Origin of the sequence: Terrabacter sp. GCM10028922, assembly GCF_042666095.1 — a bacterium.
Taxonomy (GTDB): Bacteria; Actinomycetota; Actinomycetes; order Actinomycetales; family Dermatophilaceae; genus Terrabacter.
The window spans coordinates 341147-398817 of sequence record NZ_JBHTFG010000036.1 but is presented as its reverse complement, the minus strand read 5'-3'; the positions used below and the strand labels follow the sequence as shown (position 1 = coordinate 398817).

Here is a 57671-nt window from a genome sequence, read left to right as displayed (position 1 = left end):
GTGCCTCCGCAGAAGGGCCGCTGCGCCAGATCGTGGCGGCGGTTCCGGGTCGCGTACGGGAGGGCAGGGAGATCTTCGCCACGATGGAGTCCAGGAAGATCTTCGCCGGCTCCCACTTTCACCGAGCCATCGAGGATCGCGTCGCCGCTCCCGTGCTGCTGGACAGCGACGCCAACGCGTCCCTGCTCGACATCCTCGCCGATGACCCGACGGTCGAGAACGCCGCGCTCTTCATCGTCAGCACCATGGTCACGTTCGCCAGCTGCGCCGGTCGGGAGGTCGCCCGGGGGCGTACGCCTGCATTCGGCGATCTTGGTGTCCTGTCGTCCGGGGTCGGCAAGGAGCATCTCGGCGACCTGCTGAGCACGAGCGGTCTCCTTCGGTTCGCCGGCGGACGAGGCGTCGACCTCGAGCGCATCGAAGCACTCTGGCTGGAGCCACCCGGCCAAGCGTCCCGCGCCGAGGTGCTGGAGGCGTTCACCACGGCGATCGTGACCGCCGTCAGTGCCGTTGCCGTGACGCTCGATCCGGAGTCGGTGTACTTCGTGGGGCGACTTCGTCCACTCGTCGACGAAGTGCTCCCCGAGGTCCGCAGGCGACTCGACGAGAGCCTTCCGACAACCCCCGAGATCAGAGTCGTGACACAGGTCCTCGGCCTGTCGGTGGCACAAGGGGCCGCACGCGAGGGCCTGGCAACCGCTCACAGCCGGCTACGCGACACGGTGCTCGAGGCGCGTCGCCAGGGACGTCCACGGCAGGCCGCACCCGCCTTCTAGTCGGCCTCACGACTGCGTCGACACGCCCCCGTCCGCCGGCCACGGCCGCTGGAGGGTCGCCGACGCCGTGTCTTCCTGGCGTCGGGGCGTTCCGGCTACGCCACCCACACGGTGGTGCCCGTGGGCGACGGATGCACCGCGTTCTCGTCCACAGACGGGAGGTGCAGCTGCCGGCGCCCAACCCCGCCCGGCGGTGGATGTGGTGGTCGATGCGGGGATGGAAGAGCACTTCTCAAAAGTTTCAGGGTGGAACTGGAACGAATTGTGATATCGTCGATGGACGTACCCCGCTCCACCTCAACCCCTGACTGACCAGAGGAGAGACCCAGATGCTCGACTTCGAGCCGAAATACATCACCTTCGACATGCACGGCACGCTGATTCGCTGGCACCTCAACACGATGACCCGGGAGCTGCTCGCGGACGTCGTCCCGGCCGACCAGATGGAGGACTTCCTCAAGATCTTCGCCCGGCAGCGCCTCGACGAGGTCATGGAGCCCTGGAAGCCGTTCCCCGACATCATCCACGACTCGCTCCGCAAGGCCCTCGAGCGGTTCAACCTTCCCTTCCGGAAGGCCGACAGCCAGGCCATCGTCGACGCCATTCCCACCTGGGGGCCTTGGCCGGAGGTCCCGGAGGCGCTGCGCACACTTGCCTCGCGCTACCCCCTGGTCATCCTCAGCAACGCCGCCGACGACCAGGTGATGAGCAACGTCGAAAAGCTGGGTGCGCCGTTCCATGCGGTCTTCACCGCCGAGCAGGCGCAGGCCTACAAGCCCCGGTTCAAGGCGTTCGACTACATGTTCAACCAGCTCGGCTGCCGTCCTCAGGACGTCCTGCACATCTCTGCCAGCCCGCGCTATGACCTGATGGTCGCCAACGACCTCGGCGTCACGAACACGGTCCATGTCAACCGCGGGTTCGAGCCCTCGACCCCCGGCTACAACTACTACGAGGTCAACCTGCTCTCCCAGGTGCCCCCGCTGCTCGGCCTCTGACGGCCGCGCGGCCGCACCTCCAGCAGTCAGTGGTCCCCTTCCGGCCGGTCCTCCCCAGCAGAGTCGCTACTCACTGTGGAGGATCGGCCGAGACGCGAACGTCATCGATCGATCCAGCCAGGAGCCCGCATGTACAAATGTGAGTCATCCGCCCCGGCCGAATCCGCGTCATCCCGCCACGCGATCGCCGCGCTCGAGGGTTCGTTGCCGCCGGGCGGCGCCCTGATCGACGGCACGTGGCGAACGACCGATCTGACGTCGGCCGTGCGGGACCCCGAGGACGGAAGCCTCATCGGCTTCGTCGCGGAGGTCACGCCGGCAGATGTCGCCGTCGCCGTGGCGGGCGTCGCGGAGACGGTCGTGCTGGACGAGTGGCCGCTCTGGGCCCGCAGCGACACCCTTCGGCGCGCGGCCGAGCTGCTCGCCGGGTCGGAGAGTCGGTTCGCCCACCTCATCACTTCCGAGGCGTCAAGACGGTCGCCCAGGCGAAGAGTGAGGTCCAGCGTGCGGTCGAGACCCTGCGCCTGTCCGCCGAGGCCGGGGGTGTCCTGACCGGAGAGACGCTTCCGTTCGACGCGACGAGGCGGGGGCAGGGCAAGCTCGGGTGGTTCACCCGCGAGCCGGTCGGCGTGGTCGCCGCCCTCACATCGTTCAACGATCCGCTCAACCTGGTCGTCCACAAGGTCGGGCCGGCACTCATCGGCGGCAACGGTGTGGTGATCAGGCCCTCGACCTACACGCCACTGACAGCACTGGCGCTGGCCGAGGTCCTCATCGAGGCCGGCGTGCCTGCGCGTCGCATCGCCGTCGTACCCGGTGGCTCCGAGACCGGCAGCGCCCTGGTGAGTGATCCCCGAGTCGACCTCATCTCGTTCACCGGTGGGCCCGCAACGGCCGCGAAGATCAGCGCTGCGGCAGGGCCACGCAAGCTGTTGATGGAGCTCGGCGGCAACAACCCGACGATCGTCTGCGCCGATGCGGACCTGTCCACTGCCGTGAGCGAGGTCGTGCTGGGGGCGTTCGGTGTCGCCGGCCAGAACTGCCTGTCGGTCCAGCGCGTGTACGTCCACGAGTCGAGGTTCGACGCCTTCGTCGATGCAGCCGTCCACGCCACCCGACAGCTCGTCGTGGGCAGCAAGACCGACGAGGCCACCGACGTCGGGCCGCTGATCACGGAGGCCGAAGCGCGTCGCGTCGAGAGCTGGGTGACCGAGGCGGTCGGACAGGGGCCGTCATCCGGACGGGCGGCACTCGCGACGCCGCGTTCGTGCACCCGACCATTCTCACCGACGTCAGGCAGGGTCGATCGTGCTCACCGAGGAGATCTTCGGGCCGGTCGTGTCCATCATTCCGTTCGCGACACTCGACGTGGCCGTGCGCCAGGCGAACGACACCGCGTACGCCCTCCAAGCAGGTGTCTTCACCGGAGTCGCTGGTTACCGGCCTCCACGTTGCAGGCAAGCTGGTGGCCGGCGGCGTGATCATCAACGGGACCAGCGACTTCCGCATCGATGCCATGCCGTTCGGCGGCTTCAAGGGCTGGGGCATCGGCCGCGAAGGCGTGCGCTTCGCGGTCGAGGCCATGACCGAGCCGAAGAACGTCATCGTCAACCTCGCCCGCTGAAAGCAGCCGAGAGGCGCCGGCACGCGCACACATCAGGGGACCCCGAGAGCCCGGTTGGCTGCCGGCCGCTTTGCGTTGGAGCGCGCTCGAAGGCCTAGCGTCCATGGGATGACCGAAACCTTCCCCCTGGCAGGCCGCACGGTACGACGCGTCGGCTTCGGAGCCATGCAGCTCCCCGGACCCGGCGTCATGGGACCCCCGCGTGACCGTGACGAGGCGCTGCGCGTGCTACGCCGTGCGGTCGAGCGAGGCGTCAACCACATCGACACGGCGCAGTTCTATGGTCCCGAGGTCAGCAACGAGCTCATCCGCGAGGCCCTCCACCCGTATGCCGCTGACCTCGCGATCGTCTCGAAGGTCGGTGTACGCCGCGACGAGTCCGGTGCCTGGCTGCCGGCCCAGACTCCCGCCGAGCTGCGGGCCGATGTCGAGGAGAACCTGCGCACGCTGGGCGTCGACCACCTGACGGCGGTCAACCTGCGCCGCATGGACGAGTACGCCGACGGGAGCGACGACGTGGCCCTGGAGGACCAGGTGGCCGAGCTCGCCGCCCTGCGTGACGAGGGCAAGATCGGCGGCGTCGGCCTCTCGACGGTGTCGGGCGCGGACCTGTCCGCGGCGCGCGCCATCACCGAGATCGTCTGTGTGCAGAACCCGTTCAGCCTCGTCGACCAGAAGGACTCCGACGTGCTTGACTCGTGCACCGAGGCGGGCATCGCCTACGTGCCGTACTTCCCTCTGGGATCGGCTTTCCCGCACCTGCCAAAGGTCACGGACCAGCCGGTCGTGACGGCCCTGGCCGCGCGTCGTGGGGTGCCGGCGGCCCGGGTCGGTCTGGCCTGGCTGCTCGCCCGCGCCGACAACGTCCTGCTCATCCCAGGTACGTCGTCGGTCGCGCACCTCGAGGAGAACATGGCCACGGCCGACTTCGAGCTGACGGAGGAGGAGCTCGCTGAGCTGGCCGCAGCGGCGTGACGCTGGTCCTGCTCGCGGACGAGCGTGCTGCGACCCCGACGGGGAGGAGACGGCACACGTCGTGCCGTGACTCAGAGCAGCACCGCGCGGCGTCGTCTGACCTGACGACGGCCTGAATCCCGCTGTTCGTTGGGCCGTTCGTCGCAGGCGGCCGGGGCGTCCGAGCGGCTCGCGTACGGTCGGAGGGTTGCGGGTCGTTCGGAATCGAGGAGGAAGTCGTGCCGAAAGTTGCGGTGGACGACATCGATCTGGCCCTCCTGGGGGCTCTTCAAGCCGATGCGCGGGCCCCTGTCGAGACCCTGTGCAAGGCGGCAAGGGTGTCACGGGGCACGGCCTACGCGCGCTTGGCCCAGCTCCGTGAAGCCGGCGTCATCCAGAGCCTCACGGTGGCCGTGGACCCCTACAAGGTCGGACTCTCCCTTGCCGCGCTCGTGCTGCTGCGGGCGAGCACGGAGAAGTTCTGGCGATGGTCGGAGTTCGCGTCCACCTTCGACGAGATGCCCGAGGTGGAGTTCGCGGCGGACCTGGCGGGCGAGTTCGACATGGTCCTGTTGACGAGGTTCCGCGACGCGGACCACCTGCGAACGTTCCTGCAGAACGACCTGCGGCGGGTCCCCGGCATCGCCGGCATCCGCACCTTCCTGGTGCTCAACGAGACGCCACGACGCTCATGGTTGCTGCCGAGCGCGCAGACCGAGGGGGCTGACTGAGTCGTCAGTGGAGCTTCGACCCCAGCAGCCGATCAAAGACCGGCACGGCTCGCGCCCTCACTGTGCCCGAGGTGCCGACTCGCGAGCCGCCACGATCTCGCAGACCCGGCGAGCGTTCCGCTCGACATGGTCGCGCACCTGCCCGACCGCGCGCTCGGGGCTGCCCGACTCGATCGCCTCGAGGATGGCCGCGTGCTCGGCGACGATGGACTCCGGCTTGTGGTGCTCGCGGTCCTCCAGGGACAAGGCGGACAGGTAGAAGCGAAGCTCTGTGGTCAGGTCGGCGTAGAAGTCGTCGATGCGGCTGCTGGCGAGCAGGGCCACGATCGCGGCATGGAAGTCCAGGTCGGCGGTGACGATGTCGTGGACTGCTTGCGTGCCGGCGGCCGTGCGCAGCCGCTCGAAGGCGGCGCGGAGCGCGCCGAGCTCTGATGCACCGCGAGGCTGCCGGACGGCGGCGACCTCGAGCTCGCCGCGCGCGTCGTAGAGGGCACGCACGGCACCAGGTGTCGGTGCGATGACGACCGCGCCCTTGTTCACCCGGTGATGGACGAGGCCGCCGAGCTCCAGGATGCGAACCGCCTCGCGCACGGTGTTCCGCGAGACGCCCAGGTCTGTCGCAATGGCACTCTCGCGCAGGCGGGTTCCAGGAGCGAAGTGGCCCGAGAGGATGAGCTCGGACAGGCCGTCCGCGACCTGCTGCGCGGCCGTGGTGCGGCGAACGGCGAAGTCAAGGGCCATGAGCAGAGCCTACGCCAGTCAGCGTCGATCCGTACCACAGTAGGACTGTTCTACAGTCTTGCATCTATCCTTGCGCTCTCCAGTTCAACTGTTCTACAGTTGACAGGTGACGTACTCAGTGCGGGGGCCCGCACAAGCCCACCCGACGATGGCTGGACCCGACGCGGTCAGCCTCGCCGAGGTTGCCTGGGCTGCCGAGCCGGTCCTCGCCGCGAGCTGGCGGGGCTGACATCGTGGGAACGCTCACGGCCACCGAGGGGGGCGGCACCATCCGGGCACGACTGATGCAGGCGTGCCCGGACGTCGAGCTGGACTTCTCAGGCAGTGCTCGCGCCATGTACGCGTACGACGCGTCGAACTATCGCGTGCCCCCGATGGCGGTCGCGTTTCCGCGCACGCTGAGGCAGGTCCAGGACCTGGTCCGCCTCTGCCGGGACCTCGGCGTTCCCGTCACCACCCGCGGAGGCGGCACCAGCATGGCGGGAAACGCCATCGGGCCCGGCGTCGTCATCGACCTTTCGCGCCACCTCAACGAGATCCTCGACATCGACCCGGCCGCTCGGCGCGCGACCGTGCAGGCCGGAGTCGTCCTCGACCGGCTCAATGCCGAAGCCGCAGGCCACGGTCTGATGTTCGCGCCCGACCCCTCCTCGCACTCGCGAGCCACCATCGGCGGCATGATCGGCAACGACGCCTGCGGGAACCACTCGGTCCGATGGGGCCGCACGTCGGCACACGTCGAGTCGCTCGACATCGTCCTGCCGGATGGCTGCCTCCTCCGCGCCGGCGCCGGATCGGTGACGGCCGTCGACCAGCCCGGTTCGCCCGCGGGGGCACACGCCGTCGAGCACGCGGCCCAGCTCACGACGCAGCTGACCCGTCTGGTTCAGACGAACCTGTCCGAGATCCGTACCGAGCTCGGCCGCATCCAACGCCAGGTCTCCGGCTACCACCTCGACGAGCTGCTCCCGGAGCGCGGCTTCCACGTGGCTCGGGCGCTTGCCGGCAGCGAGGGGACGTGCGCGGTGACCGTCGCCGCGATGCTGACCCTCGTCGAGCGTCCCACCCGAACCACCCTGCTCGTCCTCGGGTACGACGACATCGTCGACGCCGCCGCCGACGTGCCAGCGATCCTGCCGTTCCAGCCGACCGCGATCGAAGGCATCGACGAGGCGATCGTGACCACCATGATCGCCAGGCGAGGTCTCGAGTCCGTCGCGTCCCTGCCCGCGGGCAGGGCCTGGCTCTACGTCGAGCTCGACGCCGCTGCCGTCGAGGACCTGGCTGCGACCGCGGAACAGCTCCTGAGCACGCTCCGCGCGCACGGCCGACTCGTGGAGGGGCTGGTCGTCACCGACCTGCCCGACCGGGCGGCGCTGTGGCGCGTCCGCGAGGACGGCGCCGGTCTCTCGACCCGACCCGACGCCACCACGCAGACGTGGGCCGGCTGGGAGGACGCTGCGGTCGACCCCGCCAACCTGGCCGACTACCTTCGCGACTTCCGGGCCCTGCTGGCCGAGCACGACCTGTCCGGAGTGCTCTACGGGCACTTCGGGGCTGGGTGTGTGCACGTGCGCATCAACTTCGACCTCGCCACGGACGATGGCACGTCCGCGATGGCCGCGTTCGTCCGCGCCGCCGCCCGGCTCGTCGCCCGCCACGGCGGCTCGATCTCCGGTGAGCACGGCGACGGTCGAGCCCGCAGTGAGCTGCTCGCAGCGATGTACTCACCGCAGATGCTCGCCCTGTTCGCGCAGTTCAGGCAGGTGTTCGACCCCGATGCGGTACTCAACCCCGGCATCATCGTCGACCCGGCGCCCCTGGCGCGCGACCTGCTGCCCCTGAGCGTCCGCAACACCTCGGCTGCGCTCAACCCGACGGGATTCGCGTACCCCCACGACACGGACTTCACTGCGGCCGTGCAACGCTGCGTCGGCGTCGGCCGCTGTCGCAGCGACCACGGAGGCTTCATGTGCCCCTCCTACCGGGCCACGCAGCAGGAGCAGGACTCCACCCGCGGCCGGGCCCGGGTCCTGCAGGAGCTGACGACGGGGACGCTGCTGAGCGACGGCTGGCGATCCGAAGAGGTGCACCAAGCACTCGACCTGTGCCTGTCCTGCAAGGCCTGCTCCTCGGACTGCCCGGTCGGCGTCGACATGGCGACCTACAAGTCCGAGGTCCTCCACCAGCGGTACCGTCGCCGGCTGCGGCCCCGGTCGCACTACACGCTCGGATGGCTGCCCCGCTGGATCTCGATTGCCGGTCGAGCGCCCGCACTCGTCAACGCGGCTCTGGCCATCACGCCGCTGCGGCACCTGGCCAGCCGAACCGGGGGAGTGACCACCCGACGCGCGCTGCCCCGGTTCGCGCCGAGACGTGAGGCGGCCTTGCGCGCTCACGACGCGCATCCCGACGTCCTGCTGTTCACCGACAGCTTCACCCGCGGGTTCCGTCCCGAGCTGGTCGGCGCGGCCGAGCACGTGCTGAGGGCAACGGGCCTGGCCGTGGCCGGCGCTCCACCCGTGTGCTGCGCCCTGACGTGGATCACCACCGGGCAGCTGGATGCCGCGCGTCGAATCCTCACCCGCGCAGCTGTTGCGTTGGACGCGACGGGGGACGTCCCGATCGTCGTGCTCGAGCCGAGCTGCGCGGCCGCGCTCAAGAAGGACCTGCCCGAGCTCGTGGACTCCGACGCCGCACGCAGGGTCGCGGCGCGGGTCACCACCTTCGGGTCGGTGATCGAGAGCCGCCTCGAGGCGGGGTGGACCCCGCCCGAGCTCCCACCCCGGGCGCTGACCCAGACGCACTGCCACCAGCACGCGGTCTTCGGTGCGGCGAGCAACACCCGGGTCCTGAGCCGGCTGGGCATGAGTGTGACCGAGTCCGAGGGCTGCTGCGGCCTGGCTGGCAACTTCGGCTTCGAGGCGGAGCACTACGAGACCTCCATGGCCGTGGCACGGCACGACCTGGCCGACAAGCTGACGAGCCTGCCCGCTGACGCCGTCACCATCGCCGATGGCTTCAGCTGCCAGTGCCAGATCAGCCATCTGGCCTCCAGCCCGGCTTCCGCCGACAGACCCGGTGACGCCGGAGGCCCCGACCCCGCAGACAAACCAGGCGCACCGAGCTCGAGGGCGCCGGCCAGACACCTGGCTCAGGTGCTCAGCGACGCATTGACCCCGACCACGCAGAACCGTTCGAAGGAAGGTCCAGCATGACCACGATCACCGACACCGCGGCTACCAGCACCCGGCTCATCGCCTCGGTGCCTACCCAGCTGTTCATCGGCGGCACCTGGCGAGCGGCCGCAGGCGGCGCCACGACCGACGTCGTCAACCCCGCGACCGAGGAGGTCCTCGCTTCCGTCGCCGACGCTGACGTCGAGGACGGGGTCGCCGCAGCCGAGGCGGCCCGCGACGCGCAGGCCGCGTGGTCGGCCACCCCGGCTCGGACCCGCTCGGAGATCCTGTACCGGGCGTTCACCGCCCTGATGGAGCGCCAGGACGAGCTGGCCATGCTCATGACCCTCGAGATGGGCAAGCCGCTGGCGGAGGCGCGCGGCGAGGTCGCGTATGCGGCAGAGTTCTTCCGCTGGTTCGCCGAGGAGGCCGTCCGCATCGACGGCGGCTTCAGCCACCGACCCGACGGCACGGCCCGCACCCTCGTGGTCCGTCAGCCCGTCGGTCCCTGCCTGCTCATCACGCCGTGGAACTTTCCCCTTGCGATGGGCGCCCGGAAGATGGGTCCCGCCATCGCGGCGGGCTGCACCATGGTGCTCAAGCCGGCCCCCCAGACGCCGCTGTCCAGCTTGGCGCTGGCCCGCATCCTGCAGGAGGCCGGCCTGCCCGATGGCGTCCTCAACGTCGTCACGACCTCACGCGCGGCAGAGGTGATCGAGCCGATCCTGACCGGCGGCATCATCCGCAAGCTCTCGTTCACCGGGTCGACCGCCGTCGGCAAGATCCTGCTGCAGCAGGCCGCCAAGCAGGTCGTGCGCACCTCCTTGGAGCTCGGCGGAAACGCCCCGTTCATCGTGCTGCCCGACGCCGACCTCGATGTGGCCGTCGACGCGGCCGTGCAGGCCAAGATGCGCAACATGGGCGAGGCATGCACCGCCGCCAACCGCTTCTACGTCCACACCGCCGTGAGCGACGAGTTCGCGCAGAGGCTCGCGCAGCGGATGAGCGCCCTCCAGGTCGGCGACGGCACCCAGGACGGTGTCCAGGTCGGGCCCATGATCGACGCAGCCAGCCGCGACAAGGTGCAGCGCCTGGTCGAGGACGCCGTCGCCAAGGGCGCCACCGTCGTCTCCGGCGGCAACAGCGTGACCGGGCGTGGCTACTTCGTCGAGCCGACCGTGCTGTCGGGGATCGCCGCAGGCTCCGAGCTGCTCAACAACGAGATCTTCGGACCCGTCGCAGCCCTGCAGACCTTCACCGACCTCGACGAGGTCATCGCCACCGCCAACGACACCGAGTGGGGGCTGGTCGCCTACGTGATCACCCAGGACCTCGACCTCGCGCTCAACGTCAGCGAGCGACTCGAGGTGGGCATGGTCGGGGTCAACACAGGTCTCGTGTCGGCGCCGTCGGCGCCGTTCGGCGGTGTCAAGCACTCCGGGCTGGGTCGCGAAGGTGGCCGCCTCGGCATCGAGGAGTTCCTGGACGTCAAGTACATCGCCATCCCGATCCGAGAGCGAGGCCTCGCATGACCGCCCTTTCACCCCTGCTGACGACCGCCACGCCGGTCCTCGTCGACCACGCCCTGGGCAGCTACGTCTACGACGCAGACGGACGCGCCTGGCTCGACTTCACGACCGGCATCGGCGTGACGAGCACCGGTCACTGTCACCCCGATGTCGTCCGCGCTGCGCAGGAGCAGGTGGGCAAGCTCATCCACGGCCAGTACACGACCGTGCGGCACAACCCCATCCTCGACCTGACCGAACGCCTCGGTGACTTCCTGCCGGCAGGTCTGGACAGTGTCTTCTACGCCAACAGCGGCAGCGAGGCCGTGGAGGCCGCGATCAGGCTCGCGCGAATGGCGACGGGCCGGCCCAACATCATCACCTTCCAGGGCGGGTTCCACGGCCGCACCGTGGCCGCCGCGTCGCTCACCACGGCGGGCACCAAGTTCCGCAGCGGGTTCGCGCCCCTCATGCCCGGCGTGTTCACGGCGCCGTTCCCGTATGCGTTCCGGTACGGGTGGGACGAGGAGACGACCGTCGACTTCGCGCTGCGTGAGCTCGACTACCTGCTGGCAACCACGAGCGCGGTCGCCGACACTGCCGCGTTCATCATCGAGCCGGTCCTCGGCGACGGCGGCTACCTCCCCGCGCCGATCAGGTTCCTCCAGGGGCTGCGCGAACGGGCCGACCGGCACGGGATCACGCTCATCCTCGACGAGGTGCAGACGGGCGTGGGGCGCACCGGAACTTTCTGGGGACACGACCCGGCCGGCATCACTCCCGATGTGCTCATCACGGCCAAGGGCCTCGCCAGCGGGTTCCCGCTCTCGGCGATCGCCGCTCCCGAGGCGCTGATGAGGAAGGCGTGGCCGGGGTCCCAGGGCGGCACGTACGGCGGCAACGCCGTGTCCTGTGCGGCGGCACTCGCCACCCTCAACGTCGTCGAGCGCGACGGGCTCGTCGAGAACTCCGCCGAGCAGGGTGTCCGGCTGATCGGTGCGCTGCGCGAGATCGCGCAGGACACGAAGACGGTGGCAGACGTGCGTGGTCGCGGCCTGATGGTCGGATGCGAGTTCGTCGATCCAGACGGCACCCCACGACCCGACCTGGCCACCAGTGCGCAACAGGCCGCGATCGACGAGGGGCTGCTGCTGCTGACGTGCGGCACGCGCGGCAACGTCGTGCGGTTCATCCCGCCCCTGATCGTCACCCCCGAGCAGATCGACGAGGGCGTCGAGGCCTGGCGCAGGACTCTCAAGCTCGTCGACGCGTGACCGGACTGCCCGGGGCGACGGCCACTCGCCCCGGGCAGTCCCTTCTGCACAACATCTTCCGCGCAACCGGCGCCGTCCGTCAGAGATCCGTCCGGCTGTCCCTCAGTTCAGGGACGTCACTGAGAACGTTCCGTTGTGCATCTCAACTGTGCGGCTGTAGTACATTCCGAGCGTGTCGGGTATCGGAGACATCGAGGTAGTCGGGCGAAGCACGGCTGAGCAGGTCGCCGACGGGCTCGGCAACCTGATCCTGGACGGCTCGATGCGCCCGGGCGAACGCATCAGCGAGGCAGGCATCGCCCGCACCCTGAGCCTCTCGCGGAACACCGTGCGGGAGGCCCTTCGTCTGCTCCAGAGCTCCGGACTGGTGCGATACAGCTTCAACCGTGGGCTCGTGGTCTGGGATCCCACCGACGAGGACATCGTCGAGGTCTTCAAGGCGCGCCTGTACCTGGAACGGCTGGCCGCGACCAGTCTCAGGAAGAGCACCGACCTGACCGAGGTCGAGACGGCCCATACGCGGTTCGAGAAGGCGCTCGAGACCGGCGACGCACGCACCATCGTGGACACCGACCTGGCCCTCCACCAGGCGATCGTGGCCACGCTGGGCAGCTCGCGGCTCGACACGTTCTATGCCGGCTTGATGGTCGAGCTGCGCTACTTCCTGGTCCTGCTGAGTCTGGACCGGCGTGAGTACGAGAACACCGCGCCGGTGAGGCACGAGCACCGGGACCTGGTGGAGGCGTTCGCCTCGCGAAGCCCGAAGAAGGCTGCCGCGGCGGTGACGGCACTGCTGGAGGAGAACCGCGAGCTCGTTCGTGACGTCATCGCCCGCCGCGTCGCGGACAGTGCCGCAACAGACAACGGCTAGCGGTATGGCAATGGGCCCCGGCCACCCCGAGCGGTCACGCCAAGGCGTCCAGGTGCGCGGGCGCGCCTGAGGCGCACCCGCGCACCGGAACCCGGGTCATGAGACCAGGTTGAAGATGGTGTTCTTCGGTTCGGTCATGGCTTCGACAGCGAACTGCACGCCCTCGCGGCCGATGCCCGAGCTCTTGAACCCGCCGAACGGCATGGAGTCCACTCGCAGGTCGCTCGTGCCGTTGACGACGACTGCTCCCGCGACCAGCTGTGACGAGACATGGAATGCCGTGTCCACCGACTGGGTGAACACGCCTGCCTGGAGCGCGTAGTCGCTCTCGTTCGCCGCCGCGATCGCGCTGGCGATGTCCTCGAAGGGGATGATCGTCACCACGGGGCCGAAGATCTCGCCCGTGAGGACCTGGGCGCCTTCGGGGACGTCGGTGAGGACGGTCGGCTCGTAGAAGGCGCCTCGGCGCGACCCGCCGGCGTGGACCGTCGCTCCGTCCGCGACGGCCTTCCCGACCCACTCCTCGACGCGTTGTGCCTCGGCCTCACTGACGAGGGGGCCGATGTCCGTAGCGGCGTCGTGCTTGCTGCCGACCCGAAGTCGGCTGGTGCGCGCGACGGTCTCACTGAGGAACTCGTCATAGATCGAGGCGTCGACGTAGACGCGCTGGACCGACAGGCAGTTCTGACCGGCCACGCCGAACGCGCCATCAACCACCGCGTCGACGGCGTGGGCGCGCACCGCGTCCGCGCACACGATCGTCGGGTTGTTGCCGCCGAGCTCCATCAGCATCTTCCGGGGCCCGGCGGCCGCGGTGATCCTGGCGGCCGTCGCCGGGCCCCCGGTGAACGACACCAGGGCGATGCGTGGGTCGGTCACCAGGGACTGCCCGGCTTGGGCGCGTCCGCAGACGACGGCGATCCGCTTGGACGGCACACCGGCGCTGAGCAGGAGCTCGACGAAGGCCAGAGCCGTGAGCGGGGTGTGGTCGGAGGGTTTCAGGACCACGCCGTTGCCGGCGATCAGGGCGGGTCCGAGCTTGTGCGCGACGAGGTTGAGGGGGTCGTTGAAGGAGGTGAGCGCGGCGATCACGCCGACGGGCTCGCGGGTGAACCAGCCGACGCGGTTGCCCCCTCGCCTGCTCGCCGCGAACGGGATGGTCTCTCCCTTGAGGAAGGTCCCCGCCTCGGCGGACAGGCGCAGCGTCTCGACACAGCGGCCGACCTCGCGCTGCGCCTCGGCGATGGTCTTGACGCCCTCGGACGCGATGAGGTGCGCGAACCGGACCGTCTCCTCCTGCAGCAGCCGTGCTGCGTTGTGGAGGGACTCGCTGCGGGCCCACAACGGCCAGTCCTCGGTCGAGACGGAGTCAAGGACGCCCGACACCGCGGCCGCGACATCGGCTGGGGTCGAGTCGGCGACGTAGCCGATGACGCGGCCGTCCTCGGGATCGGTGACCGGCAACGTGAGGTCGTGGCACTGCCAGCTGCCGCCCACGAGCGCTCCCCCGGGCACCGACAGGTCGGGCAGAGGGTCGCTGACGAGCTCTTGGCTGCTGGCAATCTCGTGGGTGACCACCCACTGGTCTGATGCGTACATGACTGGACTCCTCGTCAGCTGAATCGGTCGACGACCTTGGCGTATCCGCCGATGACCGGAAGGAACCACGGTGGTCCGAAGTGGCCCGGCACGGGTCGGTACGGCAGCTGTTCCCAGAGGTTCCGGGACGGCCGGCCCACCATGGACAGGGCCATCTGCTTGCCCATGTACGTCGCCATCTGGACCCCGTGGCCGCTGTAGCCGAGCGAGTAGTGGATCCCGTTGCGCTGCCCGGCATGGACCATCTGGTCCATGGTCAGGTCGACGAGGCCGCCCCACGTGTAGTCGACGCGGGCCGAGGAGAGGTAGGGGAAGACCGTGCTCATTGCCTGCTTGAGGATCTCGGCGCTCTTGAGGTCCGAGTCGGGGCTCGAGAGCGCGAACCTGGCCCGACCGCCGAAGAGCAGCCGGTTGTCCGGGGTGATGCGGAAGTAGTAGGTCAGCATCTTGTTGTCGGAGGCCTGCCGGTGGCGGGGCAGGATCCTCTGCGCCGTCTCGAGCGGAAGGGGCTCCGTCACGATGATGAAGCTTCCGACCGGGATGGTGCGGCGCCGCAGCCAGGGCGTCAGCGATCCGGTGTAGCCGCTCGTGGCGATCAGGACCTGGTCGGCGTGGACCACGCCTCGGGTCGTGTGCACCGCGTGGCCGCCGCCCGGGCGGGCGGCGAGCTGCGTCACCTGGGCGTTCTCGCACAGAGCGACGCCGGCGCGGGCGGCGGCCCCGGCCAGGCCGTGCGCGAACTTGCCGACGTGCACTCCTGCCCCCTGCGGATCCACCATGCCGCCGGCGTAGAAGTCGCTGCCGATCTCGCTGTGGATGTCCTGCTTGTCGACGACAGTCACCGAGTAGTCGGCCAGCTCGGCGAGGGTCTGCTGGGTCTTGCGCATCTGGACGACCTGCTTGGCGTTCATGGCCAGGGTGAGCTTGCCGGAGCGCTGGAAGTCGCAGTCGATGTCGTGCTCTTTCACGAGCTCTTCGATGGTGTCGATGGCGCGGTTGTACTCCGCGAACATCTCGATCGCCTGCTGCCGACCGTAGCGCTTGATCGCCTTGCCGAGCCCGACAGCGAGACCGGTGGTGGCCATCCCGCCGTTGCGGCCGGAGGCGCCCCATCCGACCGTGTGCTGGTCGAGGACCACGACACTCGCGCCGTGCCGGGCCGCTTCCAGCGCGGCGGACAGGCCGGTGAAGCCGGCGCCGACGATGGCGATGTCTGCGCGCTCGGGCACGGGGTTCCGTCGATAGTCACCGGACGGCGTCGCGGTGTCGAGCCAGTAGGGAGTGAGCTTCACCTTGTTCTCCTTGGTTCGCAGCAGCTGGTCAGAGCCCGAGGAGCGAGTTGAGCTCGTCGAGGGAATTCACGGTGGTGTAGTTGTAGGCCGGGCTCTGGGGGTCGCGCCCCCGGTCGAGGAAGACCTTGTTCGTGAAGCCGAGGTCGTCCGCCGGCATCAGGTCGTAGCGCGTGTGAGAGGAGACGTGCAGGACCTCGTCCGGCGTGGCGCCGAGCTGGTCGAGCATGTACTCGAACGCCTCGTAGCGCGGCTTGTAGAAGCCGGCCTGCTCCGCGGTGTACACGGCGTGGAAGTCCGCTCCCAGCTTGGGGACCAAGGCGTCCAGGTAGCTGGTGTCGGCGTTCGAGAGGATCACGAGGGGGAAGGTGTCGCCGAGCTTCTTCAGCGGCGCGGGCACGTCGGCGTGCGGACCCCAGGTGAGCACCGCGGCGGCCAGCTGCTTGCCGGCATCCTCGTTGACGTCGAGACCCCACTTGGCGCACGTGCGAGCGTAGGCGTCGTGGAGCACCTGCTCGTACGCGTAGAACTCACCGCACACCTGGTCGTACCGGTACTTGCTGAACTGCCGGAGGAAGACCTGGATCTGGGGCTCGGTCAGTCGTTCGCCGAGCATGCGCCGGGTCGTGCTGGCGATCTCGAAGTCGATCAGCGTTCCGAGGCAGTCGAACGAGACGTACTTCGGACGGTCGAGCGTGGTGGGCATCTTCAGTCCTGTCGGGTGAGTGCTGAGCGGGTGGCATGTGTCCGAGGACGCTTGATGGATCGTAACCCAGCAGTTGCCGATTGTCGACCGTCGCCAATCCGCTGTTGACAAGTTACTATTGAGTGAATGAAGATACGAACGGCTGACGTCTGCGACCCACGACGGCGTCCGCCCTGAAACGAGGGGAGCAGATCGTGGCCGTATCCGGATTGAGCAGTCTGAAGCTGCTGGAGCGGAAGTCGACGTCCGACCGCATCAGCGACGAGCTGCGACAGATGATCATCGAGGGCGCGCTCAGGCCCGGCGAACAGCTCGCCGAAGCACGGATCGCCGAACAGCTCGGAGTGTCCCGCGCCCCCGTGCGAGAGGCACTTCAGCAGCTCGTGCAGCAGAAGCTGCTCGTTGCAGCCCGCAACAAGGGCGTCACCGTGGTCAGCTTCACGGCGTCCGACATCTGGGAGATCTACGACGCCCGGTGCGCCATCGAGAGCCATGCGGCGGTCCGCATCGTGGAGGGTGGGCCGGGAGCACGAGCCCGCGCCGTGGATGGGCTGCGGACCGTGCTGGACAAGCTTCGTGTAGCCGTAAAACGGGGCGACAGCCGTCAGATCTCTGCCGCAGATCTCGACTTCCACATGACCTTGGTCGCGGCAGCGGGCAACTCGCGCCTCGTCGACGCGTACTCGATCCTCTCCGCGCAGACCCTGACGTGCATCAACAGGCTCGAGCTCGCCCTGCCTTCGGGTGACGAGGTGATCGACGATCACGAGCTGCTCGCCGACGCGATAGCCAGTGGTGACAAAGATGCAACCGTCAAGGCCGTCCACGACCATCTGACGGTGGCTGCAGGCCACCTCACCGCCCCGCCGGCCAGGGCCACCGGGAACGGTCGCCGCCCCGACTGATCTCGCCCAGATGCTGCTGCAGTGAGCGCGACGCCACTGCCACCACCCACGGACGCCCGCCCACCCGAGACTGACCAGCAACCGCTGGTCACGGGGATGGTGCGGGCGTCATGCTTTTCCCGGGCGGCGGTCGATGACCGGCGGGGCGAGGGAGAAATCTTCAAACTTTCTGGTGGCAGATTGTCGACAATCGGCTGCAGACGTGCTTCCATTGACCGACACGTCCAACAGCTTGAAGGGAACGATCATGAGAGTCGCAACGAAACTCGCCGCAGTCGCCTCGGGGGCGGCGCTGGTCATGACGATCAGCGCGTGTGGATCGGTCGGCGGCGCAGACGCCAGCGGCGGCGCCAGCGCCGGGGCCGACGGCGCGCCTGCCGGCTCGCTGCCTCACGTGCAGCCGGACCCCGAGGCAGTCAAGCTGCTGCCGGCGGACCTGCAGAAGGGTGGGAGCATCACGATGGCCGCGGACCTGCACTACCCGCCCACCTCGTTCCTGGCTGAGGACAACAAGACGCCGATCGGCTACAACGTCGACATCGCCCACCTGCTCGGTGAGAAGCTCGGGCTTGAGGTTGAGGTCAAGAATGTGACATGGGACGGCGTGATCCCGGGGATCGCTTCTCGCCGCTACGACTTCACCGCGACGAACATGAGCCCGACCCCGGAGCGGCTCAAGGTGCTCAACATGATCACGTACTGGGCGGCTGGGTCGTCCCTCGTCGTGGCGAAGGGCAACCCACTGAAGCTGAGCCTGGCCGACCAGTCCCTGTGTGGCAAGAAGATCGCAGTGATGACCGGCAGCACGCAGCAGGAGACCTACGTGCCCGAGATCTCGAAGACGTGTCAGACCAACGGCGCTGAAGCGGTTGACGCCGTGGTCCTGCCGAACGTCCAGGGCGCGCTGACCCAGCTCGCCTCGAAGCGGATCGACGGCGTCTTCTCCGACACCTCGCAGATGGGCTGGGCCGCGAAGCAGCAGCCGCAGGCGTTCGAGCTGGTCTCGCCGCAGTACAAGAAGAAGGAAGGCGACGACATCGTGGCGCTCGGGGTGGCGAAGGACTCCCCGCTCGCGCCGGCGCTGCACGCGGCGATGCAGTCACTGATGGCCGGCCCGGCGTACAAGGCCACGCTGGAGAAGTGGGGCCTGGGCACCGGCGCGATCCCGACCTCTGAGCTGCTGAAGTAACGCCATGGCCTCGACCATCAATCTTGCGCCGAAGGCGCCGAGCCAGGAGGTGGGTCGCGTGGAGGCTACCGAGAAACGGCGGGTGCACCGCCGCGGGGTGCTGGAGTACGCCGGCTGGGCGCTCTGCGTGCTGGTCGGGGGCGGCGTGGCGTACACGCTGGTGAGCAACGAGAACTACCAGTGGGACGTCGTGGGCCGGTACTTCACCGCCGCCACGGTGCTCAAGGGGCTGGTGCTGACGCTGGTGCTGACCGCGTTGACGATGGTCTTCGGCACCATCCTGGGGCTGGTGATCGCGATCCTGCGGGTCTCGAAGGTGCGCCCGGTGAGGCTGCTGGCCTCCGGGTACATCACCTTCTTCCGGGGTACGCCGGTGCTGGTGCAGCTGATCTTCTGGTTCAACATCGCGGCGCTGTACCCGAACATCAGCATCGGGATCCCGTTCACCGACATCTCCCAGGCGGTCGATGTCAACGCGTTGATGAGCGCGACGACGGCGGCCATCGTCGGGTTGTCGCTGAACGTGGCCGCGTACCTGGCCGAGATCATCCGGGGCGGGTTCGCCTCGGTGGACAAGGGCCAGCTCGAGGCCGCGGACTCGCTCGGGATGAGCGGGCGGACGAAGCTGTGGCGGATCATCATCCCGCAGTCGATGCCGAGCGTGGTCCCGGCGGTGGGCAACCAGGTGATCGGGATGTTCAAGGAGACCTCGCTGGTGAGCGTGCTCGGGGTGGCCGAGCTGCTGCAGAGCGTGCAGCTGATCTACGCGCGGACCTACCAGACGATCCCGCTGCTGATCGTGGCCTGCCTGTGGTACCTGGTCATGACCCTGGCGCTGAGCTACCCGCAGTCGCTGATCGAGAAGAAGTACTCCCGCTCGAAGTCCCGCGTGGCCACCGGCGCCGGGCAGCCCCCGCTGCCGCTGGACGCGGCCCTGACCAGTGAGGCGAGGTGACCGACATGACCGACATGACCAACGTGACCACCAACCCGACCACCAGCGTGACAACCAACCCCACCAACCCGGCCAAGGGCGGGGTGGATGGCGTGGGCACGGTGTACGCGCGTGCCCTGCGCAAGAGCTTCGGGGACCGGGTGGTGCTGGACCGGATCGACCTGGACGTGCGCTGCGGGGAGATCGTCTGCCTGATCGGGCCCAGCGGGTCGGGCAAGTCGACCCTGCTGCGCTGTGTCGACGGGCTCGAGGAGATCGACCGCGGGATCCTGCGGGTCAACGGCGAGGACCTCGGCTTCCGCGAGGAGCAGAGCAGCTACCAGGCGCTGACCCGCCAGCAGATCGCCGCGCAACGGACCCGGATCGGGATGGTGTTCCAGTCGTTCAACCTGTTCCCGAACATGACCGCCCGCGAGAACGTCATGTCCGGCCCGGTCCTGGTCAAGGGCACCGCGAAACGCCAGGCCCGCGAACGGGCCGAGTCGCTGCTGGCCAGCGTCGGGCTCGACGGGCACGGCGAGCACTACCCGTGGCAGATGTCCGGCGGGCAGCAGCAACGCGTCGCGATCGCCCGCGCCCTGGCGATGGACCCGCAGGTCATGCTCTTCGACGAACCGACGTCCGCCCTGGACCCCGAACGCGTCGGGGAGGTCCTGGCCGTCATGAAGGACCTGGCCCAACGCGGCATGACGATGATGGTCGCCACCCACGAGATGGGCTTCGCCAAGGAGGTCGCCGACACCGTCATGTTCATGGACGGCGGCCTCGTCGTCGAACAAGGCCCACCCCAGGACCTGCTGTGCAACCCCCGAGAGGCGCGCACCCAGAAGTTCCTCGAAAAGGTGCTGTGAATGTCGGATGGTCAGCTTGCTGTCGTCGGCGTCGGCAGCGTCGGCAGCATGGCGCTGTGGCAGGCCTCGAAGCTCGGCCTCGCACCGGTGGGCTTCGAGGCCGTGTCGCCGGCGCATCCACGGAGTGCGGTGGGGGGCGACAGCCGCCTGTTCCGGATGACCTACCGGGGAGAGCACAACTTCTACCCGGTGCTCCAGCTGGCCGAACGCCTGTGGCGCGGGCTCGAGGAGGAGTCCGGACAGGAGATCCTGAACCAGTGCGGAGGCCTGTCGATCGGCGAGACGGAAGGTCCCTACCTCCCAGCGCTGCTGGACTCGATCAGGCGCACCGGGGCGCCCCACGAGATCCTCGACCGCGACGAGATGGCGCGCCGTTATCCGCAGCACCAGCTGTCGCCCGGTGAGAGCGGCATCCTGGACCCCCGTGCGGGGTTCCTCCGCACGGATCGGGCCGTCCTGTCCGCGGTCGACGTCGCTCGCGAGAACGGCGCGGTGGTGGTGAGGGACGCGCAGGTGCGCGAGGTCACCGAGCTGTCCGACGGAGTGCGGGTCACGACCGACACCGACAGCTGGACGTTCGACCGGGTGATCGTGGCGTCGGGCAGCGGGTCAGGCGCGGTACTGCCTCCCTTCCTGCAGCGACACGTGCAACCGAAGCGGATCTTCCTGACCTGGTTCGCTGCCCGCGACGCCAAGCAGTTCGCGCCCGAGGCGTTCCCCATCTTCATCCGAGTCTCCGGTGACCGCTCCCTGTACGGCGCTCCGACGGTCGACGGGGTGAGCGTCAAGGCGACCCTGGACGGGCGTGGGAAGCCGACGGCGGACCCTGCCACGATGCCCAGAGACCTGAGCCACGCCGAGATCGACGAATCGGTCGAGACGGTGCAGGAGTTCCTGCCGGGGCTGGTCCCCGAGATCGTCAGGTCGGATGCCTACCCGGACCTCTACACCTCCGACGAGACCGGCCTGCTCGGACCGCTCCCGGGAAGCGACCGCATCTACTGTGCGACAGGGTTCTCCGGGGCGGGCTTCAAGATGGCGTCCGCCCTGGGGGCCATCGCCGCCTCCGAGGCGTCGGGGCAAGGACCGTCCATGGACGGACTGGACTTCCTCCGTCCGGCTCGTTTCGCCTCTCGAGGCTGACCGCCGGCCGCGGCCCTGCCTGTTGTCAGGTGGGGCCGCGGCGTCTCACGCGTGGTGCTCGACCCGGCTGCGGACACGCTCCACGCCGCCGCGCCTCCTCGCCACCCGGTCCGGCATACCTCGACGGTGATCACGCAGTGGTCATAGCCTTGGTCGCGGAGGCGGTCATGGCCCTTGCCGACATACACACCACACCCGCATCGCCACCGCGCGTCGAGTGGGAGGTCGAGCAGTCCCGGCTCAGGTGCATGGTCGGCTGGCCGGCCGGCAGGCCGCCACTGGCGCAGGTGTTGCCTCTCTTCGAGCACCTCGGACTTGTCCTGACCGATCATCGGCCCGAGGAGTCGGCGGACAGCTTCGTGTTCTTCCGGGTCGAGGACCCCGCCCTCGACGAGGTGCTGCCGTGGCTCGCCGAGGCGTTCACGGCCGCCTGGGAGCGCACGGTGGACCGGGACGACTTCGCGTCCCTGGTGCTTCAGGCCCATCTGGACGCGAGGCAGGTGCAGCTCGTGCGTGCGGCCTGTCAGTACCTCCGCCAGGCCGGGCTCGGCGCGAGCCGGTCGTACGTGCGCGGGATCCTGTCGGGCCACCGCGAGTTCGTCCAGCACTGGGTCGAGGTGTTCGAGCAACGGTTCGACCCGGACGGCCCCTCGTCGGCTGAGAGCAGGCTCGCGAAGTACGCCGACGCCGCCACGACCCGGGACGAGTTCCGGGTGCTCGACTGGTACGCGGGCCTGCTGGAGGCGATCACCCGCACCAACTACTTCCGTCGTGGCAGTGATGGCAGGCCGCCGCTCACGACCGTGTTCAAGCTCGACCCGGCCAGGCTGCCGTTCGCGACCGATCCCGCCGTGAAGGTGGAGACGTTCGTGCACCACCCCGACGTCGAGGGCCTGCACGTGCGGTACGGGCCCGTGGCCCGCGGCGGGCTGCGGTGGTCCGACCGCGTCGAGGACTACCGGGACGAGGTGCTCGCGCTCGCCAAGGCACAGCAGGTGAAGAACTCACTTATCGTCCCGGCCGGTGCCAAGGGCGCATTCGTCGTCAAGGCGTTCCTGGCCGGGCTTGCCCCCGCTGACGCGGCCCGTGAGGTACGCCGCTGCTACCGGGTCTTTGTACGCGGCCTGCTGGACGTGACCGACAACGTCACCGAGCACGGGGTGACCCATCCGGCCGGGGCGGTGCTCGCCGATGGTCCCGACCCCTACCTGGTGGTGGCTGCGGACAAGGGCACCGCGGCCTTCTCCGACCTGGCGAACGAGGAGTCCGTCGACGCCGGGTACTGGCTCGACGACGCGTTCGCCTCTGGTGGGTCGGCCGGCTTCAACCACAAGCAGCTGGGCGTGACCGCACGCGGCGCCTGGGTTGCGGTACGCCGACACTTCACCGAGCTCGGGATCGATCCCGAGCGTGACGCGTTCACGGCCGTGGGCATCGGTGACATGTCCGGAGACGTCTTCGGCAACGGCATGCTTCTCTCGGACCGTCTCCGCCTGGTCGCCGCTTTCGACCATCGGCACGTCTTCCTCGATCCCGAGCCCGACCCGAAGACCTCGTTCGCCGAACGCGCGAGGCTGGCGGCCATGCCGGCTTCGTCGTGGGAGCACTACGACGCTGCCCTGATCTCGCCGGGTGGAGGCATCCATCCGCGGTCGGGCAGGTCCGTCGCGGTGTCTCAGCAGGTCAGAGCCGCGCTCGACGTCGACGCCGAGGTGCTGTCGCCGGACGCGCTGGTGCAGGCGATCCTCAGGGCGCCGGTGGACCTGCTGTGGAACGGCGGCATCGGCACCTATGTGCGGGCATCGCACGAGACCGATGCCGACGTGTCGGACCGGGGCAACGACCGGGTGCGGGTCACCGCCGACCAGCTCCGCTGCCGGGTCGTCGGCGAGGGCGGCAACCTGGGGCTGACACAGGCGGCGCGTATCGAGTACTCGCTGGCCGGCGGACGCCTCAACGCCGACTTCATCGACAACGTCGCGGGCGTCAACACCTCCGACCGCGAGGTCAACCTCAAGATCCTGCTGCGCTCGGTGGAGAAGGCGGGACTCATCGACCGCACGAAGCGGAATCGAATTCTCCAGGCCTGCGCCGCCGAGGTCGTGCGCGACGTCCTGGCCGACAGCGAGCGGCAGGTGCTCGCCATCAGCGTCGTCGAAGGATACGGCCCGGCCCTGCTGGACCGGCACGACCAGGTGATGCACAACCTCGCCGAGCACGGTCTCGACCGCGCCCGCGAGCATCTGCCCGACGTCCAGGAGATCGAGCGGCGACGGGCGACCGGTCGCGGGCTCACCCGGCCGGAGATCGCAGTGATCCTGGCGCACGCCAAGAACCTGGTGCACGAGTTGCTGCTGGACGGTGACATCCCCGAAGACCCCGGCGTGGTGGACACATTGGGCGGCTACTTCCCGCAGCCTGTGCGTTCGGAGTACGCCGAGCAGATCGCGTCGCACGAGCTGGGGCGCGAGATCATCGCGACGCGGCTGGCGAACGAGCTGATCGACCGGGTCGGCCCGGGTTTCATCTACCGCGTCGAGGACCGCACCGGCGCGACCACGGACCAGGCGATCCGAGCGATCATGATCGTCAAGGACCTCCTGGGGCTGGACGACCTGTGGGACGGCCTGGCTCCATACCCGGTCGCCCCCACGATCCCGGTCAGGCATGCGCTCGAGCGGGCCCTGGAGTACAACGCATCCTGGCTGGTCCGCCGCAACAGCAGTCTGGCAGCGATCGACAGCGAGGCGGCGGTGTTCCGTGACCCGGTGACCCGCCTCCGCGAGAGGATGGCCACCTCACCGCCGCCCCTGGACGAGGTGGCGCCCTGGGGCCGGCCCTTCGCGACGCTCGCCCAGCTCGGTGTCCCCGACGACCTGCTGACCGGGTGTCACGCCGTGTCCCGGATGCCGGAGGCGTTGTGCCTGGCCTCTGCCGCCCTCGACAGCGGCTTCGACGTCGTCGACCTCGAGGCGACCTACGCCGGGATCGGGGAGACGCTCGGACTGTCCTGGCTCTACGCCACCATCTCGATCAGCTCGGCGGACCCGCACTGGGTCCAGCTGGCGAAGGCTGCGCTCAGTGACGAGCTGGCGGCGCTCACCGTGGCGATCGCGACGGAGGTGCTCGCAGCGGGCGGGCTGGCCACCTGGACGCGCGAGCACCGGGATGCCTTGGCGCGCACCCACTCTGCCTATGCCGGGCTGGCCGGCAGCGAGGACGTCGACGTCGCGATGCTCACGGTCGGGGTGCAGGTGCTCCGGGACCTGCACCACGCCGTGAGCGCCCGCGGGTGATCACGATGCAGCACGTCGCAGGTGGGCGCGGGTCCACGTCCAGTCACTCACCGGGGAGAGCAGAATGCCGGGTCAGCCCTCACGCTGCCAGACGATCCCGAAGTCGTCGGTCAGGGTGTCGGTCGAGCTGTCATGGACGAAGCTCACAGTGAGGCGTGACCGGAAGACGTTTCCTCCCGGCAGGCAGGTGAGGGTCCCGTTCATGACCAGGACGTCACCGTCCACGATGCCAGGCCCGGTGATCATGGCGGGGTTGCCGTTGCAGGCGCTCGTGGCGGCGTCGTCGACGTAGATCATCGAGTAGACGTGGCCTCCCGACCCCATGATGTCGAGGGTCTGGTTGCTGCCATCGGTGTCGATCGAGGTCCAGGTGCCGGCCAGTGGCCCACTGGCCGCCGAGGCGGGCGCTGCGACCGCGACGCCGGCGAGCATGAGGACGGCGCTGAGCGCGGTCGCGAGTCGAGTGTGTGCCATGAGGATCTTCCCGCCTTCTTCCGTGTTCTCTCTGCCCCCGGGTTCTCCTTCCCTGTCGATCCCAGTGTCCACCTCGCTGTTCGGTCGCGTGGGTGCTTCGGCGGAACGCGGGCAAGGGCCCGGCTGCCCACCGTGAAGGGGCCCGGCGGCATACCGGGAGGCGCCTCGGGATGCGCCGCTACCGAATCAGGGGGCTTTGGGATCAAAGGGATTGGGCGCGAGGCGCCTCGGATGGACGTGGGGGGACTCCTGGGCGCGCAGCGCGCGCGGCGAGCGGCCGGTCACTGCGCGGCAGGTCTTGTTGAACGCCTGCAGGTCGGGGATCCCGACGGCCGCTGCGATCGCGGCGACCGACATCGTGCTGCTGGTGAGGAGATGGTGGGCGCGCTCCACCCGCCGGTGCCGCAGGTACCCGACAACCGTCCGGCCGGTCTGCATCCCGAAGACCCGGGTCAGGTGGTGCGGCGAGATCCCGACCGCCTCGGCGACCTGCGGCACGGTGACGTGCTCGCCGAGCCGCGACTCGAGGTAGGCCATCGCTGCGCGGACGTACTCGGTTGCGGGGTCCTCTCCCACCTGCTGGCGGTACCGGTCCGCCAGCCGCAGCAGCACCATCCACACGTCGGCCCGAGCGCGTTCGGGGTGCACCGCGGCGGTGGCGACCGCGGACTCCATGAGGTCGGTGACGGCTGGGAGGTCGGTTCCTGGCGACATGAGCACGGCCAGCCGTGACGGTGCGGGCGGGAGGTCGCGGTTGTGCTGGACCCCACCAGGGTCCATGGCCAGGTGGGCGTAGAGGTGGGTGGACGGTCCGCGGTAGCGGTACCGGATGGACGATGCCGGCGGAACCAGGGTGACGCACCCGGGCGTGACGGGGTAGCTCGTCCCGTCGACCTCGAGCTGCGCGACGTAGTCGTAGAGGTGCAGGGACCACAGCTCGGGGAGCTGGAACACGTCGGTCAGCGTGGATCGGCCGTGCGTCGCCCGACCGAACCCCACGACGAGCGGTGGACGGCTGAGGTCGACGAGAAGTTCGCCCTGCATCATGCGGGATTTCTACCACTAGTTGCCGGACGCCGACCACGACAACCGCGACTCGTCGCCCCTAGCGTTGGCTTCCATGGCCGCCGGGTCCTCGGCGGCCTGACCCACGCGCAAGGAGTGACCCAAGCGATGACCGAGCTAGTCGACCGAAAGCACCTGATGACGTCGGTGGAGATGGCGCACTTCGTCTCCCACGGCAGTTTCACACTGGAGGCGGTGGTGCCTGACGACCTGAACCGGCGGGCGCAGGAGGTGCTCGACCGCGGTGTCCAGGGGCGCCCCTATGGAACGCCGGTGGACGCGGTCTTCCCGGCAGGCAGCTTCGTGCGGCAGCTGCTCGACCTGCCCGCGGTCGCCGGTGCGGTGCAGAGCCTGGTTGGCCCCAACCCGGTAATCGACCACCACGCCGTACACATCCGGCCGCCCCGCGGTGGTGAGGCGCAGAACCTGCACGGCGACGCCATCCTCGACACCCGAACCGACGCCTTCGACGTGCAGCTCATGTACTACCCGCGGGAGGTGAGCCTGGAGCAGGGTGGCACGCTCAGCGTCCCCGGTACCCACCTGCGTCGTATCAACCAGACCGGCATCGGGCGCTACCAGAACCTCGCCGGCCAGACCCGGCTCACCTGCCCGGCCGGCACCGTGGTCCTGCTCCACCACGGGATCTGGCACGGCGGCCGCCGCAACGACTCCGACCGGCCCCGGTACATGTTCAAGATCCGGTTCAACCCGACGGTGCGTCAGCTGCGGCTGTGGAACACCGATGACATCGACTCCCCGGAGGTGTTGCGGAAGCTCACCACGACCTTCGGGTGGACCGATGCCAACGAGGGCAGGCTCGAGCTGGTCAACCGGGCCAAGCTGTGGCGGGTGTTGACCGGCGACCAGAACTTCGACATCGACTACTACCTGACCCGCGAGACGCTACGACCGCAGCTCGTCGCTCCGGGTGCCACGGACGTCAGGCTCGGCGCGAGCCGGGCGGCGGCCGGGTGGGGCAGCTGATGTCGACGCCAGCCGCCGCCGGCTCACTCACGACGCCCGACAACGACGATGCCCCACAGCGACAAGGAGCCCACCCCATGACCGTGACCCCGACCTCGACCCCGACCCCGACCTCGACCTCGACCTCGACCCCGACCCCGACCCCGACCCCGACGATGTCGGTCGAGGAGTCGTTCGCGACGCCTTCGGCCACCCCGCACGTTCGCCAGCAGCTGCTCGTGCTCTACCTCGGCACGTCGGCCCTCGACTCGGAGGTGATCGGCTGGACGCGCTACGACGGGACCGGCCGGTCCCGTCCGACGACGGGCGACAGCGACGAACCGCCTTACACCACAGGACTGGACGCGCTGCTGGACGGATGGCGGCTGCTGCAGATGTCGCAGCTGATCGCCCACCCCCGGGGCGAGGAGTACGACGTGGGCTACCTGCCGTACGAGTACCTCTTCGAGCGGCTGGTCGGCATCAGCGCGGCGTGACCCTCGCCGGCCATGCGGTCCTGAGCCGCTCGTACTCGTCGGCGGTCACCGGCAGCACGACGCCGTGGCAGGGGTCTACTGGCAGCCGGTGGTCCTTGGCGGGGCTCCACTCGCCCGCGGCGAGGTCGGTCGTCTCGAAGGGAACGTAACGGCGTTCCGACGAGAACTCGTCGATCCAGAGATACCACTTCTCCTCGGTGTTCGACTTGTACACCAGGGGGCCTTCGCCCTGGCTGATGGTGCCCAGACCGATGCCTTCAGCCAGCGGCCTCCACTCACCGGCAGTCAGAGAGGTCGAGGACTCGCAGAACACCGACTTGCCGAGCGGTGCGTCGCCGCCGCGGCTGCGTTCGTCCTTCAGGAAGCGGTAGTAGACGCCGTCGTGCTCGATCACCGTGGTGTCGATCGTGTGCCAACCACGGTCGATCCACACGCGCGGCTCGGAGAACTCGCGGAAGTCCCGAGTGGTCGCGTACATGATCTGGTTGTAGCTCTCGCCCTCGTGTTCCGGGGTGTCGTAGAGGGTCGAGGACCAGTGGACGAGGTAGGCGTCCTGCTCGGGGTCCCAGACCGCCTCCGGGGCCCAGGTGTTGCCGGCCTCGGGCGGTGCGACCTCGACGAGTCGGCCCTGCCCCCAGCTCACCAGGTCCGTCGACTCCCAGACCACGATCGAGCGACTGCCCCAGCGCTGGTGCCGGTCCCAGTCGAGGCTGGCGTGGAGGCGCAGGTCGGTCGCGACGAGGAAGAACCGGTCGCCTTGCGGGGAGCGGACGATGTGCGGGTCGCGGACTCCGCAATCGCCGAAGGTGGAGTACAGGATCGGCTTGCCGCCGTTGAGGTCCTCGAAGTGCAGCGGGTCGTTGCCCTCGCTCAAGGCGAAATGGATCTGCTCGCCGTCGGCGGACTCGCGCTTGAAGTGTGCGTAGAGGTAGCCCGCGTACTCGGTGTGGCGCCGTGGCATTCCGTTGGACTTCATTCAGCTCGGTTGTCCTTGTGGGGGATTCGATGGGACGGTTGGGGCCTCGAGGGGAGTCACGCGCGTCTCCTGAGGCGGTCGAGCAGCGCGAGCGCGTGAGCCGTGCGCGCGAACACCGGGACGACATCCAAGGGCGCTGCCGCCTCTACCGTCTGCCCGCCCTCGAAGGTCGTGCCGGTGCTGGCCTCGGTCCAGCTCGCGCCGGCAGGGAGGTAGACGCTGCGAGCCCGAGCTCCGGCGTGCGTGACCGGTGCGACGAGGATCTCGGGGCCGAACAGGAACTGGTCGCCGATCGTCCAGGTCGCCGGGTCGTCGGGGAACTCGAAGAACATGCCGCGCATGACCGGCGCTCCGGACTCGTGGGCGGCCCGCATCGCCGTGCGGGTGTAGGCGCGCAGGTCCTCGCGCAGCGCGATGCAGGACACCAGGATGGGCTCGACCTCGGGCCCGAAGCTCCAGACCTCGTTGCCGGATCCGGTGTTGAGCCGGCGTTCCCCGCCTGCCGTGTGGACCGGGGTGCTCGGCCTGCGGTCGCCGTGGAGTCGCATCACGGGACTGAACGCGCCGAGCTGGAACCACCGCACCACGAGCTCCCGGAACGCGGGGTCCTCCGGGTCACCGCCGGCAAAACCTCCAATGTCCGTTGTGAACCAAGGGATCCCGGCAGCGCCCATGTGGATGCCGGCGGCGATCTGGGCGCGAAGATCGGCGAAGGTCGAGTGGATGTCGCCCGACCACACGAGCGCGCCGTACCTCTGTGAGCCGGCCCACGCGGCGCGCACGAGGGACACCTCTGGCGCCTGCCCGGACTGGATGGGTTCTTCGGCGATCGCCCGGACGAAGTCGCGCGGGTAGAGGTTGGTGACCTCGGCGCCGGGGCCGGCGGCGTACCGGTAGTGGTCGAAGTCGTAGACGCCGTACTCGGGCTCCGCCTCGTCCAGCCAGAAGAGGCGTATGCCGTGCCTGCCGTAGTTGTGTGTCAGGCGCTCGCGCAGGAACGCCCGCGCGCGCGGCTCCGTGACGTCGAGGAAACGCGTGTACCGGCCGTCGAAGAAGTACTGCACGTCGATGCCGCGCCGGGTCGTGACGAGCAGGTTCTCGTCGCGCAGGCGCGCGAAGTTCTCGGAGCCCGCCGAGACCTGGGGCCACACGGAGACCATGAGCTCGACACCCAGGTCGCGCAGCTCGTCGACCATGGCGGTCGGGTCGGGCCAGAACTCGTCCTCGAACCGCCAGTCGCCCATCTCGGGCCAGTGGAAGAAGTCGGCGACGATCACGTCGAGCGGGATCTCGCGACGCCGGTACTCGCGTGCGACCTCCAGGAGCTGGTCCTGGTTCCAGTACCGCAGTCGCGACTGCCAGAAGCCGAGTCCGTACTCCGGCATCATCGGAGCGCGTCCGGTCGCCTCGGCATACGCGTCCGCGATCTCCAGCGGGGTGTCGCCGGCGACGACCCAGTAGTCGACCTGGCGCGCCAGCTCGGCATGCCACTCGGTCCGGTTGGTCCCGAAGACGACTCGGCCGACCGCGGGGAGGTTCCACAGGAAGCCGTAGCCGCGGCTCGAGAGCACGAACGGGACCGAGGACTGTGAGTTGCGGTGCGCGAGCTCCAGCGTCGACCCCTTGAGGTCCAGCATCTCCTGCTGGTACATGCCCATCCCGACGAGGCGCTCGTCCGGGTGCGACTGGAAGCACACCCTGAGGCTGGTCCCTGTCCCGTCGCGGTCGCGGTACTCGCGGGGAGTCAGCTTGAGGGCTCCACCGTCGCCGATGTCCTCGAGGAGTGGTGTCCCGTTCGCGTCCTCGAAGCGGAGGTGGACCCTGCTGGTCCCGAACCCGGTCGACCAGTCGTAGTACTCCTCCTCCTCGGCGACCACGACCGTCTTCCCCGTGCTCAGTCGTGCCACCGCGCCGCTGACGCTCGTCTGTCGGGGGCCGGTCGCCGCATCCGCGAGGAGCGCATGGTCGCGGTCCTCGGGCTCACCGCCACGCAGGGCTCGCACACGGATGCCGCGTCCCCACGCATCCACCTGGACCGTCTCCCCGCCGCCGCGCCAGACGAATCCGGTCGGCGTAGCTCGGAAGGTCATCTCCGGTGTGCCTTCCGCTCGATCTCCGGGCGACCGCCCGTGGGCTCGTTATCGATAAACATGCCGCAGATGTTATCGATTGACATTCGGTGGCGCCAGTGTCAATCTTCCGGCCTGGAGAGGAATCAGCCGATGACGGAAGAACTGCGCAGCCCGCGTCCGCCGACCATTCACGACGTCGCGCGGCAGGCGGGAGTCTCCTCGCAGACGGTGACCCGCTACGTTCGGGGGTTCGAAGGAATTCGGCCAGTCACCCGGCAACGCGTCCAGGCAGCGATCGACGACCTGGGGTGGAAGCCGAACCCGCTGGCGCGTGCACTCCGGCTGGGGACTCCGACCCGGATCGTGCTGTTCGTGCACGAGATCGAGGAGGCGGGCCCGAGCAACATCATCGCCGCTGCCACCCGCGCCGCCGCCGAGGCGGGATTCGTGCTCGACGTCGTTCCCCTCGATGTCAACGACCTGAGCGTCAGCGCCGCCGCGATCAGGGACGTCGACCTCTCGCACGTCGCCGGGGCGATGGCGTTCGCCCCGACCCACGTGCTCGCCGACCTGTTCGATCGAGTCGAGCTGCCGGTCCCGCTCCTGCGAGAGGTGAACGGTGACGGTATCGAAGGTGAGCACGCGCAAGGGTCGGTGGACCCGGGGATGCTTCTCGTCGTCGACCACCTGCACGAGCTGGGGCATCGCGACGTCTTCGTGATCAACGGCCCGGAGGGATGGTATTCCTCCGCCAAGCGGCGCCGGGCCGTCGAAGAACGATGCGCCGCGCACGGCATGCGCGTGGTCGGTGCCGAGACGGGCGACTGGTCCGTGGCGTCGGGCTACGAAGCGGCCGCGGCAGTCCCGGCGGCTGCAACGGCGGTCATCGCCGCGAACGACGAGATGGCTCTCGGGGCGTTGGCGGCGGTCTGGGAGAACGGCCGGTCGGTGCCGGGAGAGCTGAGCGTGACGGGCTTCGACGACATCCGCATCGCGCCCTATGCCAGGCCCGGGCTCACCACCGTCCATGTCGACTTCAGGGCCTCGGGTCAGCTCGCCATCCAGCGGCTGCTGCAGATGATCGCGCCCGGGGCGGCCGAGCGACGACCGAAGGTGCTCCCCGTTCCGCCGAGACTGGTCGTGCGCGGCTCGACGGCGCGAGCCGCCACATGAGGCAGTCAGTGACGCGACGAATGACGCGACGAAGGGCACGAGCGGTGCGCGTCGCACGGGTGCTGACCGAGCGTGACACGGAAGGAGAGGCAGATGCTCGTGGCGACACGTCACTCCCGCATCGTCGAGATCGTCCACGATGCCGGCCCTGCGGGGTGTGACCACTCCCGGTTGGCAACACTGCTCGGCGTCTCGGAGAGCACCGTCCGTCGCGACGTCGCTGCCCTCGTGCGAAACGGGAGTCTGGTCCGCGTCCGTGGCGGCGTCTTCGGTCGCTTTCACGCGCCCAGACTGCTTCCTCGTGACCAGGTCGGCGGGAGCGCGTCGAGACTCACGGCGCTGGCGCGAGAGGCCGTCAGCCGTGTTCAGGCCGGTGATCGTGTGGGGCTCGGAACCGGGCCGGGCGCTGTCGAGATCGCCCACGCTCTCGCCCTGGTCCCTCACCTGACCGTGGTCACCACCTCGGTCTCGGCCGCTGACGTCCTGCACCGGACACGCCATCTGGGCCTGGAGCTGGTCGTGCTCGGCGGGCTGCCGACGTCGACGGACGGAGTCGGCGGCCCGATCACGGTCTCGCAGCTGACGCAGCTGCGGGTGGACCACCTCATCGTCGGAGCCTCCGCCCTCGATCGCGATGCCGGCCTCACCTCGGGTGACGTCATGGACGGTGAGGCGCTCAAGGCCTTCGCCGCCGTGAGCAACTCGGTCAGCGTCGTCGCGCCTGCGCCGGCCTGGGGGCGCGTGGAGCTCTTCGCCGCGTTGCCCCTGGCGGCGGTCGACGTCTTCGTGACCGACCGGGTGCGGTCCGAGGATGACGGCCGAGCCTCTCCCGCCGTCGATCTGGACGGGCTCAGGCCAGCGGCAGAGCATGCCGGGACGGAGGGCGCGGGGAACCTTGCCCGCAGGCAGGCCTCCTGATCCCGCTCCGGTCGGCCGCTGCCTGCGCCGGAATCACCAGCGATCGACCGTCGTACGCCAGTGACCAGGACCGACGCGAGGCGGAGGCTATAGTGCGCCCCGTGAACGCGAGCAGCCATCGGAAGCGGGTGACGATCAACGACGTCGCCGCAGCCGCCGGTGTCTCGCGTCAGACGGTGACCCGTGCGATGAACGACATGGACGAGATCAACGAGGTCACCAAGCAGCGCGTGCTCGAGGTGAGCGAGCAGCTCGGCTATCGGCCGAGTCGCCAGGCTCGCAGCCTTGTGGAGCGCCGAAAGACCGTGGCACTGGGACTGGTCGTCGCCTCGTTCCGTAACCCCTACTACACCGAGATCGCCGGCGACTTCGTGCATCGGGCAACGGCGCGCGGATACCAGGTGCTCATGGCCTCGACCGAGGCGCCCGAGGAGGCGGGGTCAGACCTGCCGCGCGCCGCGGGCAGGTCGCACGCAGCCGGGGAGGCCGCCTCCCTGGAGCTGCTGAGACGGCAGGTCGACGTGCTCGTCGGTCACTTCGTCATGCCCGACGCCGAGCTTGCTGCCGCTGCCCGAGGTATGCCGCTTGTCCTGCTGGAGCGTGACAGCTCGGCTCCGGGTCTGCACTCCGTCGAGTTCGACATCGAGGCGGGGCTCGTGGAGGCCGTTGCCGGCCTGCGACGTCGTGGCGTGACCCGACTGGGCATGATCGACTCCAGCTACTCGACGCGAGGTGACGGCCGGTACGTCCCAACCCCTCGGCGCGCCTTCCTCGAGACCATGGTGTCGGACGACGAGCGTGGCGCCTTTGTCGTCGGCGAGGAGTCCATTGCAGGCGGCGCCCAGGCATTTGCGGAACTGGTCCGCACCTCCCCGGAGACCGACGGTATCGTCGTGTTCAACGATCTCATGGCGATCGGCGCCGTCCAGGCTTCGCACGCGCTCGGCATCCGAGTGCCAGGCGATGTGCGCATCATGGGCATCGACGGACTGACGCTCGGTGAGGGTGTCAGCCCCAAGCTCTCAACGCTCAGCCTGGACCGTCATGCCCTGGTCGACGCGGCCCTTGACGTGGTTCAAACGTTGTCGGAGAACGATTTTCGGGTGATCGACCCGCTCCGGCGGATCGTTCGTCCGCGGATCCTCTGGCGCGAGTCGGCCTGAGTCAGTCTGAGTCGGCGCGGCTCCGAGAGTCCGGCGCGACCGCCCCCTGAGACGTCGCAACGATCTCTTGACACGCCCATCGGGCGGTTCTACCTTGATGCAACATCACTTCCGTGAACCTTCACGGAAAACGGGACGAGACGGATCGACAGGCCCGTTGCGCTCGCTCGGGGGAGTGGCGCCAAGCGACCACTCGCGCGTAAAGGCGCAGAACCGGAAGGTCAAGGTGGACCTGCAGTGAACGAGAGCACCCTCAACCTGCACCAGCGACTCGTGCCGAGCGGGGACCGACAGACCACCATCGCCTCTCGAGAGATCCTCAACACCGACTGGGTCTTCGCCTATGGCGACGACCCGTCGTGGACGGCGCAGACCTGCGAGACGGAGGACTGGTTCGACGTCGTGCTCCCGCACTCGTTCGGGACTCCGTACTTCATGGAGACCGAGTTCTACGTCGGGCGCGGTGTCTACCGTCGCAAGGTCGAGCTCGACGTACACGACCTCGAGGGGTTTGTGGGGCTCGAGTTCGATGGCGTGTTCCAGGACTGCGAGGTGTGGGTCAACGGCGTCGCCGTCGACGGCCACCGCGGCGGCTACACCGCATTCCTCATCGACATCACGTCAGCGTGCCGGGTGGGCCCGAACATCCTCGCCGTCCGCGTCAACAACGAGTGGGACGCCACCCTGCCGCCCCGGGCCGGGGAGCACGTCTTCAACGGCGGCATCTACCGCGACGTTCATCTGGTCCGAGCCGGTGCCGTGCGACTCGCGTGGTACGGCACCGCGATCAGCGCCATCCCGACCGACGACGGCGGCGCGGCAGTCTCGGTCAGTACCGAGGTGCTCAGCGACCTCACCTCTCCGGTCGGAGCGATCCTCACATCCTGGATCGAGGCGGAAGAGTCACCGACGGTCGTTGCCGACCGTTCCGAGTCATCCACCCTGCTGGCCCCGGGCCGGACCGACATCGACCAGTCCCTGCACATCACGCAGGCGCGTTGCTGGGACATCTCCGACCCGCACCAGTACGTCCTGCACCAGCGGCTCGTGGTGGATGACGCAGTGGTCGAGCACCGACGCACCCGCTTCGGCGTTCGCACCTTCGAGTTCACTGCCGATCGGGGCTTCTACCTCAACGGCAGGCACGTCACGCTCCACGGGGCGAACGTGCACCAAGACCACGCCGGATGGGCGGATGCTGTGACGCACAGCGGAATTCGCCGCGACCTCGACCTCATTCGTCGCGCGGGCATGAACTTCGTCCGAGGCTCCCACTACCCGCACCACGTGCAGTTCGCCCGCGAGTGTGATCGCCAGGGGCTGCTCTTCTGGTCGGAGTTCGCGTTCTGGGGGATCGGTGGGGAGAGCGCGGAAGGGTTCTGGAGTGCCAGCGCCTATCCGCCCGATGCCGAGCACTGGGAGGCGTTCGACCGGGCCTGTCTTCAGGGCATGGCCGAGATGATCCGGGTCAACCGCAACAGCCCGAGCGTCGTGACGTGGAGCACCGGCAACGAGGTGTTCTTCACCGACGACGCCGTCGTCGAGAGGGCGAAGGAGATCACTCGCAGTCTCGCCGAGCTCGCCCGCCGGCTCGACCCGACGCGGCCCGCCGCCATCGGGGGTGCCCAGCGCGGTGGCTTCGACGTTCTCGGTGATCTCGCGGGGTACAACGGCGACGGAGCAGCCCTCTTCCACGACCCGGGGCACCCCAGCCTGGTGAGCGAGTACGGCAGCGTCGTCGAGCACCGGCCCGGCACGTTCGAGCATCGCTTCGGGTACGGCACCGAGAGGTCTCACGACTGGCGCTCCGGTGTCGTTCTGTGGTGCGGGTTCCACCACGGCAGCATCGTCGACGGCATGGGGGCCATGGGCTTCGTCGACTACCACCGTCTTCCCCTCCGCTCGTACTACTGGTACCGCCGGCATCTGCGCGGCGTCCCGCCACCGGAGTGGCCTCACGCCGCGTCGGCGACGGGCGTACGCCTGCTCGCGGACGCGACCACCGTCGTGGCGAACGGAACGCAGGACGTCCACCTGACCGTCGAGCTCGTCGACCAGGAGGGCCGGGTCGTCGACGACGAACGGCTGGTGAGGCTCGAGGTCGTCGACGGCCCCGGGGTGTTCCCGACGGGGCGTCGTCTCGAGCTCAGTCCTTTGACGCTGTCGTTGCTCGAGGGCCGCGGAGCCATCGAGCTGCGCCCGCTTCGTGCCGGCACGATCCGGGTCCGGGCCGCCGCCCACGCGTTGGAGCCGGTCGTCGTGGTCATCGAGGCGACAGGTGGCCGGCCTTGGGACGGCCGGCCCCTGCGAGTGCAGCCAGGGCCGCCATCGGTGCGTGGACTCAACCGGGGTGGGGCCCGACCGCTCGCGGCCAAGCGTCCCACCAGAGCGAGCAGCCAGGACCCGAAGCACCCAGCCCACCACATCACCGACTACGTGGCCCAAGGGGGGTGGCTGCCCGAGGCCGAAGCGGAGGGCAGCTGGGTGCGCGTCGATCTCGAAGGCGTATGGACCATCACGCACGTACGGATCGAGCTCGCCGACGACGGCGTCGAGGCCCCACTGACGGTGCGCGTCGACGCGGACGACGCCGTGCACACGATGGACGTTCCCTCCTCGAACCGAACGTCGCTCGACCTCGAGCTGCCTTCCGTGTCCGGGCGGTCGGTCACCGTCGAGTTCCCAACCGTGCCCAGAGAGGTGAAGGAGGTGCACGCGTATGGCCGTTGACCTGTCTACGCGTCCCGTGCGGGTCACACGCCGGTTCCGCGCTCGGCAGAGCCTGCAACGCCACTGGCAGCTGTACCTGCTGATGGTCGTCCCACTGCTCTTCTTTGTCGTCTTCAAGTACGTGCCGATGGCCAATGCGGTGATCGCGTTCAAGGACTACAGCGTCGTCCTCGGTCCATGGGGCAGCTCGTGGGTCGGCTGGGACAACTTCTCCCGCATGTTCGGCAACCCCGTCTTCGGGTCGCTCGTCACGAACACGCTCCAGCTGTCCGGCTACTACCTCCTCGCCGGGTTCCCGGTGCCGCTCATCCTTGCCCTGTGCCTCAACGAGATCCGCTCGCGGTTCTTCCGTCGCACGGTCCAGATGGTGACGTACGCGCCGTACTTCATCTCCACGGTGGTCGTCGTCTCGATGATGATGCTGTTCTTCGCTCCCCGGATCGGGATCGCCAGCCGGCTCCTCGAGCCGCTCGGTCTCGGGGGACTGGACGTCATGGGCAGCGAGGCGGCCTTCCGCCACCTCTACGTCTGGTCCGACATCTGGCAGACCGCCGGCTACTCGGCCGTCATCTACATGGCCGCCCTGGCCGGGATCGACCCCGCGTTGTACGACGCGGCGAAGGTCGACGGAGCCAGCCGCTTGCAGCGCATCCGGCACGTCGACATCCCCGCCATCCTCCCCACCTGTGCGGTGGTGCTCATCCTCGGCGTCGGGAACCTGATGGCGGTGGGATTCGAGAAGGCCTTCCTGCTGCAGAACCCGCTGAACTTCGGCTCGTCGGAGATCATCTCGACCTACGTCTACAAGATCGGCCTTCTCAACGCCGACTTCGGCCTGGCCACCGCTGTCGGCCTGTTCAATGCCGTGGTCAACCTGGCGCTGCTCGTCGTGGTCAACGCCATCGTCAAGCGGATCGGAGGGTCGTCGCTGTGGTGAACCAGATCCTGCTCCAGGCACCTGAAGGAGTCGCAACCGACCGGGAGGACTCGCAACGGGCCGCACGCCGTCGGCTGCGTCGACGTCGACCTCGCTCGGGCAGGCTTGGCGCCGTGAGGGACTCGCGCGTTGACCGCGTCTTCATGGTGAGCGTCTACCTCCTGCTGGGAGTGTTCTTGCTCGTCGTCCTCCTTCCCCTGCTCAACATCCTGGCCAGCTCCTTCAGCTCACCGGCAGCCGTGTCGTCCGGGCGGGTCCTGTTCTGGCCTGTGGACTTCAGCCTCAAGGGCTATGCGGCCGTTCTGCGAAACGACCAGATCGTCCGCGGCCTGCTCAACTCGGTGATCTACGCGGGGGCGGGGACCGTGCTCAGCCTCGTGTTGACCGTCGCGATCGCCTACCCGCTCTCGCGCCCAGACCTCTTCGGGGCCAAGGCGCTCACGCGGTTCATCGTCTTCACCATGTTCTTCGCCGGCGGCCTGATCCCGACCTATCTGGTCGTCCAGTCGCTCGGCATGCTCGACACACGATGGGCCCTCATCGTCCCCAACGCCGTAGGCGTCTGGCAGGTGCTCATCGCCCGCGCCTACTTCTCGTCGGCGATCCCCGACCAGCTCATCGAGGCGGCCCAGCTCGACGGCGCGAGTGACCTGAGGATCCTCTGGTCGGTCGTACTCCCGCTGTGCAAGCCGATGCTCGCGGTCGTGGCCCTCATGTACGCGATCATGCAGTGGAACTCGTACTTCGACGCGCTGATCTACCTCAAGTCCGACGACTTGTACCCGCTGCAGCTCGTGCTGCGCAACGTACTGGTCCTCGACACCCAGACGAGCTCCGGCATGGACGCCAGCCAGATGCTGGAGCGCCGCCAGATGGCGGACCTGCTCAAGTACTCCCTCATCGTCGTGTCCACGGTGCCCGCGCTCGTCGTGTACCCGTTCGTGGCCCGGCACTTCATCAAGGGCACCCTCATCGGTGCTGTCAAGGGCTGACCGGGAACACCACCCCAGGTCGGCTCGGTCTCGGCCCTCACCAGGACCGGAGCGCCCCACCACCAGACGCACGCAGCGCACCCCTCCACGCCACTCCTCCAACGAAGAAGGACGACCCATGCTCGGACACTTGACGCGTCGGACACGCTCCGCCGCCATCCTCGCCACCGCAGCCCTGGCGGTAACCGCCTGCACCAGTGGGGGAGGCGGCGATGCCCCCCGCGCCGACGGCAAGGTCGGCCTGACGGTCTTCGCGCCGCAGGACCCAAACCAGAAGCTGTCCGCGAACTCCCTGACCAAGCAGCTCGAGAAGCAGCTCGGGGTGGCCATCACCTGGCAGACCACGACCTACGACGGCGCATCCGCCTCGGAGAAGCGGCAGATCTCCCTGGCCAGCGGAGACCTGCCCGATGCCTACCTGCTCATCCCCTGGGTCACCCAGTTCTCGCCGGCGGAGCTGCAGAAGTACGGGAAGCAGGGAGTCTTCCTCCCCCTGAACGACCTCATCGACCAGTACGCGCCCAACATCAAGAAGGCGTTCGCCGAGACGCCTCAGTGGAAACGCATCGCGACCGCACCGGACGGCAAGATCTACGGCCTGCCGCAGTGGAACGACTGCTTCCACTGCTCCTACGGGACGAAGCTGTGGATGAACAGCGCGTGGCTCAAGAAGCTCGGCCTGAAGCAGCCGACGACCACCGAGGAGCTGCGCAGCGTGCTTCGAGCGTTCAAGACCAAGGACCCGAACGGCAACGGCAAGGCTGACGAGATCCCGCTGACGGGCCTGGCCAACAACGTCGAGGGCGGCCTCATCCCGTACCTCATGAACGCCTTCATCTACGACCCGGGGCCGTCGAAGGCCGATGTCACGCCGCTCGGGCTGTCAGGGGGCAAGGTCCAGTTCCAGGCGGCTGCGCCGGCCTTCCGGGCGGGTCTGGAGTACATCGCGTCGCTCTACTCGGAGCGACTCATCGATCCGGCGGCTTTCAGCCAGAACTACGACGCGATGAAGGCCGAGGGCGACAACGCCAACGGTGTCCTCGTCGGCGCGGCCGCGACGCTGCACCCCGCCAACCTCGTCACCCTGGGCCAGAAGGACGGGCGCGACAAGCAGTACGACGCCCTACCCCCGCTCACCGGTCCGTCCGGAGCCAGGTACGCGACGTGGGGCCAGCCCTCGGCCGGCGGCGCGTTCGTCCTGACCGCGAAGACCTCCACGGAGCAGCAGATCGCGGCGATCAAGATCGTCGACTACCTCGTCAGCACGCAGGGCCACCTGCGCGCCGAGTTCGGCGAGGACGGCGTCAACTGGGTCAAGCCGGCTGCCGGCGAGAAGGCGCTCGACCCGTCGTTGACGCCCCTGTTCAAGACGCTTCCCGCCAAGGAAGGCGCTCCTCCGGCGAACAACGCCTGGGGCGCGATGGCGCAGTACTACAGCTCGATGGCCTTCCGGAACGCGCAGGTGCAGCCGACCGACGTGTACGAGCCGTCCGGCTACGAACGACGCCTCTTCAACGCCACCAAGCTCTACGAAGGCCTCCAGCCGCGTGACCAGCTCTTCCCGTCCTGGAGCGTCTGGGTCGATCCCGCTGACCAGGCAGACGTCGCCCAGTTGCAGACCAACCTGCAGAACTTCGCAGCCCAGCAGCAGCTGCAGTGGGTCACGGGACAGAAGCCGCTCGATGACGCCAGCTGGAACGCCTACCTCGAGCGCCTGAACGCCCTCGGACTGCAGCGTTACCTGACCCTGATGCAGAAGGCGTACGACGCGTCGAAGTGACGGCGCCCCACTCCCTCCGCCAGAGAAAGGCACCTTCACTCCATGGCATCCAGACACACGATTGCCCTGACCCGTCCTGCAACCGGCTTCACCGGTGGGTTCCCGCTCGGCAACGGATGGCTGGGGGCCGTGGTCCGCGGCCTGCCGGACCACGAACGCATCGACCTCAACATCGACACGCTCTGGTCCGGCGGGCCCGGCAGCGGAGTGCGCAGCTCGCCGCGGTCCCACCTGGTCGAGGAGCTGCGCGCCGCGACCCAGCGCGGGGCACATGTCGAGGCGGACCGAATCGCGCGTCAGCTCCAGTGCGCGGGCTGGACCGAGGCGTACCAGCCGCTGGGGCAGCTGCGTTGGGCCGTGACCCCCGAGACCGACGCCGCTTCGCGCTCCGACTACGAGCGGTCGCTCGACCTGTCCGAGGCAGTAGCCCGAAGCCGGGTCGACGGCCCGGGCGGGGCTGTCGCGACCACGGCGTTCGTGTCGGCCCCCGCCGGAGTTCTGGTGCATGAGGCCGAGGGAGCGGTCCACCGAGGACTTCCCGAACCCCAGCTCCTCGTTCCTCATGTCGGGGCACGGTTGTCCACGTGGACCACCGGCGACGTGGTGTGGACGGTCGTCACGGGGCGCGCCCCGGCGCGTGCGTTGCCGGACTACGTCGATGCCGCCGATCCGGTCGTCTACGCCACGGACGAACCCGACGCGGATGGGCTCGTCGATGCGGGAATGGGTTTCGCGGTCGTAGCAGCGGTGCAGAGAACGTCCTCACGTTCCCTCCGGCTGTTGGTCTCGGCGGCGACCGGCCACCGCGGATGGGACCAGCGCCCGAGCGCCGACGTCGAGGCACTGTCCACGCTGGCGCGGGGTCGCGTCGAGGAGGCTCTCGCGCGCCCGACCAGCGACCTGCTCGCCGAGCATGTGGACGACTACCGAGCCTTCTTCGACCGGACCGACCTCGACCTCACCGGCAAGGCCGCGCCCACGGAACAGGGGCTCGAACCGGTAGAGGCTTCCCCGGCCGGTCGCGCCGAGCTGCTGTTCCACCTCGGCAAGTACCTGCTCATCAGCAGCTCGAGGCCGGGCTCGCAGGCTGCCAACCTCCAGGGCATCTGGAACGTCGATGCCCGGCCGGCCTGGAGCTGCAACTACACGACGAACATCAACGTCCAGATGAACTACTGGCCGACACACTCGCTGGGGCTGACACCACTCCAGGACCCACTGACCGGCCTCACGTGTGAGCTCATCGACGCAGGTGGCCAGATCGCGTCGGCGATCTATGCCGCGGACGGCTCTGTGACGCACCACAACACGGACCTCTGGCGGTTCTCGCTACCCGTGTCGGGCGACGTGCAGTGGGCCAACTGGACCATGGCCCAGGCGTGGCTGCTCGCGTCCCTGTGGGAGCAGTGGACCCACTCGGGGGACGAGACGTTCGCTCGTGACGTGGCGCTGCCGGCCCACGCCACGGTCACCGACTTCATCCTGTCGACCTTGGTGGACGACGGGGAGAACCGGCTGCGGGTGAGCCCTTCGACATCGCCCGAGCATCGCTTCGTCATGCGCTCGGGGGAGGTTGCCGCGGTGTCTGCCGGCTCGACGGTCGACCAGGAGCTCGCCCACGAGGTCCTCAGCCACTACGTGGCCCTGTCACGGCTCGCCACGGTCGATCGCGAGTCGCACAGCGCTCGCAGCTCGCGTGCCTCGGAGGCGCTCCGGCGTCTCCGGCTGCCTTGCATCGCGGTCGACGGCACTCTCATGGAGTGGTCGAGCGACGTTCAGGGATCCGAGCCGGGGCACCGACACCTGTCACATCTCTACGGGCTCCACCCCGGCCGCCGCATCAGCGAGTCCGGCACCCCGGCGGAGTTCGCGGGCGCCGCTGCGTCGTTGCGGCAGCGCCTGTCCCACGGGTCGGGCTACACCTCGTGGAGCCAGGCGTGGGTGCTGTGTCTCGGTGCACGTCTGCGTGAGCCGGGACTGGTGCAGCGAGCCGTCGACAACTTCGTCGAGTCGCTGAGCTCGCCCTCCCTGCTGGGCATCCATCCGCACGGGGCGTGGTCCGAGGGGTTCGTCTTCCAGATCGACGGAAACCTCGGCGTCGTGGCCGGCCTTGCGGAGGCCTACGTCCAAGACCGTGAGGGGGTCGTCGTGCTCCTGGCCGCGCCACTGCCCGGAGCGCCTGACGGGCACCTCGAGGGTGTGCGCTGCCCAGGCGGACGTGTCGTCGACGTCTACTGGAACGAGGGTCGCTTCACGATGGCCAGGCTGCGGGTGGCGCGCGACGGCGACGTCACGGTAGAGATCCCTGAAGACGTCGCTGGGGCAGGCGTCTGCCTCGACCATGAGGGTCGAACGGTCGAGGCCCAGTGCACGGAGGGCGTCGGCGGGCGTCTCCAGCTCACGTGGTCCGCGCGGGCAGGGGACACCTACCGGGTCGCAGCGCCAACAGGCTGCGACTCCACGGTCACAGCGCGCTGAGCATCAGCGTCGGGTGCCCACGCGCTCAGGCGGGAACGCCGCCGCCCTCCCGCTCAGAGGCGTACCCGGGAGGGCCAGGCGGGACGGTGGCTCGGCTGCTGCCGGCGCGGTCGCCGAGGGCCTCGCGGAGCCACAGCTCGATGCCGGCGATGTGGACCGTCGACCAGCTGCGGGCCACGTCGGGCTCGCGAGCGGCGATCGCGTCGACGATGGCACGGTGCTCGGCCATGGTGCGCTCGACCGCACCGGTCTGGGTGAGGCCGCGCCACACGCGCGCCCGCTGGGTCGGGCCGCTCAGGCCGTCGAGGAGCGATCCGATGACGTTGTTGCCGGAGCCGTCGGCGATCTTGCGGTGGAACTCGAGGTCGGCGGCCACGAGCTCGTCGATCGTCGGGGCGTCGGCGATGGCATCGAGGTGCCGGTACAGGTCGGCGACACCGTCGTCGCTCATCCGTAGCGCGGCCATCGCCGTCGCCGCCGGCTCGAGGATGCGCCGCACCTCGAGGAAGTGCAGGACGGTGTCGTCCTGGTGGAAGTCGACGACGAACTCCATGGCGCCCATGAGCAGGGAGGGCTCGAGGCTCGTCACGTAGGTGCCGTCGCCCTGACGCACGTCGAGGACGTGGATGAGGGAGAGGGCCTTGACCGCCTCGCGGAGGCTGTTGCGTGACAAGCCGAGTCGCTCGGCGAGATCAGCCTCGCGAGGAAGTCGGTTGCCGGGGCCCAGGTCACCGGAGACGATCATCTCCTTGATCTTGGTGATCGCCTCGTCCGTCACGGCCATCGTCGGGTTGCCTTCCGTGAGTGCTGCTGGCTTGAGAATACGGCGTCGGGCGCCCGCGCCGCGTGACGGCGCGGGCGCCCGGACATCTCACTGGTAGAGGACCGCCTGGATCTTCGGGTCGTCGATGTTGGTCTTGTCGTACCAGTAGTAGCCGGTGTCGATCGACTTCTCGAGAGGCTCGCCCTTGATGGCCTTCATCGCGGCCTTGACGAGCTCTTCTCCCATGCCGACCGGGTTCTGGGTTATCGCGCCGGCCATCAGCCCGGAGTTGATGGCGTCGATCTGTGCCTTGCCGGAGTCGAAGCCGATGATGGTGATGCCCGTCTTGCCGGCCTCCTGGACGCCCTTGACGACGCCGATGGCAGAACCCTCGTTGGCGCCGTAGATGCCCTTGACGTCAGGGTTGGCGGCGAGGATCGACTTGGTGATGTCGGCGCTCTTCGCCTGGTCACCGTCGCCGTACTGGACCGGGACCAGGGTGATGCCGGGGGCGTTGGCCTTCATCCAGTCGATGAACCCGTCGCGCCGCTGCTGGCCCGTCAGGCTCGTCTGGTCGTGGACGATCATGGCGACCTTGCCCTTGCCGCCGAGGAGCTCGGACATGTGCTTCGCGGCCTCGGCGGCCGCGGCCTTGTTGTCGGTCGCAGCCGTCGTGAGGGGCACGTCGGACTCGACACCGGAGTCGAACGCGATCACGGGGATGTTCGCGGACTTGGCCTGCTGGAGCAGGCCCTCAGCGGACTTCGAGTCGAGGGCCGCGAAGCCGATGGCCTTGGGCTGCTTCGCCAGTGCGTTGGTGAGCATCGTGATCTGGGCCTCGACCTCCTTCTCGGTCGCGGGGCCCTCGAAGGTGATGGTGGCGCCCTCCTTGGCGGCCTCCTGCTCGGCGCCCTTCTTCACCGCCTGCCAGAACTGGTGCTGGAAGCCCTTGGAGACGATGGCGATGTAGGGCTTCTCGCTGCCGGCGGCGCCGGTCGAGCCTGCGGTGCTGGTGCCGTTCTGGCCGCACGCGGCGAGCGCGAGGGCGAGCACGGAGGTGGCCGCGGCCGTCATGAGCTGACGTCTGCGCATGGTGGATCTCTCCTTCTTCAGGGGTGGGTCGGCCTGGTGGCCGTGGGTTCCGGCTCGCACCGGAGATCTGTGGGGTCGGTCCGGGTCACGCTGGTCAGGCTGGGTCAGGTGGCACTGGCCCGCTTCCGCGCCATGTCGGCGTATACCGCGATGAGGATGACGACGCCGAGGATGACGTTCTGCCACTCCTGCGGGATGGACATCAGCTGGAGGCCGTTGTTGAGGACGGAGATGATCAGGGCCCCGATGACCGTGCCGACGATCGAGCCCTTCCCGCCCGCGAGGGAGGTGCCACCGATCACGACGGCGGCGATCGCCTGGAGCTCGTAACCCGCGCCGGTGGCCGGCTGGGCCGAGCCGAGCCGGGCCGAGATCATGACGCCGGCGAGGCCCGTGAAGAGACCGGCGAGCGTGTAGATGATGATCTTCCACTTCGCCACGTTGATGCCGGAGAGGGCCGTCGCCTCCTCGTTGCTGCCGATGGCGAAGGTGTAGCGGCCCAGGATCGTGCGACTGATGAGGACTGCGGCAACCGTCGTGGCGATGATGAGGATGAGGACGGCGTTGGGGAAGTTGAGGCCCGGGATGAGGTTGCCGGTCGACAGCTTCAGGTAGCCGGGGGAGTCGTTGAAGTAGATCGGGGCACTGTGCGACACGACAAGGGCGAGGCCCTGGGCGACGAGCATCGTGGCGAGTGTCGCGATGAAGGGCGGGAGCCCGAGGCGGGCCACGTTGAAGCCGTTGACGAACCCGAGGAACCCGCCGAAGGCGACGGCCAGGAGCACCCCGAGTGGCCACGGCACGTGCCAGTTGACGATGAACTGACCTGACATGACGGCGCACAGCGCCATCCCCGTGCCGATGGACAGGTCGATGCCGCCGGTGATGATGACGAACGTCGTGCCGAGGGCGAGCAGCCCGATGACGACCGTCGAGAAGAGGACGTTGACGATGTTGCCGTAGGTGAGGAACGTCGAGCTCGCGACCGAGAAGAAGATCGCGATGACGATGAGGCTCGCGAACGCCAGAAGCTGCTGGAGCCGGTCGCGCAGAGTCGACGCCGGGGTTGCCGTCGCGGTGGTGGTGGCGGGCTGCGTCGTGGTGTCGGTGGTCATGCGAGTCCTGCCTTGTCGGCCGTCGAGTCGGGAACGGGGGAGTGGGTGGGAAGGGTCGCGAGGTGCATCACGCTCTCCTGGGTGGCCTCGTCGTGGGAGAGCTCCCCGGTGATGCGGCCTGCGCTCATGACGAGCACGCGGTGCGCCATGCGCAGCACCTCGGGCAGCTCGGAGGAGATCATGATGATCGACTTTCCCTGTGCCGCAAGGTCGTTGAGCAGGCGGTAGATCTCTTCCTTGGCGCCGACGTCGATCCCTCGGGTGGGCTCGTCGAAGATCAGCACGTCGCAGTCCTTCGTCAGCCACTTGGCGATGACGACCTTCTGCTGGTTTCCGCCAGAGAGGTTGCGCACCTCCTGGCGGATCGAGGGCGTCTTGATGCCGAGGGCCTCGACGGAGCGTGTGGCCGCGGCGGCGATCGCCCTGTCGTCGACAAAGGGGCCTCGCGAGAAGCGGTCGCTGAGCGACGACAGGGCGATGTTGGTCTGCACCGACTGCTCGAGCATGAGGCCGAGCTGCTTGCGGTCCTCGGAGAGGTAGCCGATGCCGAGCTCCGCGGCCGTGGCCGGGTTGCCGATGCGCACGCTCCGGCCACGCAGCGTGAACGTGCCGGCGGTGACCGGGTCGGCGCCGACGAGGGCACGAGCCACCTCCGTCCGTCCGGCACCCATGAGGCCCGCGAAGCCGAGGATCTCGCCGCGACGCAGCTCGAAGCTGACGTCCTGCAGCAGAGCCTTCGTCGAGAGCCCCTGGACCGAGAGGAGGGTCTCGCGGTCGTCGCGAACGTTCTCGGGACGAGCGTGTGTCTGGATCGTGCGGCCGACCATCATCGAGATCACCTCGGGCATCGACGTGGCTGCCGTCCCCACCGTGCCCACGTAGCTGCCATCGCGCAGGACCGTGATGCGCTGTGAGATCGCCTTCAGCTCGTCCATGCGGTGCGAGATGTAGATGACGCCGGTGGACGGGGAGACGAAACGCCGGATGAGCCCGTGGAGGACCTCGACCTCGGTGTCGTTGAGGGCCGCCGTGGGTTCGTCCATGACGAGGACCCTCGCCTCGTGCGACAGGGCCTTGGCGATCTCGACCATCTGCTGCTTTGCAACGGTGAGGGACCCCACGAGGGCGCGCGGGTCGAGGGCCAGGCCGAGGCGGTCGAGCAGCTGGCCGGCTGCGCGGTTCAGCGCGCGGTCGCGGGTGAAGAAGCCACCGGTGCGAGGCTCACGACCGATGTAGATGTTCTGCGCGACCGTGAGGTCGGGCATGAGGTTGAACTCCTGGTGGATGATGCTGATCCCCAGCGACTCGGCGTGACGGGGGCTCTCGGGGGTGAAGTCCACGCCGCCCAGGCGGAAGTGCCCGGCGTCCGCAGCGTGGATGCCCGACAGCAGCTTCATGAGGGTCGACTTGCCGGCTCCGTTCTCACCGACGAGGGCGAGGACCTCACCGGGTCGCAGGTCCAGCCGGACATCCGTGAGGGCCTGGACGCCGGGAAAGCCTTTGCTGACTCCCTCGAGCTCGAGGAGCAGGGTGTCCGTCATGACGATGATCCGTCCGGTGCGCCGAGGGTGACGAGTCCCTTGCGGTACAGGGCGTTTCCATACACGCGCGTCTCGCCGGTGCGCAGCACGAGGTGCGCGTCCGTGACGAGGTCGTAGTAGGCGAAGCGGTCGACGTAGCGCACCGCGTCAGGGCGGAGCCCCGCAGCCTCCACGAGCTCCTCCTGCACCGGAAGCACCGAGCCGTCCGCGGACGTCATGAGGTCCAGCGCGGGGGCGTCGTCGGCCGGCAGGACCGAGCAGACTGCAGCGAGCACCTCGGGTGAGGTGGTGCCCGGCAGGTCGACGACCACCCGGCCGACCCGTGCCGCCGGGAAGTGTGCGTCGACGACGGCGACGGAGTCGGAGTGACCCATGGCGTCGAGGTGGAGCAGCACAGGCCCGGTGAGGAGGGGGTTCACTCCCTGGAGCAACGCGATCACGTCCTTGGAATCGATGGTCATGCAGGTGGTTCAGGTGCTTCGTGTGGGTCAGCCGGTCAGGTCGAGGTGGTAGGTGCGGGTGCCGGTGCGCCACCACACGTCCGCCTGTTCGTCCGGGCTGAGCTCGCCGATCAGGGTGCCGACGACGTCGACAGTCCCTGGGTAGCCGCTGCTCGTGACCGTGATCGGCCAGTCGCTGCCGAACATGAGCCGTTGCGGACCGAAGGCGTCGAGCGCGGTCTCCCAGACGGGGCGCAGGGCGTCGACGGTCCATGGCTGGCCGGCGCGCTCGAGCCCGGACAGCTTGGCGACGACGTTGTCGTGCCGGGCGATCTCGCGCAGTCCTCGACGCCAGGTGTCGAACGCGTCGCTGCCCCGTGGTGGCTTGGCCAGGTGGTCGACCACGACCGTGAGCTCGTCGAGGGATGCCGCCGCCCGCGTCGCTCCATCCAGCTGCCGTGGAAATGCGTCGGGCACATCCAGCGGAAGGCCATGTGCGGCAAGCACGGCCAACGTCTCACGGACTGCCGGCAGGTCGAGCACATCGTGTCGTTCGTCGTCGTGGATGAGCTGGCGCACACCACAGAAGGCGGGCGAGGCAGACCACCGCTCCAGCGACTCTCGGGCGCCGTCCGGCCGCTCGAGGTCGATCCAGCCGACGACGCCGGCGACCCAGTCGTTGGCAGCCGCGACGTCGAGCATCGCCTCGGTGTCGACTGCGGAGTCGGCAGCCTGGACCAGGACCGCGTGGCCCACCGCGGCGGCCTCGAGCTCGGCGGCCGCCTGCGCTGCGGTGAATGCCCCGTTCAGCACGCCGTGGTCCGGCGTCAGCCACGTGTAGACGCCCAGGTCCGGGTCCCAGAGGTGCAGATGCGTGTCGAGGCGCAGCGAGTCGGTCATCGGACCACCTCCGGCACGAGACCTTCGGCCGCGAGCGCGCTCCACAGGGCGGGGACGGGTGTCGCGGCAGCGCGCGCGACGTTCTCGCGCACCTGTGCAGGAGTCCGGGCGCCGAACACGACGGAGGTCACCGCCGGGTCGAGCGCCGCGTAGTGCAGTGCTGCCGTGGGCAGGTCGGTGCCGTGAGCCTCGCAGACGTCGGCGAGCCGCTCGGCCCGCGCGACGACGTCCGCCGGGGCCTCCGCGTAGTCGAACCTGCCCGATGGGCGGGGCGTGGCAAGGAGCCCGGAGTTGTAGACCGCCGTCGCGGCGACCGCGACCCCGCGTTCGCGGCACAGCGGAAGCAGCCGTGCGCTCGCGGTGTGGTCGATGAGCGTATGCCGCCCAGCCACCATCAGCTCGTCGGTGACGTCGTTCTGGGCCGCGGCGAGCAACGCCGACTCATCCATGGAACCGACCCCGATGCGGCTGACGATGCGTTCCTCGCGGAGAGCAGCAAGTGCGGACAGCCCTGTGTCGCAAGCGGAGTAGGCGTGGGGTGCCTTCTCCGGATCATGGAGGTAGAGCGTGCGGACCCGGTCGAGCCCCATGCGGTCGAGGGACTCGGCGAGGGAGGTCCGCACCCCGGTCTCGGAGAAGTCCCAGACGCGCAGGACGTCTCCCGGCACGTCGAAGAGGTCGGGGTCGCGCTCGGGCCCGCCGGGGTTGGGGCGCAGGAGTCGACCGACCTTCGTGGACACGTGGACCGAGTCCAGCGGCATACCGCGCAGGAAGCGTCCGAGGCGCACCTCGGCCAGCCCCAGGCCGTAGTGCGGCGCCGTGTCGAAGGACCGGATCCCGAGCTGCCAGGCCGTCTCGAGCACGGCCTGCGCCTCGGCGTCGCTCATCGCCTCGAACAGGTTGCCGAGGGCGGCGGTGCCGAGCGTCAGGGATTCGGTGGCCAGGGTCATGGCTGGGCGACGACCTCGTACTCGACGATGCTGGTGGGCAGCATCTCGGTGGAGGCGCCCTGCGCGGTGGGTGCGACGTAGTGGCCGTCGCGGATCTCGACCGGCGTGACGAAGTGCTCGTGGAGGTGGTCGACGAACTCGATGAACCGGTCCTCGGTCGTGCCGGACACGGCGACGTAGTCGAACATCGAGAGGTGCTGCACCGCCTCGCAGAGGCCGACGCCGCCGGCGTGCGGGCAGACCCTGACGCCGAACTTCGCGGCGAGGAGCAGCATGGCGAGGTTCTCGTTGACCCCACCCACGCGGGTCGCGTCGATCTGGAGCACCTCGAGGGCGTCGGCCTGGAGGAACTGCTTGGCGAGCACCCGGTTCATCATGTGCTCGCCGGTGGCGACCGGGATCGGGGCGACGCCGCGCGCGATGGCGGCGTGGCCGAGCACGTCGTCGGGGGAGGTGGGCTCCTCGATCCAGCTGATGTCGTGCTCCTCGAGTGCTTTGACCCACTCGATGGCCTCTCGGACGTCCCATCGCTGGTTGGCGTCGATGGCGATGCGGATGTCGCCACCGACGGCGGCGCGGGCGATGGCGAGGCGTCGACGGTCATCCTCGAGGTCGGCACCGACCTTCAACTTGATCTGCGAGAAGCCTTGCGCCACAGCCTCTTTCGAGAGTCGCTCGAGCTTCGAGTCGTCATAGCCGAGCCAGCCCGGCGTGGTCGTGTAGGCCGGATAGCCGGTCGCGAGCAGCTGTGCGGTGCGCTCGGCGCGGCCCGGCTCGGCGGCACGGAGGATGGCGAGCGCCTCGTCGCGGGTGAGCGCGTCGGTGAGGTAGCGGAAGTCGACGCAGTCGACGAGCTGCTGGGGCGTCATCGTCGACAGGAGCTGCCAGAGTGGCAGGCCCGCACGCTTGGCCTTGAGGTCCCAGAGGGCGTTGAGCACGGCGCCGATCGCCATGTGCATGACGCCCTTCTCGGGGCCCAGCCAGCGCAGCTGCGAGTCGTAGACGAAATGCCGCCACGCCGCGCCCATGTCGTCGAGCAGGGCCTCGACGTCGTGGCCGATGAGGTGATCACGCAGGGACTCGATGGCGGCGACCTGGACGTCGTTGCCGCGGCCGATGGTGAAGACGAAGCCGTGTCCCTCGAGGCCGTCGTCGGCGTCGGTGACGAGGCGTACGTAGGCGGCGGAGTAGTCGGGGTCGGGGTTCATCGCGTCGGACCCGTCGAGCATCAGCGACGTCGGAAACCGGACGTCGTGGGTGTGCAGGGCGATGAACTGGCTCATGACTCTCCTTTGGATGGGACTTGCGCCATGAAACATCCGATCTTTATGGTGTGTCAAGTGCCAGCAGCGCCATGCTCCTTGGTCGAGGCGCAACTGTTCGTTCAACAACGTCGGAGGTCTGTCGTGAAACTCGCTCGTTTCGGCCCCGCGGGCGCCGAGGTGCCCGCCGTCCTGCACGACGGGGTGTGGCACGATGCACGCCCCGCCCTCACGGCGCGGCCGGAGCTAGGCGGCGACTTCGGGCCGGCCTTCTTCGCCGAAGGCGGCGCGGAGGCCCTTCGGTCAGGGCTCGCTGACCTGCCCGTCCTCGATGTCGCCGGCCTACGGCGCGGCGCCCCGATCGGTCGGCCAGGGGCCGTCATCTGCGTCGGCATGAACTACGCGGCGCACGCGGCCGAGTCCGGCGCGCTGCCGCCGGAGCAGCCCGTCATCTTCCTCAAGCTGCCCAACACCGTCGTCGGCCCCGACGACGACGTCGCCATACCGCGCGGCAGCACCAAGACGGACTGGGAGGTCGAGCTCGGCATCGTCATCGGCCGGCGGACGTCCTACCTCCACTCGCCGGCTGACGCGCTCGACCACGTCGCCGGCTTCGTCGCCGTCAACGACGTCTCCGAGCGGGACTTCCAGCTGGCGGTCTCGGGCGGCCAGTGGAGCAAGGGCAAGTGCTGCGCCGGCTTCAGCCCCACCGGGCCGTGGCTGGTCACTCCGGACGAGCTCGACCACCAGTCGCTGCGGCTGCGCAGCTGGGTCAACGGTGAGTCCCGCCAGGACTCGTCGACCGCCGACATGATCTTCGACGTCACGACGATCGTGCACCACCTGAGCCAGTACCTCGTCCTCGAACCGGGTGACCTCGTCCTGACCGGCACCCCGGAGGGTGTCGCTCTCTCCGGCCGCTTCCCCTACCTCGCTGCCGGTGACGTCTGTGAGGTCGAGATCGACGGCCTCGGCCGCGCCCGTCAGCAGTTCGTCTGACCCAGTAGCCATTCCGACCAAGGGAGCAGCATGAAGGACTTCGCAGGCCTCGTCGCCGTCGTCACCGGCGGGGCGTCCGGCATCGGCGCCGCGGTCGTCACCGCGCTCGTCGATCGGGGGGCCAGGGTCGGTGTGCTGGACCTCGACCCCCGAGGCGTTGCCGAGTCGGGCGACGTCGCGGCCTTGCGCTGCGACGTCGCTGACGACGAGTCGGTCCGAGCCGCTGTGAACGGCGTCGTGGCGCGGTTCGGTGGCCTCGACATCGTCGTCAACAACGCCGGCATCGGCGCGCAGGGCGGTGTCGGTGACAACGCCGACGACGAGTGGCACCGGGTCTGGGACGTCAACGTCCTCGGCATCGTGCGCGTCACCCGGGCGGCCCTGCCGCACCTGCGGGCGTCGTCGAACGCCGCCGTCGTGAACACCGGGTCCATCGCGGCCACCCAGGGCCTGCCGCAGCGGGCGCTCTACTCCGCGACGAAGGGCGCCGTGCACGCACTCACCCGAGCCATGGCGGCCGACCACCTCCACGACGGCATCCGGGTCAACGCCGTCGCTCCCGGCACGGCTGACACCCCTTGGGTGGCAAGGCTGCTCGCCACGGCGGCGGACCCCGACGCCGAGCGTGCCGCACTCGACGCGCGCCAGCCGCACGGTCGTCTCGTGTCCGCCGCCGAGGTGGCCGCCGCAGTCGCCTACCTGGCGGCCCCGGGCTCCGGCTCCACCAACGGCGTATGCCTCGCCGTCGACGGCGGCATGGACAACCTCGTGCCGCGGCCCCGGCCGCAGGCCTCACGGTCGTAGCGTCCTGTTGTGAGAGTCGCCCTGTTCGCCACATGCTTCAACGACACGATGTGGCCGTCGACTCCGAAGGCGGTCGTCACCCTGCTCGAGCGTCTCGGCTGCCAGGTCGAGTTCCCCCGAGCCCAGACCTGCTGCGGGCAGATGTTCACCAACACCGGGTATGCCGCCGAGTCGGTGCCGCTCGTGCGCGCGTTCGTCGAGGTGTTCGGGGCCTACGACGCCGTCGTCGTGCCGTCGGGATCGTGCACGGGGTCTGTGCGCGAGCAGCACGCGGGCCTGGCGCGGCGGGTCGGTGATGCCGGGCTGGAGCGCGCCGTCGAGGAGCTGTCGCCCCGGGTGCACGAGCTGTCGGAGTTCCTCGTGGACGTGCTCGGCGTCGTCGACGTGGGCGCCTACTTCCCGCACCGTGTCACCTACCACCCGACGTGCCACTCGCTGCGGATGATCCGCGTCGGCGACGGGCCGCTGCGGCTGCTCCAGGCGGTGCGCGGGATCGACCTGGTCCCGCTCCCCGCCGCCGAGGAGTGCTGCGGGTTCGGCGGGACCTTCGCGATGAAGAACTCCGACGTCTCGGTCGCGATGGGCTCGGACAAGGCCCGGCGCGTGCGCGAGACCGGCGCGGAGGTGCTCGTCGCGGGCGACAACTCGTGCCTGGCCCACGTCGGCGGTCTCCTGTCGCGCCAGCGGGCTGGTGTCCGCACCCTGCACCTTGCCGAGGTTCTCGCGTCGACCGAGGACACTCCTTGGCGAGTCGATGTATCTGCGCGGCCCAGAGGGCGCGCAGATACATCGACCCGCCGTGGCGGTGGCGAGGGAGTGCGGGGGAGCGCGCGATGACGGGCACGTTCGTCGGTATGCCGACGTTCCCGGTGGCGGCCCGCAGGGCGGTGGCCGACACGCAGCTGCGGCGCAATCTCGGTCATGCGACGGCGACGATCCGCGCGAAGCGGGCGGCCGTCGTGGCCGAGGTCGACGACTGGGAAGCCCGGCGCGTCAAGGGCGCCGAGGCCAAGGATCGTGTGCTGGCGCACCTCGACACGTACCTGCTCCAGCTCGAGGAGCGGCTCACCGACGCGGGCGCCACGGTGCACTGGGCCCGCGACGCCGAGGAGGCCAACGCGATTGTCGTCGCGATCGCGCGGGAGAGGACGTCGGGCGACGCGACCCCCGAGGTCGTCAAGGTCAAGTCGATGGCGACGCAGGAGATCGGGCTCAACGAGGCCCTCGAGGCGGCCGGCATCCACGCGTGGGAGACCGACCTCGCCGAGCTCATCGTCCAGCTCGGTGACGACCTGCCGAGCCACATCCTCGTGCCCGCGATCCACCGCAACCGCGCCGAGGTGCGCGAGATCTTCCACCGCGAGATGGGCCGGGTCGGCCGCCCCGCACCCGATGACCTGACCGACGAACCGGCTCGCCTCGCCGAGGCCGCGCGCCTGCACCTGCGCGAGAAGTTCCTCCGCGCCAGGGTCGCCGTCTCCGGGGCCAACTTCGCCGTCGCCGAGACCGGCACGCTCGTCGTCGTCGAGTCCGAGGGCAACGGCCGGATGTGCCTGACCCTGCCCGAGACCCTTGTCAGCGTGGTCGGCATCGAGAAGCTCGTGCCGACGTGGGAGGACCTCGCCGTCTTCATGGAGCTGCTGCCACGCTCGTCGACCGGCGAGCGGATGAACCCGTACACCTCGATGTGGACCGGCCGCACTCCCGGCGACGGGCCGCAGGAGGTCCACGTCGTGCTCGTCGACAACGGCCGCACGAACGTGCTCGCCGACGTCGTCGGCCGTCAGGCGCTGCGCTGCATCCGCTGCTCTGCCTGCCTCAACGTGTGCCCGGTCTACGAGCGGGTCGGTGGGCACGCGTACGGCTCGGTCTACCCCGGGCCGATCGGCGCCGTGCTCGGTCCGCAGCTGCGCGGCCGGCAGGGCGCACTCGAGCAGTCTCTGCCGTATGCGTCCACGCTGTGCGGCGCGTGCTTCGACGCGTGCCCCGTGCGGATCGAGATCCCCGACCTGCTCGTGCACCTGCGCACGAAGGTCGTCGACGACCACCGGGTGTCCAACGGGCGCGGCGTTCCGACCGCCGAGGCCCTCGCGATGAAGGTGGGTGCGTGGACGTTCGCGGAAGCCGGCCGGCTGGAGAAGGCGCAGAACGCCTCGACCCTGGCCGGACGCGCTGCCGGTCGCCTCCTCGGTGGCCGGGCGACCCTGGGGCGGCTGCCGTGGCCGCTGTCGGCCTGGAGCGAGGCCCGCGACGCGCCGGGCCCGCCGAAGGAGACGTTCCGCCAGTGGTGGGCCCGTACCCACGACGACGACCCCGGGCGACAGGGCCGGGGTGGTGACGCATGAGCGCCACGCCGAACGCCGCTCGCGACGAGATCCTCGCCCGCGTGCGGAAGGCATTGTCGGCCGAGGGAACCCCCCACCCGGGGACGGACGCGCCGACGGGTCCCACCGGCGACCCGCACGCCACACGCTCGCCGCTGACGCGTCACGACGTCCTCGACCTGCTCGTCGAGCGCATCGAGGACTACCGGGCGACCGTCGTCCGGTGCACCACCGCCGAGCTTGCCCAGACCGTGGCCGGGGGGCTGGAAGGGTGCGAGTCGGTCGTCGTGCCAGCTGGTTTCGACGCCGCCTACCTCGACGCGGCTCACCTCGACGCCGCCACCGTGCGCCGGGTCGCCGAGGCGGACGTCACCGATGTCCACGACATCGAGGGCGTCGACGCCGTCGTCTCGACCGCGGCCGTCGCGATAGCCGAGACCGGCACGATCGTGCTCGACCACGGTCCCGGCCAGGGACGACGCGGCCTCACCCTGCTTCCCGACCGACACGTCTGCGTCGTGCGGGCCGACCAGGTCGTGGCCGGCGTCCCCGAGGCGTTCGCGGTGCTACGGCCGAGCGTCGACGCGCGCCGCCCTCTGACGTGGGTCAGCGGTCCCAGCGCGACGAGCGACATCGAGCTCGACCGGGTCGAGGGCGTGCACGGGCCACGCATGTTGCACGTCGTCCTCGTCGCGGAGGCGACCTAGGCCCGACCGCGGAGGCGCCGGCCAGACCGGAGGGACGTGCCGCGTCGGGCCCATCGCACGCGGAGGGCGCCGATCGACGTGACCGCCAGCGCGAGCGCGACCCAGGCGGCCGGCGAGTCAGTGGCGGGCGTCGGGGTGGGTGGCGCCTGGGCGACCGGCATCGCCACCGCAGACCGACTGGCGGAGCCGCCGACCGGCTGCCCTTCGGCAGGCCTCGGGGCTGCTGGGGTCGCCGCGCGAGGGACCAGGATCGGCTCCGCCTGGTCGCCCCGTTCACCGGCCGCGGATGGCGCGGTCACGACCGTGAGAGCGGCTCGCCCAACCGGGTCGCCGCCCGCAACGGCCACGATCGACCACGTCCCGAGCCGCGTCGCTGCCGGCACCGTGACCGGGACGTCGAAGTGGCCGCTGGGCGGGTCGTCGACGCGGCCGACCTGCGTCATCCGGCCTGCCCTGTCGACGAGGAGCAGGTGTACGTCACTGGACACGGGCAGGTCGCCGCGCACCATGACCGTTCCGCCGGGCCACGTCGACGGGGGCTCGACGAGCAGGGCCTCCTCGCCCGCGTGGGCCGAGGCCGGCGGCGCGAGGGCGGGCAGGGCGACGGCCGCCGCCGCCAGAGCGGCGGCGGCCGTCACCAGGACCCGTTCCGCGATGCTCATCAGCCGGCGTGCCTCCCGCCGGTCACGGCACCACGACAGGGCAGGCCGTCGCGCCGGACGTCGTGCAGGCGCTGCGTCCGACGATGGCCGGGCTCACGGGGCTGTGTGCGGCGATGTGGTCGGCGACGACCTGGTCCATGATGTTCTGCGTCGTCACGCGGCTCGCGAAGTTGGGGTAGCCGTCGCCACCTGTCGACATGAAGTCGTTCTCCGCGATCCTGTACGTGCTCGCGGCCGTCAGGTCGACCGGAGCCCCCGTGCACGAGCCGTCGGCAGCCTGCCGCACCGCACCCGTGACACGCGACCCGACGGCGGCCGAGATGTCGTACGTGAAGCAGAGGCCAGACACCTGCGGATAGCGCCCGTCGATCGCAGGCATCCGCGAAATGCCGTTCTCGAGCATCGCCTTCAGCTCCGCGCCGTTGACGCTGAGCGTCACGACGATGTTGCCGAACGGCAGGACCGTCAGCACCTGACCTCGCGAGATGGGATAGGGCGGCGGCGTGTAGGCCGGGCAGAAGTCCGACGGGTTGTCGACCGTCGGGCAGGTGAGGGCGTCGCGGAGCCCACCCGAGTTCGTGATGACGAACTCGACCCCGATCGAGGAGTACGTCTCGCGGATGGCGTCGGCGACGACGTTGCCGACGAGCGACTCACACGTCCGCCCGGCCGACTGGCCACACGCGTCCGTGCGCGGGATGAACCGCGTCGAGGACCCGATCACCGTGGCGAGGATGGGCGTGAGCTGGGCGTTGAGGCTGTTGATCCGGGCCTGGATCGTCGGGTCGGGGGTGACGCCGATGTCCCACGGCTTGTGGAAGTCGGCCGTCTCGTAGACCGAGGTCTTCGTCGACGGGTCGATGACGAGCCTGACCCGCGTGAACCGGAGTCCCTTGCTCCGGTTCTCCGTGACGAGCACGCCGTTGGCCCGCGTGCTGACGACCTGGAAGTCCGTGTGGTCGCCGATGACGACCTCGACGTTGGACACGTTGTCGGCGAGGTCCAGCAGCGGGCCGGTGGGGTTGGTCAGCGTGCCGGCCGTCGCGCCCAGGTGTCCCATGGCGACGATCGTCGAGACGCCGGTCGACTTCAGTCGAGCCGCCTCGGCGTTCACGGCCGCGAGCGAGCTCGCGACGTGGAACGGCGGGAAGGCGGTCGGCGAGACCAGGGTCGGGGCGTCGTCGTTCGTGAAGCCGACGATCCCGACCTTCGTCCCCGCGAACGAGAAGACCTGCGACGGCTTCCACTCGGCCGGGGTCCTGCCGTTGGCGTCTACGACGTTGGCCGACAGGAACGGGTACT

At 69.3% G+C, this 57671-nt stretch carries 49 protein-coding genes and 2 pseudogenes (2 of these 51 running past the window's edge); 33 read left to right on the top strand and 18 right to left on the bottom strand.

Annotation, left to right across the window (positions count from 1 at the left end):
* From ACFQU3_RS24370 to ACFQU3_RS24340, 7 genes and pseudogenes are all read left to right on the top strand, one after another.
* On the top strand, positions 1 to 776 hold the 3' portion of the coding sequence (locus ACFQU3_RS24370) for an ROK family transcriptional regulator (protein WP_385914760.1). 391 nt of this gene lie to the left of the window's left edge; the window shows 776 of its 1167 coding nt (coding positions 392-1167); its start codon lies off the left edge, out of view; its stop codon occupies positions 774 to 776.
* Between the two features lie 329 nt (positions 777 to 1105).
* Positions 1106 to 1774, top strand: coding sequence for a haloacid dehalogenase type II (locus tag ACFQU3_RS24365; protein ID WP_385914757.1), 669 nt, complete (start codon positions 1106 to 1108; stop codon positions 1772 to 1774).
* A 236-nt stretch (positions 1775 to 2010) separates the two neighbouring features.
* Positions 2011 to 2943, top strand: a pseudogene (locus tag ACFQU3_RS24360) (aldehyde dehydrogenase family protein); the annotation flags it as partial.
* Between the two features lie 139 nt (positions 2944 to 3082).
* Positions 3083 to 3145 (top strand): annotated as a pseudogene (locus ACFQU3_RS24355) (hypothetical protein); the annotation flags it as partial.
* A gap of 94 nt (positions 3146 to 3239) precedes the next feature.
* The gene (locus ACFQU3_RS24350) at positions 3240 to 3398 is read left to right on the top strand and encodes an aldehyde dehydrogenase family protein (protein ID WP_385914754.1); all 159 of its coding nucleotides are present in this window, start codon (positions 3240 to 3242) and stop codon (positions 3396 to 3398) included.
* Positions 3399 to 3506: 108 nt separating this feature from the next.
* Positions 3507 to 4373, top strand: a complete 867-nt coding sequence (locus tag ACFQU3_RS24345; RefSeq protein WP_385914751.1) for an oxidoreductase — start codon at positions 3507 to 3509, stop codon at positions 4371 to 4373.
* A 218-nt stretch (positions 4374 to 4591) separates the two neighbouring features.
* Positions 4592 to 5083: an Lrp/AsnC family transcriptional regulator gene (locus tag ACFQU3_RS24340; protein ID WP_385914748.1), complete on the top strand. Its 492-nt coding sequence runs from the start codon at positions 4592 to 4594 to the stop codon at positions 5081 to 5083.
* Between the two features lie 57 nt (positions 5084 to 5140).
* On the opposite strand, the gene ACFQU3_RS24335 is transcribed toward ACFQU3_RS24340, so the two are convergent.
* Positions 5141 to 5824, bottom strand: coding sequence for a GntR family transcriptional regulator (locus ACFQU3_RS24335; RefSeq protein ID WP_385914746.1), 684 nt, complete (start codon positions 5822 to 5824; stop codon positions 5141 to 5143).
* A gap of 106 nt (positions 5825 to 5930) precedes the next feature.
* Between ACFQU3_RS24335 and ACFQU3_RS24330 the strand changes: the two genes are divergently transcribed.
* The 5 genes from ACFQU3_RS24330 (at position 5931) to ACFQU3_RS24310 (ending at position 12656) form a co-directional block, all read left to right on the top strand.
* Positions 5931 to 6053, top strand: coding sequence for a hypothetical protein (locus ACFQU3_RS24330; protein WP_385914744.1), 123 nt, complete (start codon positions 5931 to 5933; stop codon positions 6051 to 6053).
* A gap of 4 nt (positions 6054 to 6057) precedes the next feature.
* Positions 6058 to 9042, top strand: a complete 2985-nt coding sequence (locus tag ACFQU3_RS24325; protein WP_385914742.1) for an FAD-binding and (Fe-S)-binding domain-containing protein — start codon at positions 6058 to 6060, stop codon at positions 9040 to 9042.
* Positions 9039 to 10535, top strand: coding sequence for an NAD-dependent succinate-semialdehyde dehydrogenase (locus tag ACFQU3_RS24320; RefSeq protein WP_385914739.1), 1497 nt, complete (start codon positions 9039 to 9041; stop codon positions 10533 to 10535). The genes ACFQU3_RS24325 and ACFQU3_RS24320 overlap by 4 nt, the downstream gene beginning before the upstream one ends.
* Positions 10532 to 11785, top strand: coding sequence for an aspartate aminotransferase family protein (locus ACFQU3_RS24315; protein WP_385914736.1), 1254 nt, complete (start codon positions 10532 to 10534; stop codon positions 11783 to 11785). The genes ACFQU3_RS24320 and ACFQU3_RS24315 overlap by 4 nt, the downstream gene beginning before the upstream one ends.
* Before the next feature lie 172 nt (positions 11786 to 11957).
* On the top strand, positions 11958 to 12656 hold the full coding sequence (locus tag ACFQU3_RS24310; protein WP_385914733.1) for a GntR family transcriptional regulator: 699 nt from the start codon (positions 11958 to 11960) through the stop codon (positions 12654 to 12656).
* 96 nt (positions 12657 to 12752) lie between these two features.
* Here ACFQU3_RS24310 and ACFQU3_RS24305 read toward each other — a convergent pair whose 3' ends face one another.
* Genes ACFQU3_RS24305 through ACFQU3_RS24295 form a run of 3 tightly spaced genes read right to left on the bottom strand, consistent with a single transcriptional unit; the run spans position 12753 to position 16250 of the window.
* Positions 12753 to 14255: an aldehyde dehydrogenase family protein gene (locus ACFQU3_RS24305; RefSeq protein ID WP_385914730.1), complete on the bottom strand. Its 1503-nt coding sequence runs from the start codon at positions 14253 to 14255 to the stop codon at positions 12753 to 12755.
* A gap of 14 nt (positions 14256 to 14269) precedes the next feature.
* A complete protein-coding gene (locus ACFQU3_RS24300) occupies positions 14270 to 15547 on the bottom strand; it encodes an NAD(P)/FAD-dependent oxidoreductase (RefSeq protein ID WP_385914728.1) in 1278 nt (425 codons plus the stop codon).
* Between the two features lie 28 nt (positions 15548 to 15575).
* On the bottom strand, positions 15576 to 16250 hold the full coding sequence (locus tag ACFQU3_RS24295) for a haloacid dehalogenase type II (protein ID WP_385914725.1): 675 nt from the start codon (positions 16248 to 16250) through the stop codon (positions 15576 to 15578).
* A gap of 209 nt (positions 16251 to 16459) precedes the next feature.
* Between ACFQU3_RS24295 and ACFQU3_RS24290 the strand changes: the two genes are divergently transcribed.
* The 6 genes from ACFQU3_RS24290 to ACFQU3_RS24265 all read left to right on the top strand — a co-directional run bounded on the left by ACFQU3_RS24290 (position 16460) and on the right by ACFQU3_RS24265 (position 24589).
* Positions 16460 to 17155, top strand: coding sequence for a GntR family transcriptional regulator (locus tag ACFQU3_RS24290; RefSeq protein WP_385914723.1), 696 nt, complete (start codon positions 16460 to 16462; stop codon positions 17153 to 17155).
* A 247-nt stretch (positions 17156 to 17402) separates the two neighbouring features.
* Entirely contained in the window at positions 17403 to 18344 is a 942-nt protein-coding gene (locus ACFQU3_RS24285) for an ABC transporter substrate-binding protein (protein ID WP_385914720.1), read from the top strand.
* Positions 18345 to 18348: 4 nt separating this feature from the next.
* The gene (locus ACFQU3_RS24280; protein ID WP_385914717.1) at positions 18349 to 19299 is read left to right on the top strand and encodes an amino acid ABC transporter permease; all 951 of its coding nucleotides are present in this window, start codon (positions 18349 to 18351) and stop codon (positions 19297 to 19299) included.
* A 5-nt stretch (positions 19300 to 19304) separates the two neighbouring features.
* A complete protein-coding gene (locus ACFQU3_RS24275) occupies positions 19305 to 20150 on the top strand; it encodes an amino acid ABC transporter ATP-binding protein (RefSeq protein ID WP_385914714.1) in 846 nt (281 codons plus the stop codon).
* Positions 20151 to 21293 (top strand): FAD-dependent oxidoreductase, encoded by a 1143-nt coding sequence (locus ACFQU3_RS24270; RefSeq protein WP_385914711.1) that lies wholly within the window; start codon positions 20151 to 20153, stop codon positions 21291 to 21293. It begins immediately after the preceding gene.
* A gap of 167 nt (positions 21294 to 21460) precedes the next feature.
* Positions 21461 to 24589 carry an NAD-glutamate dehydrogenase domain-containing protein gene (locus ACFQU3_RS24265; RefSeq protein WP_385914708.1) on the top strand — a complete coding sequence of 1043 codons (3129 nt, stop codon included), beginning with the start codon at positions 21461 to 21463 and terminating at the stop codon, positions 24587 to 24589.
* A 72-nt stretch (positions 24590 to 24661) separates the two neighbouring features.
* On the opposite strand, the gene ACFQU3_RS24260 is transcribed toward ACFQU3_RS24265, so the two are convergent.
* Both ACFQU3_RS24260 and ACFQU3_RS24255 read right to left on the bottom strand, forming a co-directional pair.
* Complete coding sequence (locus ACFQU3_RS24260) at positions 24662 to 25063, bottom strand: hypothetical protein (protein WP_385914705.1); 402 nt, start codon at positions 25061 to 25063, stop codon at positions 24662 to 24664.
* Between the two features lie 186 nt (positions 25064 to 25249).
* Complete coding sequence (locus ACFQU3_RS24255; protein ID WP_385914702.1) at positions 25250 to 26110, bottom strand: helix-turn-helix domain-containing protein; 861 nt, start codon at positions 26108 to 26110, stop codon at positions 25250 to 25252.
* A gap of 126 nt (positions 26111 to 26236) precedes the next feature.
* Between ACFQU3_RS24255 and ACFQU3_RS24250 the strand changes: the two genes are divergently transcribed.
* Both ACFQU3_RS24250 and ACFQU3_RS24245 read left to right on the top strand, forming a co-directional pair.
* Positions 26237 to 27115: a phytanoyl-CoA dioxygenase family protein gene (locus ACFQU3_RS24250; protein WP_385914699.1), complete on the top strand. Its 879-nt coding sequence runs from the start codon at positions 26237 to 26239 to the stop codon at positions 27113 to 27115.
* A 77-nt stretch (positions 27116 to 27192) separates the two neighbouring features.
* Positions 27193 to 27591, top strand: a complete 399-nt coding sequence (locus tag ACFQU3_RS24245) for a hypothetical protein (RefSeq protein WP_385914697.1) — start codon at positions 27193 to 27195, stop codon at positions 27589 to 27591.
* Here ACFQU3_RS24245 and ACFQU3_RS24240 read toward each other — a convergent pair.
* Together ACFQU3_RS24240 and ACFQU3_RS24235 are read right to left on the bottom strand one after the other, a co-directional pair.
* On the bottom strand, positions 27578 to 28567 hold the full coding sequence (locus ACFQU3_RS24240) for a glycoside hydrolase family 43 protein (protein ID WP_385914695.1): 990 nt from the start codon (positions 28565 to 28567) through the stop codon (positions 27578 to 27580). The two genes, ACFQU3_RS24245 and ACFQU3_RS24240, sit on opposite strands and share 14 nt — an antisense overlap.
* Positions 28568 to 28623: 56 nt before the next feature.
* A complete protein-coding gene (locus ACFQU3_RS24235) occupies positions 28624 to 30474 on the bottom strand; it encodes a TIM-barrel domain-containing protein (protein ID WP_385914692.1) in 1851 nt (616 codons plus the stop codon).
* Positions 30475 to 30528: 54 nt separating this feature from the next.
* Between ACFQU3_RS24235 and ACFQU3_RS24230 the strand changes: the two genes are divergently transcribed.
* From ACFQU3_RS24230 to ACFQU3_RS24195, 8 genes are all read left to right on the top strand, one after another.
* Positions 30529 to 31812 (top strand): LacI family DNA-binding transcriptional regulator, encoded by a 1284-nt coding sequence (locus tag ACFQU3_RS24230; protein WP_385914689.1) that lies wholly within the window; start codon positions 30529 to 30531, stop codon positions 31810 to 31812.
* 93 nt (positions 31813 to 31905) lie between these two features.
* Positions 31906 to 32730 carry a DeoR/GlpR family DNA-binding transcription regulator gene (locus tag ACFQU3_RS24225; protein WP_385914687.1) on the top strand — a complete coding sequence of 275 codons (825 nt, stop codon included), beginning with the start codon at positions 31906 to 31908 and terminating at the stop codon, positions 32728 to 32730.
* A gap of 92 nt (positions 32731 to 32822) precedes the next feature.
* Positions 32823 to 33893 carry a LacI family DNA-binding transcriptional regulator gene (locus ACFQU3_RS24220; RefSeq protein ID WP_385914684.1) on the top strand — a complete coding sequence of 357 codons (1071 nt, stop codon included), beginning with the start codon at positions 32823 to 32825 and terminating at the stop codon, positions 33891 to 33893.
* Positions 33894 to 34130: 237 nt separating this feature from the next.
* Complete coding sequence (locus tag ACFQU3_RS24215; RefSeq protein WP_385914682.1) at positions 34131 to 36623, top strand: glycoside hydrolase family 2 TIM barrel-domain containing protein; 2493 nt, start codon at positions 34131 to 34133, stop codon at positions 36621 to 36623.
* Positions 36613 to 37560 carry an ABC transporter permease gene (locus ACFQU3_RS24210; protein ID WP_385914679.1) on the top strand — a complete coding sequence of 316 codons (948 nt, stop codon included), beginning with the start codon at positions 36613 to 36615 and terminating at the stop codon, positions 37558 to 37560. The genes ACFQU3_RS24215 and ACFQU3_RS24210 overlap by 11 nt, the downstream gene beginning before the upstream one ends.
* A gap of 113 nt (positions 37561 to 37673) precedes the next feature.
* Complete coding sequence (locus ACFQU3_RS24205; RefSeq protein WP_385914676.1) at positions 37674 to 38552, top strand: carbohydrate ABC transporter permease; 879 nt, start codon at positions 37674 to 37676, stop codon at positions 38550 to 38552.
* Positions 38553 to 38682: 130 nt separating this feature from the next.
* Positions 38683 to 40332, top strand: a complete 1650-nt coding sequence (locus ACFQU3_RS24200; protein WP_385914673.1) for an ABC transporter substrate-binding protein — start codon at positions 38683 to 38685, stop codon at positions 40330 to 40332.
* 42 nt (positions 40333 to 40374) lie between these two features.
* Entirely contained in the window at positions 40375 to 42810 is a 2436-nt protein-coding gene (locus ACFQU3_RS24195; protein WP_385914670.1) for a glycoside hydrolase N-terminal domain-containing protein, read from the top strand.
* Positions 42811 to 42835: 25 nt separating this feature from the next.
* Here ACFQU3_RS24195 and ACFQU3_RS24190 read toward each other — a convergent pair whose 3' ends face one another.
* The 8 genes from ACFQU3_RS24190 to ACFQU3_RS24155 form a co-directional block, all read right to left on the bottom strand.
* The gene (locus ACFQU3_RS24190) at positions 42836 to 43594 is read right to left on the bottom strand and encodes a FadR/GntR family transcriptional regulator (protein ID WP_385914667.1); all 759 of its coding nucleotides are present in this window, start codon (positions 43592 to 43594) and stop codon (positions 42836 to 42838) included.
* A gap of 87 nt (positions 43595 to 43681) precedes the next feature.
* Positions 43682 to 44665: an ABC transporter substrate-binding protein gene (locus ACFQU3_RS24185; protein ID WP_385914664.1), complete on the bottom strand. Its 984-nt coding sequence runs from the start codon at positions 44663 to 44665 to the stop codon at positions 43682 to 43684.
* 104 nt (positions 44666 to 44769) lie between these two features.
* A complete protein-coding gene (locus tag ACFQU3_RS24180; protein WP_385914661.1) occupies positions 44770 to 45780 on the bottom strand; it encodes an ABC transporter permease in 1011 nt (336 codons plus the stop codon).
* Entirely contained in the window at positions 45777 to 47321 is a 1545-nt protein-coding gene (locus ACFQU3_RS24175; RefSeq protein ID WP_385914658.1) for a sugar ABC transporter ATP-binding protein, read from the bottom strand. The genes ACFQU3_RS24180 and ACFQU3_RS24175 overlap by 4 nt, the downstream gene beginning before the upstream one ends.
* A complete protein-coding gene (locus tag ACFQU3_RS24170) occupies positions 47318 to 47782 on the bottom strand; it encodes an RbsD/FucU family protein (RefSeq protein WP_385914656.1) in 465 nt (154 codons plus the stop codon). Before ACFQU3_RS24170 ends, ACFQU3_RS24175 begins: the two co-directional genes overlap by 4 nt.
* A 27-nt stretch (positions 47783 to 47809) precedes the next feature.
* A complete protein-coding gene (locus ACFQU3_RS24165) occupies positions 47810 to 48661 on the bottom strand; it encodes an amidohydrolase family protein (protein ID WP_385914654.1) in 852 nt (283 codons plus the stop codon).
* A complete protein-coding gene (locus tag ACFQU3_RS24160) occupies positions 48658 to 49611 on the bottom strand; it encodes an aldo/keto reductase (RefSeq protein WP_385914651.1) in 954 nt (317 codons plus the stop codon). Before ACFQU3_RS24160 ends, ACFQU3_RS24165 begins: the two co-directional genes overlap by 4 nt.
* The gene (locus ACFQU3_RS24155) at positions 49608 to 50894 is read right to left on the bottom strand and encodes an enolase C-terminal domain-like protein (RefSeq protein ID WP_385914648.1); all 1287 of its coding nucleotides are present in this window, start codon (positions 50892 to 50894) and stop codon (positions 49608 to 49610) included. The genes ACFQU3_RS24160 and ACFQU3_RS24155 overlap by 4 nt, the downstream gene beginning before the upstream one ends.
* Before the next feature lie 123 nt (positions 50895 to 51017).
* Between ACFQU3_RS24155 and ACFQU3_RS24150 the strand changes: the two genes are divergently transcribed.
* Genes ACFQU3_RS24150 through ACFQU3_RS24130 form a run of 5 tightly spaced genes read left to right on the top strand, consistent with a single transcriptional unit; the run spans position 51018 to position 55707 of the window.
* Positions 51018 to 51872: a fumarylacetoacetate hydrolase family protein gene (locus ACFQU3_RS24150; protein ID WP_385914645.1), complete on the top strand. Its 855-nt coding sequence runs from the start codon at positions 51018 to 51020 to the stop codon at positions 51870 to 51872.
* A 30-nt stretch (positions 51873 to 51902) separates the two neighbouring features.
* Positions 51903 to 52676 carry an SDR family NAD(P)-dependent oxidoreductase gene (locus tag ACFQU3_RS24145; protein ID WP_385914643.1) on the top strand — a complete coding sequence of 258 codons (774 nt, stop codon included), beginning with the start codon at positions 51903 to 51905 and terminating at the stop codon, positions 52674 to 52676.
* Between the two features lie 9 nt (positions 52677 to 52685).
* Positions 52686 to 53513, top strand: a complete 828-nt coding sequence (locus ACFQU3_RS24140; protein ID WP_385914641.1) for a (Fe-S)-binding protein — start codon at positions 52686 to 52688, stop codon at positions 53511 to 53513.
* Positions 53510 to 55021 carry a lactate utilization protein B gene (locus ACFQU3_RS24135; protein WP_385914638.1) on the top strand — a complete coding sequence of 504 codons (1512 nt, stop codon included), beginning with the start codon at positions 53510 to 53512 and terminating at the stop codon, positions 55019 to 55021. Before ACFQU3_RS24140 ends, ACFQU3_RS24135 begins: the two co-directional genes overlap by 4 nt.
* Entirely contained in the window at positions 55018 to 55707 is a 690-nt protein-coding gene (locus tag ACFQU3_RS24130) for a lactate utilization protein C (protein WP_385914636.1), read from the top strand. Before ACFQU3_RS24135 ends, ACFQU3_RS24130 begins: the two co-directional genes overlap by 4 nt.
* Here the strand turns inward: ACFQU3_RS24130 and ACFQU3_RS24125 are convergent.
* Both ACFQU3_RS24125 and ACFQU3_RS24120 read right to left on the bottom strand, forming a co-directional pair.
* Positions 55704 to 56369: a hypothetical protein gene (locus ACFQU3_RS24125; RefSeq protein ID WP_385914634.1), complete on the bottom strand. Its 666-nt coding sequence runs from the start codon at positions 56367 to 56369 to the stop codon at positions 55704 to 55706. The two genes, ACFQU3_RS24130 and ACFQU3_RS24125, sit on opposite strands and share 4 nt — an antisense overlap.
* A gap of 22 nt (positions 56370 to 56391) precedes the next feature.
* A protein-coding gene (locus ACFQU3_RS24120) for a 5'-nucleotidase C-terminal domain-containing protein (RefSeq protein WP_385914631.1) crosses the window boundary here: on the bottom strand, positions 56392 to 57671 show its 3' end. 2461 nt of this gene lie beyond the right edge of the window; 1280 of the gene's 3741 nt are visible here — the last part of the coding sequence; its start codon lies beyond the right edge, outside the window; the stop codon is at positions 56392 to 56394.

Bases quoted from the DNA above. Each gene is read 5' to 3' on its own strand.
- ACFQU3_RS24365 (WP_385914757.1), top strand. From the start codon at position 1,106: ATGCTCGACTTCGAGCCGAAATACATCACCTTCGACATGCACGGCACG.
- ACFQU3_RS24345 (WP_385914751.1), top strand. From the start codon at position 3,507: ATGACCGAAACCTTCCCCCTGGCAGGCCGCACGGTACGACGCGTCGGC.
- ACFQU3_RS24335 (WP_385914746.1), bottom strand. From the start codon at position 5,824: ATGGCCCTTGACTTCGCCGTTCGCCGCACCACGGCCGCGCAGCAGGTC.
- ACFQU3_RS24320 (WP_385914739.1), top strand. From the start codon at position 9,039: ATGACCACGATCACCGACACCGCGGCTACCAGCACCCGGCTCATCGCC.
- ACFQU3_RS24315 (WP_385914736.1), top strand. From the start codon at position 10,532: ATGACCGCCCTTTCACCCCTGCTGACGACCGCCACGCCGGTCCTCGTC.
- ACFQU3_RS24305 (WP_385914730.1), bottom strand. From the start codon at position 14,255: ATGTACGCATCAGACCAGTGGGTGGTCACCCACGAGATTGCCAGCAGC.
- ACFQU3_RS24295 (WP_385914725.1), bottom strand. From the start codon at position 16,250: ATGCCCACCACGCTCGACCGTCCGAAGTACGTCTCGTTCGACTGCCTC.
- ACFQU3_RS24285 (WP_385914720.1), top strand. From the start codon at position 17,403: ATGAGAGTCGCAACGAAACTCGCCGCAGTCGCCTCGGGGGCGGCGCTG.
- ACFQU3_RS24280 (WP_385914717.1), top strand. From the start codon at position 18,349: ATGGCCTCGACCATCAATCTTGCGCCGAAGGCGCCGAGCCAGGAGGTG.
- ACFQU3_RS24275 (WP_385914714.1), top strand. From the start codon at position 19,305: ATGACCGACATGACCAACGTGACCACCAACCCGACCACCAGCGTGACA.
- ACFQU3_RS24270 (WP_385914711.1), top strand. From the start codon at position 20,151: ATGTCGGATGGTCAGCTTGCTGTCGTCGGCGTCGGCAGCGTCGGCAGC.
- ACFQU3_RS24265 (WP_385914708.1), top strand. From the start codon at position 21,461: ATGGCCCTTGCCGACATACACACCACACCCGCATCGCCACCGCGCGTC.
- ACFQU3_RS24260 (WP_385914705.1), bottom strand. From the start codon at position 25,063: ATGGCACACACTCGACTCGCGACCGCGCTCAGCGCCGTCCTCATGCTC.
- ACFQU3_RS24255 (WP_385914702.1), bottom strand. From the start codon at position 26,110: ATGATGCAGGGCGAACTTCTCGTCGACCTCAGCCGTCCACCGCTCGTC.
- ACFQU3_RS24250 (WP_385914699.1), top strand. From the start codon at position 26,237: ATGACCGAGCTAGTCGACCGAAAGCACCTGATGACGTCGGTGGAGATG.
- ACFQU3_RS24245 (WP_385914697.1), top strand. From the start codon at position 27,193: ATGACCGTGACCCCGACCTCGACCCCGACCCCGACCTCGACCTCGACC.
- ACFQU3_RS24240 (WP_385914695.1), bottom strand. From the start codon at position 28,567: ATGAAGTCCAACGGAATGCCACGGCGCCACACCGAGTACGCGGGCTAC.
- ACFQU3_RS24230 (WP_385914689.1), top strand. From the start codon at position 30,529: ATGGTCGCGGTCCTCGGGCTCACCGCCACGCAGGGCTCGCACACGGAT.
- ACFQU3_RS24225 (WP_385914687.1), top strand. From the start codon at position 31,906: ATGCTCGTGGCGACACGTCACTCCCGCATCGTCGAGATCGTCCACGAT.
- ACFQU3_RS24210 (WP_385914679.1), top strand. From the start codon at position 36,613: ATGGCCGTTGACCTGTCTACGCGTCCCGTGCGGGTCACACGCCGGTTC.
- ACFQU3_RS24195 (WP_385914670.1), top strand. From the start codon at position 40,375: ATGGCATCCAGACACACGATTGCCCTGACCCGTCCTGCAACCGGCTTC.
- ACFQU3_RS24190 (WP_385914667.1), bottom strand. From the start codon at position 43,594: ATGGCCGTGACGGACGAGGCGATCACCAAGATCAAGGAGATGATCGTC.
- ACFQU3_RS24185 (WP_385914664.1), bottom strand. From the start codon at position 44,665: ATGCGCAGACGTCAGCTCATGACGGCCGCGGCCACCTCCGTGCTCGCC.
- ACFQU3_RS24180 (WP_385914661.1), bottom strand. From the start codon at position 45,780: ATGACCACCGACACCACGACGCAGCCCGCCACCACCACCGCGACGGCA.
- ACFQU3_RS24175 (WP_385914658.1), bottom strand. From the start codon at position 47,321: ATGACGGACACCCTGCTCCTCGAGCTCGAGGGAGTCAGCAAAGGCTTT.
- ACFQU3_RS24170 (WP_385914656.1), bottom strand. From the start codon at position 47,782: ATGACCATCGATTCCAAGGACGTGATCGCGTTGCTCCAGGGAGTGAAC.
- ACFQU3_RS24165 (WP_385914654.1), bottom strand. From the start codon at position 48,661: ATGACCGACTCGCTGCGCCTCGACACGCATCTGCACCTCTGGGACCCG.
- ACFQU3_RS24160 (WP_385914651.1), bottom strand. From the start codon at position 49,611: ATGACCCTGGCCACCGAATCCCTGACGCTCGGCACCGCCGCCCTCGGC.
- ACFQU3_RS24155 (WP_385914648.1), bottom strand. From the start codon at position 50,894: ATGAGCCAGTTCATCGCCCTGCACACCCACGACGTCCGGTTTCCGACG.
- ACFQU3_RS24145 (WP_385914643.1), top strand. From the start codon at position 51,903: ATGAAGGACTTCGCAGGCCTCGTCGCCGTCGTCACCGGCGGGGCGTCC.
- ACFQU3_RS24135 (WP_385914638.1), top strand. From the start codon at position 53,510: ATGACGGGCACGTTCGTCGGTATGCCGACGTTCCCGGTGGCGGCCCGC.
- ACFQU3_RS24130 (WP_385914636.1), top strand. From the start codon at position 55,018: ATGAGCGCCACGCCGAACGCCGCTCGCGACGAGATCCTCGCCCGCGTG.
- ACFQU3_RS24125 (WP_385914634.1), bottom strand. From the start codon at position 56,369: ATGAGCATCGCGGAACGGGTCCTGGTGACGGCCGCCGCCGCTCTGGCG.